Here is a 57,671-nt window from a genome sequence, read left to right as displayed (position 1 = left end):
CTATGTACCGTCAGGTGACGTGCCTGATGTCGTACAAGAGTCTTTTATTAAAGCCTATCGCGCGCTGGATTCTTTCCGGGGGGATAGCGCTTTTTATACCTGGTTGTATCGTATCGCTGTGAATACGGCAAAGAATTACCTGGTTGCTCAGGGGCGCCGTCCGCCATCCAGTGACGTAGACGCAATTGAAGCAGAAAACTACGAAAGTGGCGGCGCGCTGAAAGAAATTTCGAACCCTGAGAACTTAATGTTGTCAGAAGAACTGAGACAAATTGTTTTTCGTACCATTGAGTCGCTTCCGGAGGATTTACGCATGGCAATTACCCTGCGGGAGCTGGATGGCCTGAGCTATGAAGAAATAGCCGCTATCATGGATTGTCCGGTCGGTACGGTTCGTTCACGTATATTCCGGGCGCGAGAAGCTATTGATAATAAAGTTCAACCGCTTATCAGGCGTTGACGATAGCGGGATACTGGAAAAGGTATTTAGGCATGCAGAAAGAACAACTTTCCGCTTTAATGGATGGCGAAACGCTGGATAACGAGCTTCTCAACACGTTGAGTAGTTCTCCTGAACTGCAAAAAACCTGGGAAAGCTACCACCTCATCCGCGATTCACTCCGTGGCGATACCGGCGAGATGCTGCATTTTGATATCTCTGCCCGCGTCATGGCCGCCATTGAAAACGAGCCTGTGCGCCAGGCAACGCCGCTGATTCCCGAAGCCCAGCCGGCACCGCACCAGTGGCAGAAAATGCCGTTCTGGCAGAAAGTGCGCCCGTGGGCCAGCTCACTTACCCAAATGGGCGTCGCCGCCTGTGTATCACTTGCAGTCATCGTCGGCGTGCAGCAGTATAATGGGCAATCTGAATCATCCCAGCAGCCTGAAGCCCCCGTCTTCAACACGTTGCCTATGATGGGTAAAGCCAGCCCGGTAAGCCTGGGCGTACCTACTGATGCGACTGCCGGCACCGGCCAGCAACAGCAGGTGCAGGAGCAGCGCCGTCGTATCAATGCAATGTTGCAAGATTATGAGTTGCAGCGCCGTTTGCACTCCGAACAGCTTCAGTTTGAACAGGCACAAACCCAGCAAGCCGCTGTTCAGGTGCCAGGGTATCAAACTTTAGGAACGCAATCGCAGTAATGAAGCAACTTTGGTGTGCCATACCGCTTGTGGTTGGTAGCCTGTTCTTCTCTGTCAACGCCTCGGCTGATGTTTCGTCCGGGGCGTTGTTGCAGCAAATGAACCTGGCGAGCCAGTCACTCAATTACGAGCTGTCATTTGTCAGCATCAGCAAGCAAGGCGTCGAATCACTGCGTTATCGCCACGCTCGTCTCAACAATCAACCGTTATCTCAGCTGTTGCAGATGGATGGCCCGCGCCGTGAAGTCGTCCAGCGCGGTAATGAGATCAGCTATTTTGAGCCGGGGCTTGAGCCCTTCACGCTTAATGGCGACTACATCGTTGATTCCTTACCTTCGCTGGTCTATACCGATTTCAAACGCCTGTCGCCTTACTACGATTTCATCTCCGTCGGGCGTACCCGTATTGCCGATCATCTGTGCGAAGTGATTCGCGTGGTGGCCAAAGACGGCACGCGTTACAGCTACATCGTCTGGCTGGATTCTGAAACCAAACTGCCGTTGCGCGTCGATTTGCTCGATCGCGACGGGGAAACGCTGGAGCAGTTCCGGGTGATTGCGTTCACGGTGAACAACAACGTGAGTGACAGCATGGAAAATCTGGCGAAAGCCAGCCTGCCGCCGCTACTGTCGGTACCAGCGGGTGACAAATCCAGCTTTAGCTGGACCACCTCCTGGGTGCCGCAGGGCTTCAGTGAAGTCTCCAGCAGCCGCCGCACATTACCTACGCTCAATCTGCCGGTGGAGTCACGCCTCTATTCTGACGGGCTGTTTAGCTTCTCCGTCAATATCAGCCGGGCAACCCCGACCAGCAGCGAGCAAATGCTGCGCACGGGGCGTCGTACGGTGACCACCTCGATTCGCGATAACGCGGAAATCACCATCGTCGGCGAATTGCCGCCACCTACGGCGAAACGCATCGCCGAAAGCGTTAAATTCGGGGCAGCGCAATGATCAAAGAGTGGGCAACGGTGGTTTCCTGGCAGAGCGGGCTGGCGAAGGTCAGCTGTGATGTCAAAGCGTCGTGCAGCAGTTGTGCGTCTCGTGCTGGTTGCGGCTCACGTATCCTGAATAAACTCGGGCCGCAAACGCAGCACACTATCGTCGTTCCAAGCGAGCAGCCGCTGGTCGCCGGGCAAAAAGTGGAACTGGGGATTGCGGAAGGCAGCCTGCTGAGTTCTGCGCTGCTGGTATATATGTCGCCGCTGGTGGGGTTATTTGTGGTGGGCGGCCTCTTTCAGGTGCTGTTTGGCGGCGATCTTGCGGCGCTCTGTGGTGCGCTGCTCGGCGGCGTCGGCGGCTTTTTACTCGCCCGCGGACTGTCGCCTAAGCTGGCGGCCCGGGCTGAATGGCAGCCGGTCATCCTGAGCGTTGGCCTGCCTCCTGACATGCTGCGCGTTGACGCATCTCCCTCCGAAACAGGTCAGTGATCGCGCTGGCTTTCGTTTTACTTACATCTCGCATCAGATCTCCCGCTAAGCTTACCGGAAGAGCATTTCCTGGTTGTGGCGTTGTAGTGTAGAATGCGGCGTTTTCGAACGACAAAACGTCAGGCACAGAACAGCGGCCTCAAGGTATTCGTAAGGCATAAATAATTAATATATGAAGAACATACGTAACTTTTCGATCATTGCTCATATCGACCACGGTAAGTCGACGCTGTCTGACCGCATTATCCAGATTTGCGGTGGCCTTTCTGATCGCGAAATGGAAGCGCAGGTTCTCGACTCCATGGACCTGGAGCGCGAGCGCGGCATTACGATTAAAGCGCAAAGCGTGACGCTCGATTATAAAGCCTCCGACGGTGAAACTTATCAGCTGAACTTTATCGATACCCCGGGCCACGTCGACTTCTCCTATGAAGTTTCGCGTTCTCTGGCCGCGTGCGAAGGTGCGCTGCTGGTGGTTGACGCAGGGCAGGGGGTTGAAGCGCAGACGCTGGCGAACTGCTATACCGCCATTGAAATGGATCTGGAAGTGGTTCCGGTTCTGAACAAAATCGATCTGCCTGCCGCCGATCCTGAGCGCGTGGCGGAAGAAATTGAAGATATCGTCGGCATCGACGCTACCGATGCGGTGCGCTGCTCGGCGAAAACCGGCGTGGGCGTTCAGGATGTGCTGGAGCGACTGGTCCGTGATATCCCGGCACCGGAAGGTGATGAAAACGCACCGCTGCAGGCCCTGATTATCGACTCCTGGTTTGATAACTATCTGGGCGTCGTTTCCCTGATTCGCGTGAAAAACGGCACCCTGCGCAAAGGCGACAAAGTGAAGGTAATGAGCACCGGTCAGGTGTACAACGCCGATCGCCTTGGCATCTTTACGCCGAAACAGGTGGATCGCACTGAACTGAAATGCGGCGAAGTGGGCTGGCTGGTATGTGCGATTAAAGACATTCTCGGCGCGCCGGTGGGCGATACCCTCACGCTGTCACGTAATCCTGCCGATAAAGCATTACCGGGCTTTAAAAAAGTGAAGCCGCAGGTCTATGCCGGTCTGTTCCCGGTGAGCTCTGATGATTACGAAGCCTTCCGCGATGCGCTCGGCAAGCTGAGCCTCAACGATGCGTCCCTGTTCTACGAGCCGGAAAGCTCGACGGCGCTGGGCTTTGGCTTCCGCTGCGGCTTCCTCGGTCTGCTGCATATGGAGATCATCCAGGAGCGTCTGGAGCGTGAATACGATCTGGATCTGATCACCACCGCGCCAACGGTAGTGTACGAAGTTCAGACGACCAACAAAGAAGTGATCTACGTCGACAGCCCGTCCAAGCTGCCGCCGCTGAATAACATTGACGAGTTGCGTGAGCCGATCGCCGAATGTCATATGCTGCTGCCGCAGGAGTATCTGGGCAACGTCATGACGCTCTGCGTGGAAAAACGTGGTGTGCAGACCAACATGGTCTACCACGGCAACCAGGTGGCGCTGACTTATGAAATTCCGATGGCGGAAGTGGTGCTCGACTTCTTCGACCGTCTGAAGTCGACCTCTCGCGGCTATGCGTCGCTGGATTACAACTTCAAGCGCTTCCAGGCGTCCAACATGGTGCGTGTGGACGTGCTGATCAACGGCGAGCGCGTCGATGCGCTGGCGCTGATCACCCACAACGATAACGCGCCGTACCGTGGTCGTGAACTGGTTGAGAAGATGAAAGAGTTGATCCCGCGTCAGCAGTTTGACATCGCGATCCAGGCGGCTATCGGAAACCACATTATTGCGCGCTCTACCGTGAAACAGTTACGTAAAAACGTGCTGGCAAAATGTTACGGTGGTGACGTGAGCCGTAAGAAAAAGCTGCTGCAGAAACAGAAAGAAGGTAAGAAGCGAATGAAGCAGGTCGGTAACGTTGAGCTGCCGCAGGAAGCATTCCTCGCCATTCTGCATGTCGGTAAAGACGGTAAATAACCCTAAGGAGTTGGCATGGCGAACAAGTTTGCCGTAATCCTGGTGATCGCGACCCTGATAACAGGGCTGCTGTGGTGCCTGGATAAGTTCTTTTTCGCAGCGAAGCGTCGTGAACGCCAGGCCGCCGCGCAGGCAGCGACGGGCGATCAACTGGATAAAAAAACGCTGAAGAAAGTCGGCCCGAAACCGGGCTGGCTGGAAACCGGCGCATCGATTTTCCCGGTCCTGGCGATCGTGCTGGTGGTGCGTTCATTCATCTATGAACCCTTCCAGATCCCATCGGGTTCGATGATGCCAACGCTGCTGATCGGCGATTTCATCCTCGTGGAGAAATTCGCTTACGGCATTAAAGATCCGATTTACCAGAACACGTTGATCGAAACCGGTCACCCGAAACGTGGTGATATCGTGGTCTTTAAATACCCGGAAGAGCCGAGTCTGGATTACATCAAACGCGCCGTGGGTCTACCGGGCGATAAAGTCACTTACGATCCGGTCGCGAAAGAGGTGACCATCCAGCCAGGCTGCAGCTCCGGCCAGGCATGCGGCAACGCGCTGCCGGTGACTTACTCCAACGTTGAGCCGAGCGATTTCGTGCAGACGTTTGCCCGTCGTAACGGCGGCGAAGCGACCAGCGGTTTCTGGGAACTGCCGAAAAGCGAAAGCAAAGAAAACGGTATTCGCCTGACGGAACGTAAAGAGACGCTGGGCGAGGTGACTCACCGCATTCTGACCGTGCCTATCGCTCAGGATCAACTGGGCATGTACTACCAGCAGGCCGGTCAGCCGCTGGCGACCTGGGTCGTGCCGCCAGGACAGTACTTTATGATGGGCGACAACCGCGACAACAGCGCCGACAGCCGCTACTGGGGTTTTGTCCCGGAAGCGAACCTTGTGGGCCGCGCCGTGGGGNTCCGTTCATGTTGTCGCCAGCCAATGGCGGCAACATGAATTATTTAAGATATAAATCGTTCTGACTAACGACTTCCTTTCCCGTTGTGTATAGAATATTCCCCCGAAAGTTTTGGTTGTCTCCTGCACAGGAGCCACGGCACACGAAACCGCGTTGGTGATGCTTTTTCAGGTCGGTTTCGTGTGCTGAATTGTTGACGCATTCATTTATTGGTAACGCATGAACCCCATCGTAATTAATCGGCTTCAACGGAAGCTGGGCTACACTTTTCATCATCAGGAGCTGTTGCAACAGGCATTAACCCACCGCAGTGCCAGCAGCAAACACAATGAGCGTCTGGAATTTCTGGGCGATTCAATTTTAAGTTATGTGATTGCCAACGCGCTCTACCATCGCTTCCCCCGGGTTGACGAAGGTGATATGAGCCGTATGCGCGCCACGCTGGTTCGCGGTAATACGCTGGCGGAAATCGCCCGCGAGTTTGAACTGGGTGAATGTCTGCGCCTTGGGCCTGGCGAACTGAAAAGCGGTGGTTTTCGTCGTGAATCTATTCTTGCCGATACGGTCGAAGCGCTGATTGGCGGTGTTTTCCTCGACAGCGATATTCAGAATGTCGAGAAGCTGATCCTCTCCTGGTATCAGACGCGTCTGGACGAAATCAGTCCGGGCGATAAACAAAAAGATCCGAAAACGCGTCTGCAGGAATATTTGCAGGGTCGTCATCTGCCGCTGCCCACCTATCTGGTGGTGCAGGTGCGTGGCGAAGCCCACGATCAGGAATTTACTATCCACTGCCAGGTCAGCGGCCTGAGCGAACCGGTGGTTGGCACAGGTTCCAGCCGTCGCAAGGCTGAGCAGGCCGCCGCCGAACAGGCGCTGAAGAAGCTGGAGCTGGAATGAGCGAAGAAAAAACCTACTGCGGATTTATTGCCATCGTCGGTCGTCCGAACGTTGGCAAATCCACGCTGCTGAATAATCTGCTCGGGCAGAAGATCTCTATCACGTCCCGCAAAGCGCAGACCACCCGTCACCGCATTGTCGGCATCCATACGGAAGGCGCGTATCAGGCGATTTATGTCGATACCCCGGGCCTGCACATGGAAGAGAAGCGTGCGATCAACCGCCTGATGAACAAAGCAGCAAGCAGCTCTATCGGTGACGTTGAGCTGGTGATTTTCGTTGTCGAAGGTACCCGCTGGACGCCGGATGACGAAATGGTGCTGAACAAGCTGCGCGAAGGCAAAGCGCCCGTGATCCTCGCGGTCAACAAAGTCGACAACGTGCAGGAAAAAGCCGATCTGCTGCCGCATCTGCAGTTCCTCGGCAGCCAGATGAATTTCCTTGATATCGTGCCGATCTCAGCGGAAACCGGTCTGAACGTGGATACTGTCGCCGGAATCGTGCGTAAGCATCTGCCGGAAGCAGTCCATCACTTCCCGGAAGATTACATCACCGACCGTTCTCAGCGCTTTATGGCGTCTGAAATCATCCGTGAAAAGCTGATGCGCTTCCTGGGCGCCGAACTGCCGTATTCTGTGACCGTTGAAATCGAACGCTTCCAGACCAACGAGCGCGGTGGCTATGACATCAATGGGCTGATCCTCGTTGAGCGCGAAGGGCAGAAGAAGATGGTGATTGGCAACAAAGGTGCCAAAATCAAAACCATCGGCATCGAAGCCCGCAAAGATATGCAAGAGATGTTCGAAGCACCGGTTCACCTGGAACTGTGGGTGAAGGTGAAATCCGGCTGGGCCGACGACGAACGCGCGTTGCGTAGTCTCGGTTACGTTGATGATCTCTGAGTAGACTCCCATGGAGGGCTGGCAACGCGCTTTCGTCCTTCATAGTCGTCCCTGGAGCGAGACCAGCCTGATGCTGGACGTCTTCACGGAAGAGTCGGGTCGCGTGCGCCTGGTGGCCAAAGGCGCGCGTTCTAAACGTTCAAACCTGAAGGGCGCATTGCAGCCCTTTACTCCTCTGCTGGTCCGTTTTGGTGGGCGTGGTGATGTCAAAACGCTACGTAACGCGGAAGCTGTCTCACTGGCGCTGCCCTTAAGCGGTATCGCGCTCTACAGCGGTCTCTATGTCAACGAATTAATTGCTCGCGTGCTCGAACATGAGACCCGCTTCTCTGAACTCTTTTTTGATTACCTGCACTGTATCCAGTCGCTGGCGGGGGGGAGTGGTTCGCCTGAACCGGCGCTTCGCCGCTTTGAACTGGCGCTGCTGGGGCATCTGGGGTATGGCGTTGATTTTCTGCATTGCGCCGGAAGCGGTGAAGCGGTGGACGACACCATGACCTACCGTTACCGTGAAGAGAAGGGCTTTATTGCCAGCCTGGTGATTGATAACAACACCTTTACCGGGCACCATCTGAAAGCGCTCGCCAGCCGCGAGTTTCCGGATGCTGACACGCTGCGCGCAGCGAAACGCTTTACCCGTATTGCGCTGAAACCCTACCTGGGGGGAAAGCCGCTCAAAAGCCGCGAGCTGTTCCGGCAGTTTATGCCGAAGCGGTGAGTGACACGAACGAAAATAACACCGAGGATTGTCATGGCTGAATTACTGTTAGGCGTCAATATTGATCACATTGCCACTCTGCGTAACGCGCGCGGCACTGCTTATCCGGACCCGGTGCAGGCGGCGTTTATTGCCGAGCAGGCTGGTGCGGACGGCATCACCGTCCATTTGCGTGAAGACAGACGCCACATTACCGATCGCGATGTCCGCATTCTGCGTCAGACGCTGGACACGCGGATGAACCTTGAAATGGCGGTCACCGAAGAGATGGTGAACATCGCCTGCGACACTAAACCCCATTTCTGCTGCCTGGTGCCGGAAAAGCGCCAGGAAGTGACCACCGAGGGCGGTCTGGATGTCGCCGGGCAACGCGACAAAATGCGCGATGCCTGCCAGCGCCTTGCCGCCGCGGGCATTCAGGTTTCCCTGTTCATTGACGCCGACGTCGAGCAGATCAAAGCCGCTGCTGAAGTGGGCGCGCCATACATTGAAATTCATACCGGTTGCTATGCGGATGCCAAAGACGAAGCCACCCAGGCGAGTGAGCTGGAGCGAATCGCCAACGCCGCGACCTTTGCCGCCAGTCTTGGGCTGAAAGTAAACGCCGGGCACGGGCTGACCTATCACAACGTCAAACCGATTGCCGCGTTGCCGGAAATGCATGAGTTGAATATCGGCCACGCGATTATTGGTCGCGCAGTGATGAGCGGTCTGAAAGAGGCGGTGGCTGAAATGAAACGCCTGATGCTGGAAGCGCGTAAGTAATGGCTATTCTGGGCTTAGGCACCGACATCGTCGAAATCGCCCGTATCGAATCGGTGATCGCCCGCAGTGGCGATCGCCTGGCGCGACGCGTGCTGAGCGATAACGAATGGGCCATCTGGGAAGCGCACCAGCAGCCGGTGCGTTTTCTGGCGAAACGCTTTGCCGTCAAAGAGGCGGCCGCGAAGGCATTTGGCACCGGCATTCGCAACGGGCTCGCATTTAATCAGTTCGAAGTGTACAACGATGCGCTGGGTAAACCCCGGCTGCGTCTGTGGGGCGAAGCCAAAAATCTGGCCGAGAGTCTGGGCGTGGCGAGCATTCACGTTACGCTTGCGGATGAACGCCATTACGCCTGCGCGACGGTAATTATCGAAAGTTAAGATCAGATCTTATCGGCGTGATGCATCTGGACGAATTTGTCCCACAGTTGCTCTTCCGTTTCGACGTGTGCCGGATCCTTAAGGATGGTATTGGGGATAGGGCACACTTTCTGGCAGGTCGGCACGTCGTAGTGGCCGATGCATTCAGTACAGCGGTCGCTGTTAATCTCATAAATGCTGTTACCCATCGAAATGGCCTCATTCGGACATTCCGGTTCGCACATATCGCAATTGATGCATTTTTTGGTGATTAACAGCGCCATCAGGAAATTCTCGGAAACAACACAAACAGGGCGGGCATTATACGCGCATTCCCTGTTCAGACCAGTTTTTTCACCAGAGCTTCGCTGTGACGAATGCGCTCCGGCGCATGCTCCAGATCCTGCTGCACCAGCGCCATAAACAGCAAGTCAGTCAGCATCATCTGCGCGCTGGTGGACGAAATCGCGGCGCTACGGGTCGCCTGTTCCTCAGCGATAGTGTAAAGGCAGTGGCTGGCTTTTTGCTGTAACGTATTCGGCGAAAACCCGGTGATGGCGAGGACTTTAGCGCCGACGCGCAACGCTTCTTCTGTCGCCAGGTTTATCTCCCGACGCTCGCCGGAGTAGGAAATCGCCAGCAGCAGATCCTGCGATTCCATGGCCTGCACGGTCGCCAGTAGCGCATGCATATCCTGCTCGGCTACCGCATTGAGGCCAATTTTCATCAGCTTCCAGCTAAAGTTCCGCGCCACCAGACCGGAGGCGCCAATACCGGTCAGAATAATGCGCCGCGCGTCGCGCAGCAGCGCCACGCTTTCCAGCAGCTTGTCTTCGGCATTGACGTCCAGCGAGGCGTGCATCGCTGCCACGTTATCCTTGATGAGTTTCTCACCCACCAGACGCAGCGGATCGTCGCCGCGGATCAGGTTATGTACCGGCACGGATTGCGGATCCGGATGGCTCGCCAGCGCTTCGCTGAGCGCCAGTTTCAGTGCCGGAAACCCTTTGAAGCCTAGTTTTTGCGCAAACTTCACCACGCTTGACTGGCTGACACCGGCTTCCTTCGCCAGTTGCTGTGAACTGAGATGACGGGCCTCATCGGGCTCGGCAAGGATAAAATCAGCCAGTTTTTTGTCGCTTTGCGCCAGCCCAGGATAGCGCTGGCGGATGCGGATTAAACAATTCATTACACCTGCCTGTGAGAATATTTTATTCAATTATAGGGCATCACGACGAATAACGGTCATCTTAAAAGCGCTTGATTTGTTGCGTTTTTAAGCTATTTATTATTTTAATCAACAGGATACGCTGTCTTTCAGAAGAGATAAAGTCACATTACGGCAGGTTTTCGGAAATGTGAGGTTATCTCTGTTAGGCTATTCATCAGGATTGCCGGTTAATGATTTTCAGGAGTGAAGTGTGGTCAGTAACGCGCGTCGAGTCGTTTTTTTTGATCTGGATGGAACGCTGCATCAGCAGGATCTGTTTGGCAGTTTTGTCCGCTACCTGCTGCGTCATCAGCCGCTGAATCTGCTGCTGGTGCTCCCACTGCTGCCGGTGGTGGCTATCGCGCTGGGAATAAAAGGCCGCGCCGCCCGCTGGCCGATGAGCCTGTTGCTGTGGGCCTGTACATTTGGCCATAGCGAAGCGAGCCTGAGAGCGAAGGAAACCAAATTTGTCGCCTGGTTCCGGGAGAACGTGACCGCGTTTCCGGTGGTACATGAACGGTTGACGCAGTATCTCACCAGTTCAGACGCCGACGTATGGTTGATCACCGGTTCGCCGCATTCATTGGTTGAAAAGGTCTATTTCGATACGCTCTGGTTGCCACGGGTGAATGTTATCGCCAGCCAGATCGCGCGCCGCCACGGTGGTTGGGTGTTAACCTTGCGCTGCCTGGGTTATGAAAAAGTGGTGCAACTGGAGCGTAAAATTGGCGCGCCGCTGCGTCTGTACAGCGGTTACAGTGACAGCCGCCAGGATAACCCGCTGCTCAGCTATTGTGAGCACCGCTGGCGCGTCACGCCGCATGGTGAGCTGCAACAGCTGGAATAGTGGGTAATTCAATAACGGCTGTGTATAATGCGCCCCGCTGTCATTTCTGGAGTGCCTGACGTGTCCGACAACGAACACAACCATGAATACTGGATGCGCCATGCGTTAACGCTGGCTAAACGCGCCTGGGACGAAGGGGAAGTGCCAGTCGGCGCTGTGCTGGTGCACAATAATCAGGTGATTGGCGAGGGCTGGAACCGCCCGATTGGCCGTCACGATCCGACCGCCCATGCGGAAATCATGGCGCTGCGTCAGGGCGGGGCGGTCCTGCAAAACTACCGTCTGATCGACACCACGCTGTATGTCACTCTCGAGCCCTGCGTCATGTGCGCGGGGGCGATGGTGCACAGCCGCATCGGGCAACTGGTATTCGGCGCCCGGGACGCTAAAACCGGCGCGGCCGGTTCACTCATTGACGTGCTGCATCATCCGGGGATGAACCATCGGGTCGACATTATCGAAGGGGTGCTGAGCGACGAATGCGCCGCCATGCTGAGTGATTTTTTCCGCCACCGCCGGGCAGAGAAAAAAGCGCTAAAGAACGCCGCCAGCGCACAGGACGCCTCTTAATGACGCGGCACGTCGACCAGCAGGCGGGGGGTTTTGACCTGCAGCGGCCCACCGTGCTCACCCGGGAAAATTGATAAGAACGGCAGCATGCCTGGCCGTTTATCATTCAGCTCGTCCGGCGATACCGCCGGGTAATCCTGCGCAATTTGTACCGCCTGCGCCGCTTTCTTCTCTTTTTCCATCAAATAGCCCACAAGACTAATCTGATATTTGCGGATATTCTCTACGTAGGCGTAAGCTTCATGCCCGCGCGCGTAGCCGTAAGTGAGTTTGCTGTAGTACGGCTTCTGGCTGAGCAGCGGCAACCGCTGTTTCACGTCCGCCCAGCTGTCCGGGTTGCCTTTCTGCTTCGCCGTCAGCGCGCGCGCATCCAGCATATGCGCATAGCCCATGTTGTAGGCTGCTAGCGCAAACCAGATCCGCTCTTCCTGTGGCACCGTTTCCGGCACCTTGCTCATCATATCCTGCAGATAGCGCATGCCGCCGCTGATGCTCTGCTCGGCGTCGGTTCTGTCCGTCAGCCCCAGGCTCTGGGCGGTATTTTTGGTCAGCATCATCAGACCGCGCACGCCGGTCGGTGAGGTGGCTAACGGATCCCAGTGCGATTCCTGATAAGAAATGGCGGCCAGCAGGCGCCAGTCGATCTCCTGAGCATATTTCTCGAACATCGGCTGCAGGTCGGGCAGAGTGCTGTCCACCGCGCGCAGGAATGAGCGGGTATCGACGTAATCAAAATCGTCGCCGTGACCGAGATACTTTTCTTCGAGACGGGCCAGCGTGCCGTCTTCGTTGATATTATTGTAGAAATCGAGCATTGCCGCAGAGAGCGTGTTGTCTTCGTCTTTCAGGCTGAACCAGGTCACCGGTTGTTCGTCGGTGACGTCGAGCGCGACGGCAAGCTCAGGGTGAACGCGCTGGAACAGGCTGATAGCGACAGAGTCAGCAATGGTGTAGTTGATTTTGCCTTCAAGCACGTCTTCCATCAGCGCCACGGTGCCGCGTTTATCATCCACGGTCCAGGAAAGATTAGGGTACTTTTTTTCCTTTAACGCCTGCAGGTCGTTAATCGCGACGTGCCCTGGCGCAATCGTCAGCTGCTGCGCGTTGAGGTTTTCCAGCGAGCGCGGGCGAGGCGTTCCCACTTTGTAGACCAGCTGTTGTGAGACGGAGTAGTAGATTGGCCCGGCCTGGTAGTTTTTGACGCGCTCGGTGTTGTACACCAGCCCGGCGGCCAGCATATCGGCGTTGTCATGATCGAGATCGTCAAACAGCTCGCTGATATTCTGACGCACGGTAATAGTCAGCTTCACGCCCAGATAATCGGCGAACTGTTGTGCCAGCTCGTAATCGAGCCCCACCGCTTTATTATTGATATTGCTCCAGGTCAGCGGCGAGGCGATAGTGCTGACGCGCAGCTCACCCCGCGACTGAATCGCCGCGATGCGATTATCGGCTTTGCCGAACCAGGGAATAGAAGGCCAAAGGGCCGCTGCCAGCAGCAGAGCAACAACGCCGATAAGCAGATAATTAATCTTTAATTTTTTCAATTAGTTAATTCTCTGCGCTGAGTGAATGTCAGTCAGCCGTTACCATAATGATGTCAGGGAGATTGAGATATGTGAGCGGCATTTTGCTTAACAATGCGCCAGTTGGCAACTAATTAGAGAGATAAGTCACACCAATTGACAAAATAAAACGGTGATTTTATTTCGACGCAAACGGTTACGTCGCCGCCCAGGATCCTCTATAATGACGCCCGTTTTCCCCCTTGCGTACACTGAAACCCAGAAGACGAGAGACTTATGATGGAAATTCTGCGAGGTTCGCCTGCACTGTCGGCATTTCGGATCAACAAATTACTGACGCGCTTCCAGGCAGCCAACCTTCCGGTCAGCGATATTTACGCTGAATATGTTCATTTTGCCGAACTGAGCGCACCGCTCGCCGGCGAAGAACATGCCCGGCTTGAACGTCTGCTCAAGTATGGCCCGAGCCTGAGCAGCCATGCGCCCACCGGAAAACTGCTGCTCGTCACCCCTCGCCCCGGCACCATCTCCCCCTGGTCTTCCAAAGCTACCGACATCGCCCATAACTGCGGATTATCACAAGTGGTTCGCCTGGAGCGCGGCGTCGCCTGGTATATTGAGGCGAGTACGCTGACCGCAGAACAGTGGAACGCCGTCGCAGCGGAACTGCACGATCGCATGATGGAGAGCGTGTTTACCTCTCTGGAAGCGGCGGAAAAACTGTTTGCTCACCATCAGCCTGCGCCGGTAACGGCGGTTGACCTGCTGGGGCAGGGACGTCAGGCGTTGATCGACGCCAACCTGCGTCTCGGTCTGGCACTGGCGGATGATGAAATTGATTATCTGCAGGCCGCGTTTGAAAAACTCGGTCGCAACCCAAACGACATCGAACTCTACATGTTCGCGCAGGCCAACTCTGAGCACTGCCGCCATAAAATCTTTAACGCCGACTGGGTGATCGACGGCGAACAGCAGCCTAAATCGCTGTTCAAAATGATCAAGAACACCTTTGAGAAAACGCCGGATCACGTGCTGTCGGCCTACAAAGACAACGCGGCGGTGATGGAAGGCTCTGAGATCGGACGCTTCTTTGCCGATCACGAGGCGGGTCGCTACGACTTCCATCAGGAAGCGGCGCATATTCTGATGAAGGTCGAAACGCATAACCACCCGACGGCAATTTCGCCGTGGCCGGGCGCGGCGACCGGCTCTGGTGGTGAAATCCGTGATGAAGGGGCGACCGGGCGCGGGGCGAAACCGAAAGCCGGGCTGGTGGGGTTCTCCGTCTCTAACCTGCGTATTCCGGGCTTTGAACAACCGTGGGAAGAAGATTTCGGCAAGCCGGATCGCATTGTCACGGCGCTGGATATCATGACCGAAGGCCCGCTGGGCGGCGCGGCGTTCAACAATGAATTTGGTCGTCCGGCGCTGAACGGTTATTTCCGTACCTACGAAGAAAAAGTGAACAGCCACAACGGCGAAGAGCTGCGCGGCTATCACAAACCGATCATGCTGGCGGGCGGTATCGGCAACATTCGCGCCGATCATGTGCAGAAAGGCGAGATCCCGCCAGGCGCGAAGCTTATCGTGCTCGGTGGTCCGGCGATGAACATCGGTCTCGGCGGCGGTGCGGCGTCGTCGATGGCGTCCGGCCAGTCCGACGCCGATCTTGATTTTGCCTCCGTTCAGCGTGACAACGCGGAAATGGAGCGCCGCTGTCAGGAAGTGATCGACCGCTGCTGGCAGATGGGCAACGACAACCCGATTCTGTTTATTCATGATNNACCGCCAGCCATTTCGACAACCAGCCGATCGATATGCCGCTGGACGTGCTGCTCGGTAAAACGCCGAAAATGACCCGTAACGTCACCACGCTCACCGCGAAAGGCGATGCGCTGGATCGCCAGGGTATTACCGTTGCCGACGCGGTGAACCGCGTGCTGCACCTCCCTGCGGTGGCGGAAAAAACCTTCCTCGTCACCATNGAACTGCGCGGTGACCACCGCCAGCCTCGACAGCTACTACGGCGAAGCGATGGCGCTGGGCGAACGTGCGCCGGTGGCGCTGCTCGATTTTGCTGCCTCGGCGCGTCTGGCTGTCGGTGAAGCACTGACTAATATCGCCGCCACGCAGATTGGCGACATCAAACGTATTAAGCTTTCCGCGAACTGGATGGCGGCGGCAGGGCACCCGGGTGAAGACGCAGGCCTGTACGAAGCCGTTAAAGCGGTGGGGGAAGAGTTGTGTCCGGCGCTGGGGCTGACCATTCCGGTGGGTAAAGACTCCATGTCGATGAAAACCCGCTGGCAGGAAGGCAGCGAGCAGCGCGAAATGACCTCGCCGCTGTCGCTGGTGATCACCGCGTTTGCCCGCGTCGAAGACGTGCGCGGCACCGTGACGCCGCAACTTTCTACCGAGGATAACGCGCTGCTGCTGATCGATCTCGGTCAGGGCCGCAACGCGCTTGGCGCAACGGCGCTGGCACAGGTTTATCGTCAACTTGGCGACACACCAGCTGATGTGCGCGACGTGGCACAGCTGAAAGGCTTCTACGATGCGATGCAGGCGCTGGTGGCGCAGCGTAAGCTGCTGGCTTATCACGACCGTTCTGACGGCGGCCTGCTGGTGACGCTGGCAGAAATGGCTTTTACCGGTCACTGTGGCGTGCAGGTGGATATCGCCGCGCTGGGTGAGGATCGTCTGGCGGCATTGTTCAATGAAGAGCTGGGCGCGGTGATCCAGGTACGTGCTGCGGATCGCGATGCGGTCGCCGCGCTGCTGGCGACCCACGGTCTCGGCGATTGCGTTCACTACCTTGGTCAGGCCATAGCGGGTGACCAGTTCCTCATCGAAGCCAACGGGCAACACGTTTACCGCGAAAGCCGTGCGCAGCTTCGTCTGTGGTGGGCAGAAACCACCTGGCAGATGCAGCGCCTGCGCGATAACCCGGAATGTGCCGATCAGGAACATCACGCCAAAGCCAACGACAACGATCCGGGTCTGAATGTTAAGCTCAGCTTCGACATCAACGATGATGTCGCGGCACCTTATATCGCTACCGGCGCGCGTCCGAAAGTGGCTATTCTGCGCGAACAGGGCGTTAACTCACACGTCGAAATGGCGGCGGCGTTCCACCGCGCGGGTTTCGATGCGATCGACGTGCATATGAGCGATCTGCTGGCCGGGCGCACCGGGCTGGACGATTTCCAGACGCTGGTGGCCTGTGGCGGCTTCTCTTACGGGGACGTGTTGGGGGCGGGCGAAGGCTGGGCGAAATCCATTCTGTTCAACAGCCGTGTGCGCGACGCGTTCGAAACCTTCTTCCACCGTCCGCAGACGCTGGCGCTGGGCGTCTGTAACGGCTGCCAGATGATGTCGAATCTGCGTGAGTTGATCCCCGGCAGTTCGCTGTGGCCGCGCTTCGTGCGTAACCACTCGGACCGCTTTGAAGCGCGTTTTAGCCTGGTGGAAGTGACCCAGAGCCCGTCGCTGCTGCTGCAGGGCATGGTGGGTTCGCAAATGCCGATCGCCGTTTCGCATGGTGAAGGCCGCGTTGAGGTGCGTGATGACGCACATCTGGCATCGCTGGAAAGCAAAGGACTGGTGGCGCTGCGCTACGTGGATAATTTCGGTAACGTCACGGAAACCTATCCGGCGAACCCGAACGGCTCCCCGAACGGCATCACGGCAGTGACCAGCGAAACCGGCCGCGTCACCATCATGATGCCGCACCCGGAACGCGTCGCCCGTACGGTGTCGAACTCCTGGCACCCGGAAAACTGGGGCGAGGACAGCCCGTGGATGCGTATCTTCCGCAACGCGCGTAAACAGCTGGGCTGATGAGCGTGTAAGCCCGGTGAGCGCAGTGCGCCACCGGGCTTTTTTATTGCTGTCGGGAAATCGCGACAATCACGCATTACCTGTGTCGCTAATCGGAGACATTTAACCTGTTGATTTATAACGATGTTAATGAGTCGACACGATGCTGTTGCTAATCAGAGACACTCTGGTTAAAAGATATACCAAGTCAATGCATTGCTGATCATCAATAAAACGCTTATATATCATTATGTTAATAAATTGTTTTGCAAGCTGGCATAGTTAGTGCATAATAATTAGCAGTGGCTCATTCACTCTCTTATGTCAGCCCCTTCGGGACGTGCTACATAAACCTCGAATGACGCACAAACAGGTGCCTGCCGTCCAACTTCTGATATCAGCATTGCTATATCAACCTCCGGGCGAAACGTCGAGTTAGGCACCGCCTTATTTCATGATAAAGCCGGGTTTTTACCCGGCTTTATTGTATCTGTACCTCGTCCTCAGTTACCCTTCCTGAATGCTTACATGTTGAGACGATATCATTGAAACGCTGGTCTCTTTTCCCCCGTTCGCTGCGTCAACTGGTCATGCTCTCCTTTTTGCTGATCCTGCTGCCGTTGCTGGTGCTGGCCTGGCAGGCCTGGCAGAGCCTGAACGCTCTCAGCGCCCAGGCGGCGCAGACGAACCGCACTACGCTGATTGACGCCCGCCGCAGCGAAGCGATGACCAACGTGGCGCTGGAGATGGAGCGCAGCTATCGTCAGTACTGCGTGCTTGATGATGCAACGCTGGCGAAGGTCTATCAGAGCCAGCGCCGACGCTATGCGGAGATGCTGGATGCGCACGCGGGCATTCTGCCGGATGACAAGCTCTACCAGTCACTGCGCGAGGATCTGGATGCGCTGGAGACTATCCAGTGCAAAAACAGCGGGCCGGACGCGCCATCAGCGGCACGGCTGGAGGCGTTCGCCAGCGCCAATACTGAAATGGTGCAGGCCACCCGCACGGTGGTGTTCTCGCGCGGGCAGCAGCTCCAGCACGCCATTGCCGAACGCGGCCAGTTCTTTGGCTGGCAGGCGCTGGTACTGTTTCTGGTGAGTCTGGTGATGGTGCTGCTGTTCACCCGCATGATTATCGGGCCGGTGAAGGGCATCGAGCGGATGATCAACCGGCTGGGGGAAGGGCGGTCGCTGGGGAATACCGTGGTCTTTAAAGGGCCGCGCGAGCTGCGGTCGGTTGGGCAGCGCATCATCTGGCTGAGCGAGCGTCTGGCGTGGCTGGAGTCGCAGCGCCACCAGTTTTTGCGCCACCTCTCTCATGAGCTGAAAACGCCGCTTGCCAGCATGCGTGAAGGCACCGAGCTGCTGGCGGATGAGGTGGTCGGTACGTTGACGCCGGAGCAGAAAGAGGTGGTCGACATTCTGGATGACAGCAGCCGCAACCTGCAAAAGCTGATTGAACAACTGCTGGATTACAACCGTAAACTGGCGGACAGCGCGACGGAAATGGAAAACGTCGACATCGTTTCGCTGGTGGAAATGGTCGTCTCCGCCCACAGTTTACCGGCACGGGCTAAAATGATGCATACCGAGGTGGCGCTGGAAGCGCGCGAGTGCCACGCGGAGCCGATGCTGTTAATGAGCGTGCTGGACAATCTCTACTCTAATGCGGTGCACTACGGTGCTGAATCCGGTAACATTTATATTCGCAGCCATACCCTGGATGACAAGGTACGCATTGAGGTTGTGAATACGGGAACGCCAATACCTGAGGCTGAACGCGGGATGATTTTTGAACCGTTCTATCAGGGAAGCCATCAGCGTAAAGGTGCGGTAAAAGGGAGTGGGCTGGGGTTAAGCATTGCCAGGGATTGTGTGCGTCGTATGCACGGCGAACTCAATCTTGTGGATGACAGCACGAGCGACGTCTGTTTTCGCATCGAGCTCCCTGCCTTCGGGCCGGAACACACTAACAAATAAATATCAGTCTGGTGAATATGTCCCATTTCTTAGCGTCAATTTTTAACGCGGTGCACTGGCGCCGCGTCATATTCCCCGCTGTGTCCAGCCTGATGCTGGCTGGATGTACGTCGGGCCTTATCCATCATGCTGTGGGCGATAAAATAGACGAAAACCTGCCGCAGCAGCAGGTCGCTGATTTTCTGTCGACCGATTGTGCCGATATCTGGTCACTGACAGGTGAAGTGACGGACAAAAACCCGCTTTACTGGCTGCGCGGCATCGACTGCGCGGCACGCCTGACGCCGGAACAGGCGCGTACCGAAGCTCGCATGCTCGACAGCGATCGCTGGCAGGAGGCGTTCAAGCGCGGCATTTTGCTGGGTAACGCCAAAATTAACCCTGTCGAACGCCGCGATCTGGTCGCGCATATGGATGCGCAGAGCCGTCAGATCCCCACCCAGGTGCGTCCGCTGTTCGAACTCTGGCGCGACGGTCAGGCGCTGCAACTGCAGCTCTCTGACGAGCGCTCACGCTATGCGAAGCTACAACAGACGAGCGACAGCGAGCTGGACATTCTGCGCCAGCAGCAGCAACACCTGCGTTCGCAACTGGATCTGACCACGCGGAAACTGGAGAACCTGACCGATATCGAGCGTCAGCTTTCCACCCGCAAACCCGCCGGAAATTTCAATCCGGACGCCAGTCATGCGGGGGACAAACCCCCGGCCGCGAAGGATGACGTTCCGCCCGAAGAGGATAAGCCATGATAACCCGCAAGCCTGCCCGCCTTTTACTGGTCGATGACGATCCCGGTCTGCTGAAGTTGCTTGGCATGCGCCTCAGCAGCGAAGGCTACAGCGTCGTCACCGCCGAAAGCGGTCAGGAAGGGCTGCGTGTGCTGTCGCGGGAAAAGATCGACCTGGTGATCAGCGACTTGCGGATGGATGAAATGGACGGCCTGCAGCTGTTCGCAGAAATCCAGAAAGTGCAGCCGGGCATGCCGGTGATTATTCTCACCGCGCACGGCTCGATCCCGGAAGCGGTCAGCGCCACGCAACAAGGCGTGTTCAGTTTTCTCACCAAACCCGTCGACCGCGACGCNNTCCCGCCCCTGCCGGTGACGACCAGTGGCGGGAATCCATCGTCACCCGCAGCCCGCTGATGCTGCGTCTGCTCGAGCAGGCCCGCATGGTGGCGCAGTCGGACGTCAGCGTGCTGATCGTCGGACAGAGCGGCACCGGTAAAGAGATTTTCGCTCAGGCGATCCACAACGCCAGCTCACGCAACAGCAAGCCGTTTATCGCCATTAACTGCGGTGCGTTGCCGGAACAGCTGCTGGAATCGGAACTGTTCGGCCATGCGCGCGGGGCGTTCACCGGCGCGGTCAGCAATCGAGAAGGGCTGTTCCAGGCGGCAGAAGGCGGCACGCTGTTTCTTGATGAGATTGGCGACATGCCGATTTCGTTACAGGTTAAATTGTTGCGCGTGTTGCAGGAGCGCAAAGTGCGGCCGTTGGGCAGCAACCGCGATATCGATATCGACGTGCGCATCATCTCCGCCACGCACCGTGACCTGCCAAAAGCGATGGCGCGCGGTGAGTTTCGTGAAGATTTGTTCTATCGACTCAACGTGGTGAACCTGAAGATCCCGGCGCTGGCAGAGCGAACAGAAGACATTCCGCTGCTGGCCAATCATCTGCTGCGGCAATCGGCGGACAGGCACAAACCGTTTGTACGCGCGTTTTCGACCGATGCCATGAAACGGCTGATGGCCGCGAGCTGGCCGGGCAACGTGCGCCAGCTGGTGAACGTCATTGAGCAGTGCGTGGCGCTGACCTCGTCGCCCGTCATTAGCGATGCGCTGGTGGAGCAGGCGCTGGAAGGCGAAAACACCGCGCTGCCGACCTTTGTCGAAGCGCGCAATCAGTTTGAGCTAAACTACCTGCGCAAGCTGCTGCAAATCACCAAAGGCAACGTCACCCACGCCGCGCGCATGGCAGGTCGCAACCGCACGGAGTTTTACAAGCTGTTGTCCCGCCACGAGCTGGACGCGAACGATTTTAAAGAGTAGCTCCACAATTTTTCCGACGATATGATACGGTAAGCAACCGGTTACGCGTACAAAACAGGAACACCATGAAAAAGATTGATGCGATTATTAAACCCTTCAAACTCGACGACGTGCGTGAAGCGCTGGCAGAAGTCGGCATCACCGGTATGACGGTGACGGAAGTGAAAGGCTTTGGCCGTCAGAAGGGACATACAGAGCTGTATCGTGGCGCGGAATACATGGTGGATTTTCTGCCGAAGGTGAAGATTGAAATCGTCGTTACCGACGATATCGTGGATACCTGCGTGGACACGATCATTCGCACGGCGCAGACCGGCAAAATTGGCGATGGTAAGATTTTTGTTTTCGACGTGGCGCGGGTGATTCGTATCCGTACCGGTGAAGAAGATGACGCGGCCATCTGATAACAAAACGCCCCCGCTTCGCAACGGAGCAGGGGCGTCTGTTTTTAACACTTACAGCACTTTATGCGGGCCGAAGCATTCGTAATGAATGTGGTCCTGATTGACGCCCAGTGCCACCAGCTGCTTCGCGGCAAACTGCATGAAACCGACCGGGCCGCACAGATAAAACTGGGTCTGCGGATCGGTGAACTGACCTTCCAGCGCCGTTAAATCCATCATCCCTTCACTGTCAAAACGGTCGCCTTCCTGCGGAATGCGATACCAGGTATGGGCGTTGAATGCCGACAGTTTGCTGCCGTGCGCCGCCACTTCATCGGCAAACGCATGCACCTGGCCGTTTTCGGCGGCATGGTACCAGTTCACCTGTGCCTGATGGCCGCTCTGCGCCAGCGTATCGAGCATTGCCAGCATCGGGGTCTGACCCACGCCTGCGGAGATCAGCGTCACCGGCGTCGTCGGCTCAACGGCCATAAAGAAATCACCTGCCGGTGCGGCCAGATGCACCACGTCACCGACGTTCGTGCTGTTATGCAGCCAACTGGAAACCTGACCGCCGTCCTCGCGTTTCACCGCAATGCGATAGCCTTTGCCATTCGGCTTGCGGGTCAGTGAGTACTGACGAATTTCCTGATGTTTAAACCCTTCCGGCTTCAGCCATACGCCCAGATACTGCCCCGGCTGATAATCGGCGACCGGCTGGCCGTCGACTGGTTCGAACTCGAAACTGGTGATCAGCGCGCTGCGCGGCGTTTTGCTAACGATACGGAACGCGCGCGTGCCTTCCCAGCCGCCTTGTTTACTGGCGTTCTGCTGATAAAGTTCCGCTTCACGGTTGATGAACACGCCCGCCAGCACGCCGTAGGCTTTGCCCCAGGCATCGAGCACGTCCTGACCCGGGCTGAACATTTCGTCAAGCGTCGCCAGCAGGTGGCCGCCAACGATGTTGTACTGCTCCGGCTTGATCTGAAAACTGGTGTGTTTCTGCGCGATTTTTTCCACCGCCGGCAGCAGCGCCGGCAGATTTTCCAGGTTGCTGGCGTAAGCGGCGATGGCATTAAAGAGGGCTTCGCGCTGATCGCCGTTGCGCTGGTTGCTCATGTTGAAAATCTCTTTGAGCTCCGGGTTGTGCGTGAACATACGATCGTAAAAATGGGCGGTGAGTTTAGGACCGGTTTCGACCAGCAGGGGAATGGTGGCCTTGACCGTAGCGATGGTTTGAGCGTCGAGCATAGCAACTTCCTTTTTATGTTACTTTAATGATGTATTTGAAATGCATCTTATAAAAATACCCCTGCAATGTAAATGGATCTTTGCCGCATGAAAAATTTGCATCACAAACCTGAAAAGAAATCCTTAAGTAATGGGAAGGGCTTTATTCCTCAATTCCTTGTGCTGCCACGACGTAATCGTTTGCGTAAATTACTTTGTCAAGACCTGTTATCGCAGAACTAATCAGTTATACTGTGGGCCGTTGTCCAAACCGGACCCCTTTTCAGGGTTGAAATTTTTATCGTTAGCTGAGTCAGGAGATGCGGATGTTAAAGCGTGAAATGAACATTGCCGATTATGATGCCGAACTGTGGCAGGCTATGGAGCAGGAAAAAGTACGTCAGGAAGAGCACATCGAACTGATCGCCTCCGAAAACTACACCAGCCCGCGCGTGATGCAGGCGCAGGGGTCTCAGCTGACCAACAAATACGCGGAAGGATATCCGGGCAAGCGCTACTACGGCGGTTGCGAATATGTGGATATCGTTGAGCAACTGGCGATCGACCGTGCAAAAGCGCTGTTTGGCGCTGACTACGCCAACGTGCAGCCGCACTCCGGCTCTCAGGCTAACTTCGCGGTCTACACCGCGCTGCTGCAGCCGGGCGATACCGTTCTCGGTATGAACCTGGCGCAGGGCGGTCACCTGACGCACGGTTCTCCGGTTAACTTCTCCGGTAAACTCTACAACATCATCCCTTACGGCATTGATGCGACCGGTAAAATTGACTACGAAGATATGGCGAAGCAGGCCAAAGAGCACAAACCGAAAATGATCATCGGTGGCTTCTCGGCCTACTCCGGTATCGTTGACTGGGCAAAAATGCGTGAAATCGCCGACAGCATCGGCGCGTATCTGTTCGTCGATATGGCGCACGTCGCCGGTCTGATTGCGGCGGGCGTTTACCCGAACCCGGTTCCGCATGCGCACGTCGTGACCACCACCACTCACAAAACGCTGGCCGGCCCACGCGGTGGTCTGATCCTGGCGAAAGGTGGCGACGAAGAGCTGTATAAGAAACTGAACTCTGCCGTATTCCCAAGCGCGCAGGGCGGCCCGCTGATGCACGTGATTGCGGCGAAAGCCGTGGCGCTGAAAGAAGCGATGGAGCCAGAGTTTAAAGTTTACCAACAGCAGGTGGCAAAAAACGCTAAAGCGATGGTGGAAGTGTTCCTGAACCGTGGCTACAAAGTGGTCTCTGGCGGGACTGAAAACCACCTGTTCCTGCTGGATCTGGTCGACAAAAACCTGACCGGTAAAGAAGCCGATGCCGCGCTGGGCCGTGCCAACATCACCGTGAACAAAAACAGCGTGCCGAACGATCCGAAGAGCCCGTTCGTGACCTCCGGTGTGCGTATCGGTTCTCCGGCCGTTACTCGCCGCGGCTTTAAAGAAGCGGAAGTAAAAGAGCTGGCTGGCTGGATGTGCGATGTGCTGGACAACATCAACGACGAAGCGACCATCGAGCGTATCAAAGGCAAAGTGCTGGATATCTGCGCCCGCTTCCCGGTTTACGCATAATCACATCCCAGTAAAAAAGGCCGCTTTTGCGGCCTTTTCTGTTTCTCGCGTCTTCTAGCGTCGGTCGAGGGAAATCGCCCCCGGGCCGGTGATTGCCAGCAGCAAAAACGCCCCGGCGATACTCACGTTTTTGTAGAAATTAATCATATTCGGCAGCACGGCGTCGCCGCTCATATTCCAGAAGTGGTGACCAATCACCGCCGTTCCCAGCGTATAGAAAATGAAAATCACCGCCAGCGGACGGGTGAAAAAGCCGAGCACGATGAGGATCGCCGCCGGGACTTCCATAATAATCGCGATGATCGCCGACAGCGTCGGCAACGGCGCGCCGGAACTCGCCATATATTGTACGGTGCCGCTGAAGCCGAGCATTTTCGGATAACCGAAAATGATAAACAGCAGCACGATGGCGATGCGGGCAATCAACAGCAACAGGTGACGCGACTGGCCAAACTCAAAATAACGAAGCGAATGCATGACAGTTCCCTCTTAAGCAGATGTGATTTAAACGTAATACACATTTCTCCGCTCTGCCATGCAACCCCGGTTCTGTTATTGCTCCTGACGCAGTGTTAACCCCACATCGCCGCCCGGGTGTACCGCCAACAGCGTCTCTTTCGTGTACCCGCTCTCGTTCATCAGACAGACGCAGGCGGCATCGAAAATCGCCAGCACCAGCACAATCGACGTCGTCGCCAGCATATCGAGAGGATCGGCCTCGCGCTGCACGCCAGTGGAAATCACCAGTCGCGAAGCCTGCGCGATCGCCGACGCCGGGTTTTCAGTCACGCTAATCACCGGCACATGACGGCTCGCCAGCCCCGGCAGCAGGCGGGTCAGTTCGTCGGAGTTGCCGCCGCGCGACAGCATAATCACCAGGTCGTCCTCGCGCAGAAAACCGAGATCGCCGTGGGCAGCATCGGTGGCGCTCAGGTAGATCGCCGGGCGCTCGACGCAGGCGAACATATGGGCGATTTTGCGCGCCGCGATGCCGGACGTGCCGACGCCGGTGACCACAATTTTGCCTTTGCAGCCGCGCAACTCAGCCATCAGTGACTGCCAGACCGATTCATTCAGATGTTGGCCAAGCCCGGCCAGCGCGTCACTGTAAAGCGTCCACGTCCCGGTGGCCTGTTGCCATGCGCTGGTCATGCGTCCTCCTGCATCAGCTGGCGATATTTCATGTGATCCTGATACATCGCATGGAACACCTGATATTTGCGGTCGTAATACTGCTTAATGCGGTTGGTCTGCGGCGTGACGGTTTTGCCGATACGGCTCATCGCCGACATCGCTTCCGGGAAGGTGTCAAAAACGCCTGCCGCCACCGTGCCCATCATCGCGCCGCCGAGCAGCATCGCTTCGCTCTCTTCCGGCAACAGCATGGCGCAGCCGGTGGCATTGGCGTGCTCCTGCACGAAAATCGGGTTCTTGGTGCCGCCGCCGCTCGCCATGATGGTGTCGATGGCGTAACCGCTCTGATTCATGGTTTCGATGATATGTCGCGTGCCAAGGGCAATCGCCTGAATGGTCGCCAGATAGTGCAGCGCCATGTCTTCCGGCGTACGCGACAGCTTGAGGCCGGTCATTGTGCCCGTCAGCGTCGGGTTGGCGCGCGGCGAACGGTTGCCGTGGAAGTAGGGCAGAATATGAATATCGCGGGTCAGGAAGGCGATGTTTTCTGGCTCACCGGCCATCTTACGCAGCAGTGCGTTCAGCACTTCGTAAATGGTTTGCCCCTGCGTTTTGGCCTGCGCCAGCAGCGTCTCATAGCACGGATGTGACTGAATGATATGGTCGATCAGCGCGCCAGTGGCCGACTGCCCGCCTTCGTTGAGCCAGTAACCCGGTAATACCGCAGAATAATAGGGGCCCCAGACGCCGCCAATAAACCGCGCTTCGCGGGAGATCGCCATGTGCCCCGTTGAGGTGCCGCCAATCAGTGCGATGCGTCGGTCAAAATCCGCCACGTCACCGGAAACACCACTGGCGCCCAGCGTGCCGAGCGTCCCGGCATGCGCATCGATAATCGACACGCTGACCGCGGTACCGGGGATCAGCCCCATTTCGCTGGCGGCGCGCTGCGTCAGCCCGTGGCCGAGCGGCTCGCCCATGGTTTTCACGTAGCGGCCAATTTTCTCCGCATCATGCTCCAGCAAATCTTCCAGCCCAATCTGGCGGAAGTAGCTGGCATCCCATTTGTCTTCATGGCCCATATAGGTCCACTTACAAACCGTCGAACACAGCGAGCGCGTGTCGTCGTTGGTGGCGCGCCAGGTCAGGAAATCCGGCAGATCAAAATAGTACCCGGCGTTCGCCCAGGTGTTCGGCATATGCTGTTTCAGCCACAGCAGTTTTGGTGTCTGCATTTCCGGGGAAATAATTCCGCCGACATAGTCCAGCACCCGGTGGTGCAGGGCGTTGATGCGGTCGGCCTGCGAAATCGCGCGGTGATCCATCCACACAATGATGTTCTGCTCGCTGCGCCCGGAAGGGCTGATGGTCAGCGGCTTGCCTTCTTTATCCAGCACCACCAGCGAACAGGTGGCGTCAAAACCTAACCCTTTGACCTGAATAGGGTTGATATCGGCCTGGTTGACCGCATCGCGAACGGCGTTACACACCGCCTGCCAGATATTGTCCGAGGATTGCTCAACGAAATCAGCCTGCGGGCGATAAAGCTCAATGGCCCGGCTCGCCTGACCCACCATCCTGCCGTTCAGGTCAAACACGCCTGCGCGGGCGCTTCCGGTACCAACATCCACACCAATGAAGTAACTCGCCATTATTCTTCTCCTGAAATCAGGCTTTACGATTCTGTAATGCGATAAAGAGGATCAGCACAGCGCCCCAGAGCGCCATGGTCAGATAGCTGCTGATCCCCAGCAAATTAAAGCCGCTCTCCAGCATTTGCAGCACCACCAGCGCCAGTACCAGGCCGATAACCCGACCAAAACCGCCGTCCGGGTTAATGCCGCCGAGCACGGAGGCGAGGATGGTCACCAGCAGGTAGGATTCGCCATAACCCGCTTTGGCGGAGTTAAATTTCGCCATCATCAGAATGGCCGCCACCCAGCCCAGTAGCGCGGAAATAACGTACACGGAAATCTGGACCCGAACGGTGTTCACGCCGCTGTAGCGGGTGGCCTGTTCGTTCGAGCCGACGAGGTACAGGCTGCGGCCAAGTGTGGTGTGCTCAAGCAACACCCACAGCAACACCGCCACCAGGATAAACAGCAGCAGCGCCACGGGAATACCCAGCACCATCGCGTTACCGAAGAACTGGATCACCGCCGGGAAGCCGGAAATCACCGTCCCGTTGGAGAGCAGAATATTAAGCCCGGAAATCAGCGTCATGGTGCCGAGGGTGGCGAGGATCGGCGAAACGCCAACCCAGGCGATGAGCGCGCCGTTCAGCGTGCCGATAGCCACCGCCACCAGCACGCCCGCCAGCAGTGCCAGCACCACAAACAGCGGGTTGTCCGGGTGGCTGACAATCACTGCCGCCATCGCCAGCGAGCAGGCGTTGGCGCTGTAAACCCCGCCGGTCAGCATGGTGATGCCCATTCCCAGCGCCAGCATGCCGAGGATCGGCAGCTGCGAGCTGATGGACTGGAAGTTGGCGATGCTGAAAAAGCGGCCGCCCAGCAGCAGGGAAAAGACCACCGCCACCACAATAATGATCACGCACTGCAGGCGGATGATGGCATCACCGGGTAAGAATCGTGCGATCGCTTTCATCTCAAAGCTCCCTTGCGAGTTTGCGTTTTTCATTCCAGGCCGTGGCGCTGATGCTGACCAGGATAATGGCGCCGCTAAAGACGGTGTGCCAGTAAGAGGAGACGCCGAGCAGCGTCAGGCCGTTCTGCAAAAAGGCCAGCAGGATCACCCCGAGCAGCGTGCCGATAAGCGTGCCGCGTCCGCCGCTCATGCTGGTGCCCCCAAGTACCACCGCCGCCAGCACCGTCAGTTCAAAACCGAGCAGTGAGTTAGGCGCCACCGACTGGGTGATTTGCGCCTGTACTACGGCGGCGATCCCGGCAAGGATCCCCATGTAGCCGTACACGTAAAAATGCAGTCTCAGCAGATTCAGCCCCAGGCGCGAGGCCGCGTCGCGGTTGCCGCCCATGGCGTAAATCTGCCGTCCGAGGCGGGTGTAGTTCATCAGCACTGCGGTGAAAATAATTACCCCCGCCAGGCACAGCAACGGCAGGGTCAGGCCGTAGTCATAACCGTCCGCGGCGGTGAAAGAGAACCAGTTGATGCCGTTCATAAACCAGTCCGGGAAGCCGTACAACCAGGTGCCTTTGGTGGCGTAGACCAGCAGCCCGTAATAGACGTTGAGCGTGGCAATGGTGATGATGATTGCCGGTACGCGCAGCCAGTAGACAAGGAAACCGTTGAACAGCCCCAACACCAGCCCGACGGCGATAGCGATCAGCAACGCCAGCGCGAAATTGCCGCCATGGGCGATGACCCACGTTGCCATCACGTATTGAGCGATGGCGGTCATTGCCGGAAACGAGATATCGATCCCGCCGGAAATCAGCACCACAAACAGCCCACAGGCCAGAATGCCGAGAATGGCATAGCTGGTGGCGACATCCGTCAGGTTGCCGAGCGAGAGAAACTCATCGGTGCCGAGGCTCAGCCCCACGGCCAGCGCCACTACCAGCAGGCCAAGCCAGAATTCATGGTGCCCTAAAAGGTGCGAGAGACGTGCGTTATTCATTGACCACCTCAGCAATCTCCTCTTCACGACAGCGATGAGGATTAAATTCCGCCACCAGTTCACCGCGGCGCATCACCAGCACGCGGTGGCTGTTGTTATACGCTTCCTGGATTTCGTCGCAGATCATCAGCACTGCCATGCCCTGTTCCGCCAGGTTACGGGCTATCTGGTAGATCCCCTCTTTGTTGGCGATATCCACGCCGACGGTGGGGGAGTCGAGGATCAGAATACGCGGGTTCGTCGCCACCCATTTGGCGATGGCGATACGCTGCGCGTTACCGCCGGACAGGGTTTTCACCGGCAGTTGCGGATCGGAAACTTTAATATTCAGCTCACGAATCAGATCGCTCACCAGCGTTTGCGCTTTGTGGTGATCGAGCAGACCGCCGCGGGTGTGGAGCTTGTCGAAAACTGTGACGATGGTGTTGTCGTAGATCGACTGCTCCATAATCAGCCCCTGCGTCAGGCGGTCTTCTGAGACGTAGCCGATGCCGTGTTTGATGGCGTCATGGTTATTGCGAAGCGTAACCGGTTTGCCGTTAATGCGGATTTCACCGCTTTCCGGGTGAGTCATGCCGAACAGACTCAGGCATAACTCGGTGCGCCCGGCGCCCAGCAGGCCGACAATCGACACGATTTCACCGCTGCGCAGCGCGAGGTTGATATTGCGGTATTTGCCTTTGCGACTCAGGCCGCGCAGTTCCAGCATCGGCTCCTGCTCGACTGGCGGTTTTTCCGGCAGCGGACTGTAGTGAAAACGTTGCCCGGTCATCAGGAACGCCAGCTCATGGCTGTCGAGTTCCTGCGCCGGAAAGGTGCCGACCAGTTTACCGTCGCGCATCACGCTGATGCGGTCCGCCACTTCCATCACCTCATCCAGACGGTGGCTGACGAACACCACGCAGATGCCAGCCGCTTTCAGTTCGTTAACCACCCGCAGCAGGCCGTTCACTTCCTGACGGGTAAGGGAGGCGGTGGGCTCATCCATGATCACCAGTTTTGCATCGGCGGCGATAGCGCGGCAGATAGCCACCAGCTGGCGGTCGGCAATCGACAGTTTTTCGACTTTTTTATCCGGATCGATGCGCACACCAATACGCTGCATTGCAGCCAGCGCCTGTTTTTTCATGGCACCGCGGCGGACCCAGATATCGCCACCCGGCAGATACCGGTTCACGGCAATATTTTCCGCCACGCTGAAATTGGGGAATAACGACAGGTCCTGATAGATGACCTGAATACCATAATGGGCGGACAGCGACGGCGTCAGATGATGGAATAGTTTGCCGTCGAGTAAAATCTGCGCCCCTTTTTCCGGGTGATATACCCCGGAGATCACTTTAATGATGGTGCTTTTACCACAGCCGTTCTGTCCTGCCAGACAGTGAACTTCGCCTTTTTTCAGCGTCAGGCTCACGTTATCCAGCGCCAGCACGCCCGGGAATTGCTTGCTGATATTCTCAAGAGTGATAAATGCGGTGGTGTCTGTCATGACAATGCCCCTGCAAGCGCCCCGGGGGGCGCGAGTGTAAATCCGGGTGATAATTGCCGGCCAGACGGCCGGCGTTGTGGTTCCCTGGTGTGGGCAAAAAGCCTCAGAAACCGAGTGATTGTGCGTTATCTTTGGTGACTTCGAGGATCTTGTTAAAGCGGATCACTTTCTTCTCCATGTCGACGTCGGCTTTCCCTAATCCCTCAATGGTCAGATCCTGAGTAACGGCTTTACCCTGCAGCAACTGATCGGCCACCGTCACCAGTGCATACCCGGCATCGCGCGGATCCCACAGCAGCGCTTTTTTGATGTCGCCGCGCATCAGGTAAGGTGCTGCCTGACCTGGCATGGCGATACCCACGACCGCGACTTTGTCTTTCGCGCGTTTTTTCTGCACCGCCTGACCGGCACCGATAGGGCCGAGCGAACCGAAACCGATGATCCCTTTCATTTGCGGATAGGTTTTCATCAGATCCAGGGTGGTAGCGTAGGATTTGTCGATGCTTTCCGCCACCGGCAGACGCGAGGTGACTTCGAACATATCCGGGTATTTTTCTTTCTGATACTTAATGGCGGAATCCGCCCATGCGTTATGCAGCGGCACGGTTAAGGAGCCCACGTAAATGGCATACCCGCCTTTACCTCCCATGTCCTTCGCCAGCTCATCGATGTTGGCCTGCGCGTACTTCTCGCTGTCGATAGTTTCAATATCCCACTGACCGATCTGCTGGTCCGGAGATTCGTGGGTCAGCACGACAATGCCTTTGTCGCGGGCTTTTTTCAGCACCGGCTCCAGCACTTTGGCGTCGTTTGGCACCACGATAATAGCGTTCACGTTTTTGGCGATCAGATCTTCAATCACCTTCACCTGTTGTGCAGGATCGGGCGTTGACGGGCCAGTCTGATACGCGTTGACATCTAATTTTTTAGCCGCTTCGTTAACACCTGTTTCCATGCGGTTGAACCACGGAATGCCGGTGACTTTCGCCACGACCGCGATTTCATATTTTTCCGCCGCAAAGGAAGGACCGGACAACATGCAAGCAGAAACCAGAGTTGCACTGAGTAATGCGAGTTTGAATTTCATAGTTGTACCTTTTGGGGAGACAGAGGCATGTCACGGACAGGAGGTTATCAACGAAGGGAAGAGGGAATGAATCACACTTTTCAGGAATGTGATTGATGCCCAAAAATGTAAAATTATGGATAATTTATGGTTAAATATTGGTTATTTTTAACAATATTCTCAGACGCTGTGTGGATTTAAATGTTAAATAAAACGTTTATTGAAACGAAAAATTAACAAATGAGCAGCAAACATCCGCGCGAGACGACGTTTTTTTCACCGTTAGCGCCAGAACAGACGAAAAAAATGTTTCCAGTTTGTGAACTGAATCGAGACAGGCAAAACGCGACTATCCTTCCTCATCGTTCAACTGAGATTCGACGTACAAATAGCCAATGCCAAGAATTTGCTGGGCGCGGCTCAGTCTGCCAAAGCTGATTTGCGTCGCTTTCGCCTGCGGGCTGTCGCCATGATCAAACGGGTTGAACCCGGTTTGCCGGACGATGGTGTTCAGCCAGCGCTCGCCAAAGGCGCAACTGCGCCCGTACAGCCAGATCTGATTAATATTAAGGATATTGAGGAAGTTATACAGGCTCAGGCCAATGGCGCTGGCCGCATGTTCCACCCACGCCTGAATGCGCACATCGCCGTTGCGCCAGGCGTCAATCAGCGCCGCCGTGGTGAGCGCGTCCGGGTTGAGCGTGCTGTCAGGCTGGGTTTTCAGCCAGACTCGCGCCTGCTTTTTCAGCGCGCTAAGCGAGGCGACGGTTTCCAGACAGCCGTAGCGGCCGCAGTCGCAGGCAGAGCCGTCGGGGTTGATAATGGTGTGACCGATTTGACCGCTGCCGTACAGGCTGCCGCGCCAGATCTTATCGCCAATCACGAACGATGAACCGATTCCATAATCGACGTTGATCACGCAGAAATCCTGCAAGCCCGCCGGGTTCTGCCATTTTTCCGCCAGCGCCAGCATTGCGCAGTCGTTGTCCATTCGCACCTGTACGCCCAGGCGCTCTTCCAGCAGATACTTCATTTCGACCGGCGTTTTCCAGCGCGCCTGCGGCATGGTTTGCGACACCCCGGTCACCGGATCCACCTGCCCGTGAACCCCCAGCGCCAGATTGATGCGCTGGTCCGGGAAACGCAGCCGGTACTGACGCCAGTGTTCAGCAATGTGATTGAGCAGCACCTGCGGGGTTTGCGCGTCAAACGACAGATGCCCCTGCTCGCCGACCGGCAGCAAACGCGCATCCGCCAGCTGGCTGTCAATGCTGGTGGGGGTGATATTCATGCACAGCGTCCACGGACCGTTAAGCGGAATTTGATAGCTGCCGCTGTTCAGACCCCGGGCGCTCATTTTCTCTGTCGAATGGCTGATGCGCCCCTCGTCCAGCAGCTCCTGCAAAATATTGCTCACCGCCGGAATCGACAGCCCGGTGAGCTGCGCCAGCCGGGACTTGCTGAGTTGTTTTTCCCGCCACAGATGCGCCAGGAAAATGGCCTTATTTGCCTCACGAACGCGCGCATTGTTGAAACCCGATCGCAACATACACTTAACTCCCTTAACTGTAATGCGTGAGCGTTGCCTGCTTTATGTACGATGCTGCCCACTACACTCGCTTTAACCTTTGGTTTTACTTTACTTCATTTAGTGGAGAACAGCATGTACGGTTCAGTAAAGGTGTGGCAGGAGACGCTTTCGCTTCCCACATGGACCACCGGGGCGGAAGATCCGAACCCGATGTTTCTGGAAAAACGCGTATACCAGGGCTCATCCGGGGCGGTCTATCCGTACGGCGTTATCGACACGCTGACCGGCCAGCGCGAAATGCGTGACTATCAGGCGGTGTGGATGGAAAACGACTTCATCCGCATTCTGCTGTTGCCGGAGCTGGGCGGACGCATCCATCGCGCTTATGACAAGGTCAAACAGCGTGATTTTGTGTATTACAACGAGGTGGTGAAACCAGCGCTGGTGGGGCTGCTGGGACCGTGGATCTCCGGCGGCATCGAATTTAACTGGCCGCAGCATCACCGCCCGACCACCTTTATGCCAGTTGATTTTACTGTTCAGGAATCAGACAACGGCGCGCAGACGGTGTGGATGGGCGAGGCCGAACCGATGCGCGGGTTACAGGTCATGACCGGCTTCACGCTTTACCCCGATCGGGCGCTGATTGAAATTACCGGCAAAGTGTTTAACGGCAACGCCACGCCGCGCCATTTCCTGTGGTGGGCGAACCCGGCGGTGAAGGGCGGGGACGATCATCAGAGCGTTTTTCCGCCAGACGTCACGGCGGTGTTTGACCACGGTAAGCGCGATGTCTCGGCATTCCCGATTGCCACCGGCACCTATTACAAAGTGGATTACTCCGCAGGCGTCGATATCTCCCGCTACAAAAACGTGCCGGTACCGACTTCCTACATGGCGGAAAAATCAGACTACGATTTTGTCGGCGCGTATCACCACGGCGAGCGCGGCGGCCTGCTGCATGTGGCCGATCACCACATCTCCCCAGGCAAAAAACAGTGGTCGTGGGGTTACGATGATTTCGGCCAGGCGTGGGACCGCAATCTGACCGATCGCAACGGCCCGTACATCGAACTAATGACCGGCGTGTTCACCGACAACCAGCCTGATTTTACCTGGCTGGCGCCTTATGAAGAAAAAGTGTTTGTGCAGAATTTTCTGCCCTACAGCGAGCTGGCAACGGTGCAGAACGCCAGTACCGCGCTGGCGCTGAAGCTGGAAAGGGAAAACGGTCAGCTGGTGCTGGGCGTTTACGCCATTGCGCCGCTGCAGGATGTGGTTGTCGAACTGAGCGCGGACGGCGCGCCGCTGTGGGAAACCACGCTGTCGCTGCAACCGGGCAACAGCTGGCGGGAGACGCTGACTGACCGCTGGCCGCAACGCCTGACCCTGACGGTGCGCTCAACAACAGGCCAGACGCTGCTCCACTATCAGGAGCATATCGCCGAAGAGACGCCGCTGCCGGATCCGGCCCGCGCGCCCGCGCAACCGCAGGACATCACCAACGGCGATGAGCTGTATTTCATCGGTCAGCATCTTGAGCAGTACAACCACGCCAGCCGCTTTGCTGCTGATTATTATCGCCGGGCATTGGAACTCGATCCGCAGGACTATCGCAATAACGTCGCGCTGGGCACGCTGGCACTCAACAGCGCCGACTGGCAACAGGCGGAGCAGTGCGCCCGTGCGGCGCTGGCGAGAGCGCACCGGCTGAATAAAAATCCGCGCGATGGCGAAGCCAGCATGCTGCTCGGCAGTGCGCTGGAGCGTCAGGGCGAGGACGCCGAAGCCCGTGAGCATTATTTCAAAGCGAGCTGGAGCGGCAACTGTCGCGATGTGGCCTGGTGGTCGCTGGCGCGTCTCGCCGCGAAAGCAGATAACTGGCAGGATGCGTTGTCGCACGTCGATCTCAGCCTGCACTTTAACGGCAGCAACCTGCTGGCGATGGGGCTGAAAGCGCTGGCGCTGTCGCATCAACAGGGCGATACCGCCGCACTGGCATACATTTCCGACTGTTTGCAGCGTTATCCGCTGAACTATCCGCTGTATTACGTGCGCTGGGCGATACGTCGCGATGNNCACGAACCGCTGCCGCTGCTGTGGCTGGCGTCTCTTTCGGACGATGCGCAAACACGCCAGCGGCTGATCGCTACTGCCGAAGCGCAGCATGCACGTCATGTTCGCTTCCCTAACACCCTCGACGAAGTCCAGATGCTGCAGTCCCTTGAGGATGCGCCTTTTGCCCGCTATCTGCTGGGTTGTTTCTGGTACAGCAAACGGCGCTATGCCCCGGCGGTGGCCTGCTGGCAGTCGACGCTGCAACAGCGCCCGGATTTCGCCCCGGCGCACCGTCTGCTGGGAATTTATGCCTGGAATAAGGAGCAGGATGCGCAGCAGGCGCTGGCGGCGCTGCAACGGGCGGTTGAGCTGGAGCCGGAAAACGCCCGCTTCCTGTTTGAACTNCCCCGCCGAATTGCTGAGCCTGTGGAACAGTAGCGGTCATTACGACGCGGCGGCGCAGGTGCTGCAGGAACATGATTTTCACCCCTGGGAAGGGGGCGAGGGCAAAGTCACCGGCCAGTATCTGCTCAATCAACAACACCGGGCGCTGGCGGCCATTGCGGAAGGGAAGTACAGCGAGGCGCAGGGGCTGTTAACCGCCGCGCTGCGCTACCCGCACAACCTGGGCGAGGGACGTTTGCCGGGGCAGACCGACAACGACATCTGGTATCTGCTTGGCTATTGCGCGGCGCGGCTTGGTAATCATGAGCAGGCGCAGGCGCACTACCGTCAGGCATCGCAGGGCGATTCCAGCCTCGATGCTGGCCGCTACTACAACGATCAGCCCGCCGATTATCTCTTCTGGCAGGGGATGGCGATGCGGGCGCTCGGGCGGACATCGGATGCGGAACGTCATTTCCGCGCCTTTGCGGACTGGGTCACGGCGCATCAGGAGACCATCCCGGAAGCCGATTTCTTCGCCGTCTCGCTGCCGGATCTGGTGGTGCTGGATACGCCGCCGTCCCATCGTCATCGCGAGCACTGTCTGTTCATCGCGGCGCTCGGCCAGTTGGGCACGGGGGATGTTGCTGCCTGCGAGGTGACGATGACAAATCTGTTAACGCTCAACCCGGCCCATGACAAAGCGCATCTGCTGCGTCATGCGCTGGCGAGCGGCATTTTCGCGTGACTCTCAACGTGGGCAAGGCGCGCCCTGCCCACACCCCTTTGTTACTGCGTTACCCTTTTAGAGGCACTTTTATGAACAATACGCAGACACAACTCAATATGGGCTACGTCTGGACTATCTGTCTGGTCGCCGCCTGCGGTGGATTACTGTTTGGTTATGACTGGGTGGTGATTGGCGGGGCAAAGCCGTTTTACGAGGCGTGGTTCTCGATCACCGATCCGGCGCAGTCGGGCTGGGCGATGAGCTCTGCGCTGGCCGGTTGCGTGTTTGGCGCGCTGATATCGGGCTGGTGCGCTGACAAACTGGGCCGCCGCCTGCCGCTGATCCTCTCAGCCATCCTGTTCAGCGCCTCGGCGCTGGGAACGGCGCTCGCCACCAGTTTCGACATGTTCGTGATCTACCGCATCGTCGGCGGCGTCGGTATCGGCCTCGCCTCCGCGCTCAGCCCGCTGTATATCGCCGAAGTGAGCCCGGCGGAAAAACGCGGACGCTTCGTGGCCGTCAACCAGTTGACGATTGTGATTGGCGTGCTGGCGGCACAGCTTATCAACCTGATCATCGCCGATCCGGTGCCAGGCGGCGCGACGCAGCAAATGCTGGTGGACACCTGGAACGGCCAGACGGGCTGGCGCTGGATGTTCGGTGCAGAGCTGGTTCCGGCGCTGGCGTTTCTGGTGCTGATGTTCTTTGTTCCGGAATCCCCGCGCTGGCTGGTGAAAGCCGGAAAACCAGAGCGTGCCAGAACGATGCTGGAACGTATTGGTTCGAAAGGCTATGCCGCGCAGACGCTGCAGGATATCGAACAGACGCTGCAACAGGACAACCATAAAGTTTCCTATTCCACGCTGCTGCAGCCGCAGATCAAACCCATCGTCATTATTGGCATGGTGCTGGCGGTGTTCCAGCAGTGGTGCGGGATTAACGTCATCTTCAACTACGCGCAGGAGATTTTTGCCTCCGCCGGGTTTGATATCAACGGTACGCTGAAATCCATCGTCGCCACCGGGATCATTAATCTTGTCTTTACCATCGCTGCGCTGCCACTGGTGGATAAACTCGGTCGCCGCAAGCTGATGCTGCTTGGTGCGTCCGGCCTGACCGTTATCTATGTGTTGATTGCCGGTGCCTACGCGATGGGCGTGATGGGCTGGCCGGTGCTGGTGCTGGTCCTCGCGGCGATTGCTATTTATGCGCTGACGCTGGCACCGGTGACCTGGGTGCTGCTGTCGGAAATCTTCCCGACCCGCGTGCGCGGTCTGGCGATGTCGCTCGGCACACTGGCACTGTGGATTGCCTGTTTCCTGTTGACGTATACCTTCCCGCTGCTGAACGCTAGCCTCGGTGCGGCAGGCAGTTTCCTGCTGTATGGCGTGATTTGTGCGGCGGGGTATCTTTATATTCTGCGCAACGTACCGGAAACCAAAGGCGTGACGCTGGAGGCGCTGGAAGCACAGCTGGCGCAACTGCACCAGAAACACCTGGCAGGGGCTAACCCGGAGTCCATGCGTTAATGGACGCAATGCCGATTTTTACCTGCACGGTGACGGCTGGCTGAAACACTGGCAGGTGGTTGAGCAGACCACCAGCGGTTGCGAGCTGCAGTTACGCAGTCAGCATCCGTGCGGTTTCGATTATCTGGCGCGTCTGCGGTATCAGCTTCAGGACAACGCGCTGCACGCCACGCTGCAACTGACCCACTGCGGCGCGGTGCCGATGCTTTATGGGCTGGGGTTTACTGGCCGGAAGGGGAACAGCATTTGCCGCAAGGGTGGCAGCCGCAACTGCCTGATGCCGCCGATTTCAGTCACCCGCAATATGGACGCGACGAATGGCTGAACGTTTGCTATTCCGGCTGGAGTGGACGGGCGCAGATATTTCATGATGTGATGAGCATCACGCTTCTTGCGCAAACTCCGTGGCTGATGCTGTTCAGGATGTCGGGTCAGTCATTCCTCTGCCTTGAACCTCAGAGCCACCCGGTCAACGCCCACCGTCAGCAGGGTCAGCCCGGACTGGTGCTGCTTCAGCAGGGCGATGAAACCCGCTTCGGAATGACGATTCTGGTCAATACATCGTCAGATCCGTGTTAATTCGCCGTTAACCGGTACCTTGCGCCCGCCGCCGTTTATCGCCAGACTATCGCCACCATTTCGGGAGGGATCATGGTCTTGCACTCCACGCGCTGGCTGGCGCTCAGTTATTTCACCTACTTTTTTAGCTACGGCATTTTCCTGCCTTTCTGGAGCGTCTGGCTCAAGGGGACGGGCCTGACGCCGGAAACCATCGGCATTTTGCTGGGAGCGGGGCTGGTTGCCCGTTTTCTTGGCAGCCTGCTGATTGCGCCCCGCGTCAGCGATCCTTCACGGTTGATCACCGCCCTGCGCGTGCTGGCGCTGCTCGCGCTGCTGTTCGTGCTGGCGTTTTGGGCCGGTCAGAGCGTGGCCTGGCTGATGGTGGTGATGATCGGTTTTAACCTCTTTTTCTCGCCACTGGTGCCACTCACCGACGCGCTGGCCAACACCTGGCAAAAACAGATCACAATGGACTACGGCCGGGTGCGGGTGTGGGGATCGATAGCCTTTGTCATTGGCTCGGCGCTGGCGGGCAAACTGGTCAGTCTGTTTGATTACCGGGCGATTCTGGTGCTGATCAGCATTGGCATCGCCTCCATGCTGCTCGGTATGCTGGTGCGTCCGTCGGTGCTGCCGCAGGGTGAAACGCGGCATCAGGAGACCGCAGGCTGGCCCGCATGGCGGTCGCTGGTGGCGCAGAGCTGGCGCTTCCTTGCCTGTGTTTGTCTGCTGCAGGGGGCGCATGCGGCCTATTACGGATTCAGTGCCATTTACTGGCAGGGAGCAGGGTATTCGGCCTCGGCGGTAGGATATCTCTGGTCGCTGGGCGTGGTCGCTGAAGTGGTCATCTTTGCCCTGAGTAAAAAAGTATTCCGCCGTTTCAGCGCCCGCGATCTACTGCTGCTCTCGACGGTGTGCGGCATTGTGCGCTGGGGGATCATGGGCTGGACCACCGAGCTACCGTGGCTGATTGTCGCGCAAATCCTTCACTGCGGCACCTTCACCGTCTGCCATCTGGCGGCCATGCGCTATATCGCCGCGCGGCAGGGCAGTGAAGTCATTCGCCTGCAGGCGGTCTATTCCGCCGTCGCCATGGGTGGCAGCATCGCGGTGATGACCGTTTTCGCCGGGTTCCTCTATCAGCACCTGCACCAGGGCGTATTCTGGGTGATGGCGCTGGTGGCGGTTCCGGCGCTGTTCGTGCGTCCGAAGGCGGTCAATTAAGTCTCCAGCATTTTGCAGATTTGCTGCCGCTGATGCTCGCTGAGAAGGTCGCGGGCATGGATCAGCGGCGGCGAAAACAGTGGCAGCGTGATGGCGTATGGGGTGACGACCAGCGTCACGTCTTTAGGCGCGCCTTCTTTCTCAAAATGCTCCACCGACTGGTTTTTGATGTTGATCGGCAGCAGGGTTAGCTCGCGCAATTGCCGCTCTAATTCGCTTTCCAGATACGGATTGTCACCGGTGAGCAGCACCACCTGCTTTTCATGCAGGTCGCTCTCCTGCATCAGCCAGGCGCCGAAAATCACCGCCACCAGCCCCGATTCCTCCTCGGTAAAACGAATACCGAAATCTTCTTCGAATTCATGCAGCGCAATCCGCGTGGTGCGCATCAGGCGCGGATAGAGAAGATTAATCTCTTCCGGCAGGCTGTTATCGATGCCAATGCTGAAAATAGAGCGGTTCAGCGCCTGTGAGAGATGAATATAGAGCTGATCGCGCAACCCCTGTTCGTCGCTGAAGCCGCGACCAGCCATGCCCTGAAAACGGTCAATCAGCCGTGAGATCGCCCGTTGCAGACGGCGGTCGTGCAGGTGGCCGTCGTGAATGGGATCAGGGGTGCGCAACATCATAAACAGCAGCGTCAGGAAACGGTGTTCGTCTTCATGCGGAAGCTGGTGGATGCGACGCTGCCAGTGGCGGACAATCTCTTCCGCCACCTGATGCTCGATACGCGCCTCGGTCCAGTTCTGCTGCGCCGCAGTGAAGGACGGCGTCAACCCGAGATGATGTTGCAGCAGGCAGTATTGCAGATAGAGCCGCAGAAAATGCAGATCCCGACACTCAAACTGTCGGTGCAGGCCGTGGGCGCAGCGGTTGATCAGCGCCTGTAAATTGGTGTCGTCGTACAGCGTGCGGGCGATGCCCGCCAGCTTGAGCTGGCTTTTTAGCGCGGGGGTGTAGTGATGGCTGATAAACGTCGGGCATAAACGCAACGCGCGGCGTAGCCAGTGCAGCAGACACAGGCGCTGATCGAGTGGGGTGCCTTCAATCCGGTAGCAGCCGTTATCATGCGTGGCGATGGTGAGCCGATGGTAACGCTGAAGTTCATCGTTAATATCAGCGATATCCAGTCTGGCGGTGTCGTCATCGACATTATTCACATTGCTGATGTATTGATGGGTAATCTCCTGCCCCGGAAGAGATAACATCAGCAGCGTCTGGCAACGGCGCTGCGGACTGGAAAGCGCAGATGGTGTATCAAGCATGGTCATCATCTGTCAGATTCCAGTTAGGGTTTTTGATAAGAATAGCTAAAGGATCCACAGGCGAAAGCGCAGCCGCCGGGGTTTGCGCAAGGATTGCAGGCGCAGTTCACAGAATTTTTGATGCACGAAGCCGTGCGGGGAGGAGGGGAGCCCGACGAACAGAACGCCGCCGGGCAGAGCGATTAGCGCTTCAGCGCGTCGCTTAATTCTTCACGCATGTTCGCCAGCATCGCTTGGTGAAGTCGCTGACAATGCCGCCCGCTTCACGTACCAGCAGTTCGCCTGCGGCGAAATCCCACGGACGCAGACCGATTTCAAAGAAACCGTCAACGCGACCAGCGGCCACGTAGGCCAGGTCCAGCGCGGCGGAACCGGTACGACGGAAATCCGCGCATTCAGTAAACAGTTTACCGACGATGTTGATATAGGTGGTGGCGTGCTGTTTGGCTTTGAACGGGAAACCGGTCGCCAGAATGGTGCCATCCAGGTCGCGGGCAGTGCTGCCACGCAGACGGTAACCGTTCAGCTGTGCGCCCTGACCGCGGGTGGCGGTGAACAGTTCGTTGCGCATCGGATCGTAAACTACCGCGACTTCGGTACGGCCTTTAATGCGTACGGCGATAGACACCGCGAAATGCGGCAGACGTTTGATGAAGTTGGTGGTGCCATCCAGTGGATCAATAACCCATTGTACATCCAGATCTTCGCCTGCGTGCTCACCGCTTTCTTCGGTGATAATAGTGTGTTGCGGGTAGGATTTGCGGATCGTTTCGATAATCACCGCTTCGGCGGATTTATCAACGTTGGTCACGAAATCGTTGCTGCCTTTCTGGCTCGCTTCTACAGCGTCCGGGGTTTCGTAGTTCTTGGCAATTAAATTACCCGCCTTGCGCGCAGCGCGTACGGCGATGTTCAGCATCGGATGCATCGGTTACTCTCACTGGATGTTAAAGAACGGAAAAACGGCGCATATCATAGCAGCGAATTCGGAATCTGTCTCCGCTTTATGATAATATGGACAAATAATCTTTTATCGAAGAAAACCAATGCTGCAAAATATTCGAATCGTGCTGGTGGAGACCTCCCACACCGGCAATATGGGCTCTGTCGCCCGCGCTATGAAGACGATGGGCCTCACCAATCTCTGGCTGGTTAACCCCCTTGTAAAACCCGATTCTCAGGCCATCGCCCTGGCGGCAGGGGCCAGTGATGTGATTGGCAACGCACAAATCGTTGATACGCTTGACGAGGCGCTCGCAGGTTGTAGTCTGGTCGTCGGAACCAGCGCGCGTTCACGCACGCTGCCATGGCCGATGCTCGATCCGCGCGAATGCGGCCTGAAGAGCATAGGTGAAGCGGCGCACGCGCCGGTGGCGCTGGTGTTTGGTCGCGAGCGCGTTGGCCTGACCAACGATGAGCTGCAGAAGTGCCATTATCACGTCGCTATTGCCGCGAACCCGGAGTACAGCTCGCTGAACCTGGCGATGGCAGTGCAGGTGATTGCCTACGAAGTCCGTATGGCCTGGCTGGCGACGCAAGAAAATGCTGAGCGTGCCGATGCGCACGATGAGACGCCGTATCCGCTGGTGGACGATCTCGAACGGTTTTATGGTCACCTGGAAAAAACCTTGCTGGCGACCGGGTTTATCCGTGAAAACCATCCGGGGCAGGTGATGAATAAGCTACGCCGCTTGTTCACGCGCGCCCGTCCTGAAAGCCAGGAACTGAACATCCTGCGCGGGATTCTGGCGTCGATTGAACAGACGCAGAAAGAGCGCACGGATCGCTAAATACCTGACTAATTTAGTCAAGTAAATAGTTGACCAATTTACTCGGGAATGTCAGACTTGGCCCTGCTATGCAATATCCCCATATTAATAAAAACCCCGGGCAGGGGCGAGTTTGAGGTTAAGTAAGACATGAGACTGACATCTAAAGGGCGTTATGCCGTGACCGCGATGCTGGACGTTGCGCTCAACTCCGAAGCGGGCCCGGTTCCGTTGGCAGATATTTCAGAACGACAGGGCATTTCACTTTCCTATCTGGAGCAGTTGTTCTCCCGTTTACGTAAAAATGGCCTGGTGTCCAGCGTACGTGGACCCGGCGGTGGCTATCTGCTGGGCAAAGACGCCGGCAGCATCGCCGTGGGCGAAGTGATCAGCGCGGTGGATGAATCCGTTGACGCCACCCGTTGTCAGGGTAAAGGCGGCTGCCAGGGCGGTGATAAGTGCCTGACCCATGCGCTGTGGCGCGATCTGAGCGATCGCCTGACCGGCTTCCTGAATAATATTACCCTTGGTGAACTGGTGAACAATCAGGAAATCCTGGATGTCTCCGGCCGCCAGCAGTCGCACGAAACCCAACGCAGCAACCGCACGCAGGATTCTATTAACGTTAAACTGCGCGCGTAAATAAAAATAAGTATTTCAGAATCAGGCCGGGGCATCTCGCCCCGTGTACTCGGTCGTACATCCAGCCGGTTGCCTGGTTCCTTGCATTGAGTGATGTACGGAGTTTAAGAGCAATGAAATTACCGATTTATCTCGATTACTCCGCAACCACGCCGGTGGATCCGCGTGTTGCCGAGAAAATGATGCAGTTTCTGACCCTGGACGGAACGTTTGGTAACCCTGCTTCTCGTTCTCACCGTTTTGGCTGGCAGGCTGAAGAGGCGGTAGATATCGCCCGTAATCAGATTGCTGAGCTGGTTGGTGCCGACCCGCGTGAAATCGTCTTCACCTCCGGTGCGACCGAATCCGATAACCTGGCGATCAAAGGTGCAGCCAACTTCTATCAGAAAAAAGGCAAGCACATCATCACCAGCAAAACTGAACACAAAGCCGTGCTGGACACCTGTCGCCAGCTGGAGCGCGAAGGTTTTGAAGTGACTTACCTGGCACCGCAGCGCAACGGGATCATCGACCTGAAAGAGCTCGAAGCGGCGATGCGTGACGACACCATCCTCGTTTCCATCATGCACGTGAACAACGAAATCGGCGTGGTGCAGGATATCGCCACCATCGGCGAAATGTGCCGTGCGCGCGGTATCATCTATCACGTTGATGCCACCCAGAGCGTCGGCAAACTGCCTATCGACCTCAGCCAGCTGAAAGTAGATCTGATGTCCTTCTCCGGTCACAAAATTTATGGCCCGAAAGGCATCGGCGCGCTGTACGTGCGTCGTAAACCGCGTATCCGCATCGAAGCGCAAATGCACGGCGGCGGTCACGAGCGCGGCATGCGTTCCGGTACGCTGCCGGTGCACCAGATCGTGGGCATGGGTGAAGCTTATCGCATCGCCAAAGAAGAGATGGAAACCGAGATGGCGCGTCTGCGCGGTCTGCGTAACCGTCTGTGGAACGGCATTAACGATATCGAAGAAGTGTACCTGAACGGCGACCTTGAGCAGGGTGCGCCAAACATCCTCAACGTCAGCTTTAACTACGTTGAAGGCGAGTCGCTGATCATGGCGCTGAAAGATCTGGCTGTCTCTTCCGGTTCTGCGTGTACTTCCGCAAGCCTGGAGCCGTCCTACGTGCTGCGCGCGCTGGGCATGAATGACGAGCTGGCACATAGCTCCATCCGTTTCTCTTTAGGTCGTTTTACTACCGAAGAAGAGATTGACTACACCATCGAACTGGTTCGCAAATCCATCGGCCGTCTGCGCGAATTGTCTCCACTGTGGGACATGTTCAAGCAGGGCGTGGATCTGAACACCATCGAATGGTCACATCACTAATCGGTATCTAATAAGGAGAATTCATCATGGCATACAGCGAAAAAGTCATCGATCATTACGAGAATCCACGTAACGTGGGTTCCTTCGACAACAGCGACGAGAACGTCGGCAGCGGCATGGTCGGTGCACCGGCCTGTGGCGACGTGATGAAGTTGCAGATCAAAGTCAACAATGAAGGTATTATTGAAGACGCGCGTTTCAAGACCTATGGCTGCGGTTCCGCTATCGCGTCCAGCTCCCTCGTCACTGAGTGGGTGAAAGGGAAATCCCTGGACGAAGCGCAGGCGATCAAAAACACCGATATCGCAGACGAACTGGAACTGCCGCCGGTGAAAATTCACTGCTCTATCCTGGCAGAAGACGCGATTAAAGCCGCGATTGCGGATTACAAAAGCAAACGTGAAGCCAAATAATTAGTTGAGGTCGTTGTATGTCGATTACCCTTAGCGACAGTGCTGCAGCACGAGTAAATTCCTTCCTGGCCAACCGTGGTAAAGGCTTTGGCCTGCGCTTAGGCGTACGTACCTCCGGTTGCTCAGGCATGGCCTATGTGCTGGAGTTTGTTGACGAGCCCACGTCGGAAGACACCGTGTTCGAAGACAAGGGCGTGAAGGTTGTTATCGATGGCAAAAGCCTGCAATTCCTCAACGGCACTCAACTGGACTTCGTCAAAGAAGGCCTCAACGAAGGGTTTAAATTCACCAACCCGAACGTGAAAGATGAGTGCGGTTGCGGCGAAAGCTTCAACGTTTAACAGCATGTCCCGATAACCCCACCGCGCCTGCGTGAGTGGGGTTTGCTTTACCACGTTAACCCTGAGAATGTTATGGATTATTTCACCCTCTTTGGGTTGCCAGCCCGCTACCAGCTCGACACGCAACAACTCGCCACCCGGTTCCAGGATTTGCAGCGACAGTTCCATCCGGACAAATTCGCCAGCCACCCGCAGTCTGAACAGCTTGCCGCCGTGCAGCAATCCGCGACCATCAACCAGGCCTGGCAGACGCTGCGCCATCCGCTGATGCGCGCCGAATATATGCTCTCCCTGCACGGATTCGATCTGGCAAGCGAACAGCACACGGTGCGTGACACGGCGTTTCTGATGGAACAACTCGAACTGCGCGAAGAGCTCGACGACATCGAACAGGCGAAAGACGAGCCGCGTCTTGAGGCATTTATCAAACGGGTAAAAGGCATGTTTGACACCCGTCATCAACAGATGGTGGAACAACTGAATAGCGAGACGTGGGACGCGGCGGCGGATACCGTGCGCAAGCTCCGCTTTCTCGATAAACTGCGAAGCAGTGCTGAACTACTCGAAGAAAAGCTGCTCGATTTTTAATTTCGGAAGCAATTATGGCCTTATTACAAATTAGTGAGCCTGGTCTGAGTGCTGCGCCGCACCAGCGTCGTCTGGCGGCGGGCATTGATTTAGGCACCACCAATTCCCTGGTGGCGACCGTGCGTAGCGGTCAGGCGGAAACGCTGGCCGACGACCACGGTCGTCATTTGCTGCCATCGGTGGTCCGCTACCAGCCGGAAGGGCACCTGGTTGGCTATGAGGCCCGCGCCACTGCTGCGCAGGATCCCGCCAACACCGTAAGCTCCGTCAAACGTATGATGGGCCGCTCCCTTGCCGACATTCAGGCGCGTTACCCGCACCTGCCATACCAGTTGCAGGCAAGCGAAAACGGCCTGCCGATGATTCACACCGTGTCGGGCATCGTAAACCCGATTCGCGTCTCCGCCGACATTCTCACTGCGCTGGCTGCCCGCGCCACCACCACCCTTGGGGGTGAACTGGACGGCGTGGTGATCACCGTGCCAGCATATTTTGACGATGCGCAGCGCCAGGGCACCAAAGACGCCGCGCGTCTGGCCGGACTGCACGTGCTGCGTCTGCTCAACGAACCGACCGCGGCGGCGATTGCTTACGGCCTGGACTCCGGTCAGGAAGGGGTGATTGCGGTTTACGATCTCGGCGGCGGCACCTTTGATATCTCCATTCTGCGCCTGAGCCGTGGCGTGTTCGAAGTGCTGGCCACTGGCGGGGATTCCGCGCTGGGCGGCGACGACTTCGACCATCTGCTGGCGGATCTGCTGCGCGAACAGGCGGGTATTCTCGATCGTCGCGACGCGCGCATTGAACGTGAATTTCTTGATGCGGCCACCGCGGCAAAAATCGCCCTCAGCGATGCCGACGAAACCACCGTTGAGGTGGCGGGCTGGAAAGGCACCGTCACCCGCGACCAGTTTAATGAACTCATCGCTTCGCTTGTGAAGCGTACGCTGCTGGCCTGCCGCCGCGCGTTGAAAGACGCAGGCGTTGACGCCGGTGAAGTGCTGGAAGTGGTAATGGTCGGCGGCTCTACCCGTGTGCCGCTGGTGCGTGAACGCGTGGGCGAGTTCTTTGGTCGCCAGCCGTTAACCGCCATTGACCCGGACAAGGTTGTTGCCATCGGCGCGGCAATTCAGGCCGATATTCTGGTCGGCAACAAGCCGGACAGCGAAATGCTGCTGCTCGACGTTATCCCGCTCTCACTTGGCCTCGAAACCATGGGTGGTCTGGTGGAGAAAGTGATCCCGCGTAACACCACCATTCCGGTGGCGCGCGCGCAGGAATTCACCACCTTTAAGGACGGGCAGACGGCGATGGCTATCCACGTGATGCAGGGCGAGCGTGAACTGGTGCAGGATTGCCGTTCGCTGGCGCGTTTTGCGCTGCGTGGCATTCCGGCGTTACCGGCGGGCGGCGCGCATATTCGCGTCACCTTCCAGGTCGATGCCGATGGCCTGCTGAGCGTCTCGGCGATGGAGAAATCCACCGGCGTCGAAGCCGCGATTCAGGTAAAACCGTCCTACGGTCTGACCGACACTGAAATTGCTTCAATGATTCAGGATTCCATGAGCTTTGCCGAGCAGGACGTGAAAGCGCGCATGCTGGCGGANGCTCCCCGCCGATGCCGCGCTGTTAAGCGCCGCAGAGCGTCAGGTGATTGACGACGCCGCTGCGCATCTGAGTGCCGTAGCGGAAAGCGATGACACTGACGCTATCGAACAAGCCATTAAAAACGTAGACAAACAAACCCAGGAATTTGCCGCTCGCCGGATGGACAAATCTGTTCGTACCGCGCTGAAAGGCCATTCCGTGGACGAGGTTTAATATGCCAAAGATTGTTTTTCTGCCTCATCAGGATCTCTGTCCGGATGGCGCAGTTGTGGAAGCTGAGACCGGCGAATCTATCCTTGATGCGGCCTTGCGTAGCGGCATCGAGATTGAACACGCCTGCGAAAAATCCTGTGCCTGTACCACCTGCCACTGTGTAGTCCGTGAAGGTTTTGACTCACTCGTGGAAAGCACCGAAGACGAAGACGACATGCTGGATAAAGCCTGGGGTCTGGAGCCGGAAAGCCGCTTAGGCTGTCAGGCGCGCGTTGCCGATGAAGACCTGGTGGTCGAAATCCCGCGTTACACTATTAACCACGCACGCGAGCACTAATATGGGACTGAAATGGACCGACAGCCGTGAAATCGGCGAGGCGCTGTACGACGCCAACCCGGATCTCGACCCGAAAACCGTTCGCTTCACCGATATGCATCAGTGGATTTGCGATCTGGACGATTTCGACGATGATCCCAACGCATCCAATGAAAAAATTCTGGAAGCGATTCTGCTAGTCTGGTTAGACGAAGCAGAATGAAGATATTGTGGGCTGCCTTCTGGCAGCCCACTTGCTAAGAAGGATACAACAATGACAGAAGCGATGAAGATTACGCTGTCCACTCAGCCCGCCGATGCGCGCTGGGGCGACAAAGCCAGTTACAGCGTGAACAACGATGGCATTACTCTGCACCTGAACGGTAAAGATGATTTGGGTTTGATCCAGCGCGCGGCGCGCAAAATCGACGGCATGGGCATCAAACATGTCGCGCTGACCGGCGAAGGCTGGGACACCGACCGTAGCTGGGCGTTCTGGGCCGGCTACAAAGGGCCGAAAGGCAGCCGCCAGATTGACTGGGCCGATCTCGACGACGCGCAGCGTCAGGAGCTGGACAACCGTCTGCTGATTATCGACTGGGTCCGCGACACCATTAACGCGCCAGCCGAAGAGTTAGGGCCGTCGCAACTGGCGCAGCGCGCAGTCGATCTGCTGTGCAACGTGGCCTGCGACAACGTTCATTACCGTATCACCAAAGGTGAAGATCTGCGCGAGCAGAAATACATGGGGATCCACACTGTCGGACGCGGCTCCGAGCGTGCTCCGGTATTGCTGGCGCTCGATTACAACCCGACTGGCGACGAAAACGCGCCAGTGTTTGCCTGCCTCGTGGGCAAAGGCATTACCTTTGATTCCGGCGGCTACAGCCTCAAACAAAGCGCGTTTATGGATTCGATGAAATCCGACATGGGCGGCGCAGCGCTGGTCACCGGCGCGCTGGCGTTTGCCATCACCCGCGGTCTCAACAAACGCGTCAAACTTTACCTCTGCTGCGCCGACAACATGGTCAGCGGCAACGCTTTCAAACTTGGCGACATCATTCGCTACCGTAACGGTAAAAACGTCGAAGTGATGAACACCGACGCCGAAGGCCGTCTGGTGCTGGCGGACGGGCTGATTGACGCCTCTGCACAGAAACCAGAACTGCTGATCGATGCCGCGACGCTGACCGGGGCAGCGAAAACCGCGCTGGGTAATGACTATCACGCGCTGTTCAGCTTTGACGATAAGCTGGCGAACCGCCTGATGGCGAGCGCGGCGCAAGAGAACGAACCGTTCTGGCGCCTGCCGCTGGCAGAATTCCACCGCAATCAGCTGCCGTCCAACTTTGCCGAACTGAACAACACTGCCAGCGCGGCGTTCCCGGCCGGGGCCAGCACTGCGGCCGGTTTCCTGTCGCATTTCGTGGAAAACTGCCATGAAGGCTGGCTGCACATCGACTGCTCGGCGACCTATCGCAAAGCCGCGGTGGAACAGTGGGCGGCGGGCGCGACCGGTCTCGGTGTACGCACTCTTGCGAATTTGTTGACCGCCGAATAACTTGCCCGGCGGCGCTGCACTTGCACGGGCCTACGGGGTTTGTAGGCCGGGTAAGCGTAGCGCCACCCGGCATTATGTTGAAGTAGCCAAACTATGTCCGAAACAAAAAACGAATTAGAAACCCTGCTGGAACAGGCGGCCACCGAACCAGCGCATCGCCCGGCGTTTTTCCGCACGCTGCTGGAATCCACCGTCTGGGTGCCAGGCACCGCAGCAGAAGGCGATGCGGTGGTGGAAGACAGCGCGCTGGATTTACAGCACTGGGAAAAAGACGATGGCGCGACGGTGATCCCGTTTTTCACCTCGCTGGACGCCCTGCAGCAGGCAGTAGAAGACGAACAGGCGTTTGTCGTCATGCCGGTTCGTACCCTGTTTGAAATGACGCTCGGCGAAACCCTGTTTCTCAACGCCAAACTGCCGACCGGCAAAGAGTTCACGCCACGCGAAATCAGCCTGTTAATTGGCGACGAAGGCCATCCGCTGCACACGCAGGAAGTGAGAGAAGGCGGCGCGTCGCTGCTGTTGTCGGAAGTGGCGGAACCGCCTGCGCAGATGATTGACTCGCTGACCACGCTGTTTAAAACCATCAAACCGGTGAAACGCGCGTTTCTGTGCTCGCTGAAAGAGAGCGCCGACGAGCAGCCGGTGCTGCTGATTGGCATTGAGGCGGACCACCCCATTCGCACCAGGAGCCGTCGTACAGCGCGACTTCATCGGCTTCCAGCGTCGCCAGCGCCAGCGCCACCACAGCGGCGGTGACACCGGAACCACAGCTGGTAATAATCGGACGATGCAAATCGACCCCCTGACGGGCGAAAATCGCTTCCAGCTCATCGGTGGTTTTCAGTTCGCCATTAATCACCAGATCGCCCCACGGCACGTTTTTCGCACCCGGAACATGGCCGCGACGCAGACCCGGACGCGGCTCATCCGCCAGTCCGTCGAAGCGGGGCGATGGTCGCGCATCAACAATCTGCGCGGAACCTTCGTGGCTTGCCAGCAGCACATCGGTCAGGCGCATTACTTCATCGCCGGTAAAAGCGACTTCAAAATCCCCTTCCGGCAGCGTGACGTCGCCTTTTTCGAGCAGCAGATCATCGCGCTGCCAGCCCGCTAGCCCGCCCGCCAGAATCGACACGCGCTCAACGCCAAAGATGCGCAGCATCCACCACGCGCGCGGCGCGGAGAACAGGTTGCCTTCGTCATACACCACCAGATGTTTGTCGTTGCTGATGCCCAGCTCGCGCATAGCGACAGCAAAGGCTTCAGGACGCGGCAGCATGTGGGGAAGGGGATTGGTATGATCGGAAAGGGCTTCGATATTAAAAAATACCGCGCCCGGGAGATGACCCGCCCGGTACTCGGCGGCCATGTCACGGTGTTCCTGGCCTGGTGGTGCCAGGCGTGCGTCAAGAATCTGAATATCTGAATCATTAATATGCTCGGCCAGCCAGTCGGCTGCGACAAAATAAGACGTCGTCATGGTTGCCTCCCGCAAAATTTTACCCACAAATTGTCGATGTTTTTCCGAATATCGACAAGTCTGCGACCTGCTAATTCGCTATGAGGTCACACAGATGGCCTCTCCGTGCTGAAAAAGGCCGAAAAATGACAGAATTGCCGCTACTGGTAAAAGCGGGATTCACGCATAATACTGAGTTAAAACATCAAACCGGCCGAGGTTAAAGGATGAAACCGTTACGTTTGGCAGCGCTCTCACTGGCGCTGATTGCCGCTTTCTCTCTTACCGGGTGTGACAACGATGATGCGCCGAAAGCGACAACATCACCTGCTGCCACGCCAGCACCTGCTGCGGAAAAACCCGCGGCGCAAACGCCCGCCAAACCCGACAGCGCGACGCTGGCGAAACTGACGGCGCAAAGCGAGGGGAAAGCGCTCACCTTGCTGGACGCATCGGAAGTGCAACTGGATGGTGCCGCCACGCTGGTGCTGACTTTCTCCGTACCGCTACAGCCGGAACAGGATTTTTCCCGCAGCGTGCATCTGGTGGACAAAACCAGCGGCAAAGTTGATGGCGCGTGGGAACTGTCGCCAAACCTGAAAGAGCTGCGTCTGCGTCATCTTGAGCCGAAACGCCAGTTGCTGCTGACGGTCGATCCTGAGCTGGTGGCGTTGAACAAGGCGACGCTCGGCGCTGGCATAGAAAAAACCATCGCCACCCGTGATGTACAACCAAGCGTTGGTTTTGCCAGCCGCGGCTCGCTGCTGCCAGGGAAAGTAGTAGATGGCCTGCCGGTGATGGCGCTCAACGTCAACAATGTCGATGTGAATTTCTTCCGCATCAAGCCGGAATTGCTCGCCTCGTTTATCAGCCAGTGGGAATACCGCAACGCGCTGACCAACTGGGAATCTGACGATCTCCTGAAAATGGCGGACCTGGTTTATACCGGTCGGTTTGACCTCAATCCGCAGCGTAACNACGCGGGAAAAACTGCTGCTGCCGCTGCGTGACATCAAGCCGCTGCAGGCGCCTGGCGTCTACGTCGCAGTGATGAATCAGGCCGGGCATTACAACTACAGTAACGCCGCCACGCTGTTCACCCTGAGCGATCTTGGCGTCTCGGCGCACCGTTATCATAACCGCCTTGATGTCTTTACCCAGAGCCTGGAAAACGGCGCGGCCCAGGCAGGCATTGAAGTGCAACTATTAAACACCCGCGGTCAGACGATATCGCAGGCCACCAGCGACGCGCAGGGCCATGTGACGCTGAACGTTGATCAGGACGTGGCGCTGCTGCTGGCCCGCAAAGACGGTCAGACCACAATGCTCGACCTGAAACTGCCGGCCCTCGATCTCGCCGAGTTTTCCATCGCCGGCGCACCGGGTTACAACAAGCAGTTTTTCATGTTTGGCCCGCGCGATCTCTACCGCCCTGGCGAAACCGTCATCCTTAACGGCCTGCTGCGCGACAGTGACGGCAAACCGCTCGCAGAGCAGCCGGTAAAACTGGAGGTGGTTAAGCCGGATGGTCAGGTGATCCACACCGTGGTCAGCAAACCGGTTAACGGCCTTTATCAGTTCACTTATGCCCTTGACGGCGGTGCCGCCACCGGCATGTGGCAGATTCGCGCTAACACCGGTGACAACCGCTCGCGGGCGTGGGATTTCCACGTCGAAGACTTTATGCCAGAACGGATGGCGCTCAACCTGACACCGCAAAAAGCGCCGCTGTCGCCTGCCGACGAGGTGAAATTTGATGTGGCCGGTTACTACCTCTACGGTGCGCCCGCCAACGGCAACGAAATGCAGGGCAAGCTGTTCCTGCGCCCGCTGCGTGAGGCCGTGCCTGCGCTGCCGGGGTTCCAGTTTGGCGACATTTCAGAAGAGAATCTCTCCCGCACCCTCGATGAAATCCAGCTGAAGCTGGACGATAAAGGGCGTGGAGAAGTCAGCACAGAAAGCCAGTGGAAAGAGGCCCACTCGCCGTTGCAGGTGGTGCTCCAGGCGAGTCTGCTGGAGTCCGGCGGGCGTCCGGTGACGCGTCGTGCGGAACAGGCCATCTGGCCCGCGCCCGCGCTGGCGGGGATCCGCCCTGAGTTTGCGATGAAAGCGGTGTACGACTATCGCACCGACACCACCGTCAACCAGCCGATTGTCGATGAAGACAGCAACGCTGCGTTCAATATTGTCTATGCCGATGCGCAGGGGCAAAAGCTGGCGGTCTCCGGTCTGCAGGTGCGGTTGATTCGCGAGCGTCGCGACTACTACTGGAACTGGTCTGACAGCGATGGCTGGCAGTCGCAGTACGATCAAAAAGATCTGGTGGAAGGCGAGCAGGCGCTGCATCTTAAAGCCGATGAAACGGGCAAGGTTTCGTTCCCGGTGGAGTGGGGCTCTTATCGCCTGGAAGTGAAAACGCCGGACGACACCGTCAGCAGTGTGCGTTTCTGGGCGGGTTACAGCTGGCAGGATAACAGCGACGGTACCGGCGCCGCGCGTCCGGATCGCGTGACCATGAAGCTCGACAAACCGTCCTACAAACCGGGCGATACCATTAAGCTGAACATCGCCGCACCGGCTGCCGGTAAGGGCTACGCGATGGTGGAATCGAGCGAAGGCCCGCTGTGGTGGCAGGAAATTGACGTTCCGCAGGGTGGCATGGATCTCGCCATCCCGGTCGATAAAAGCTGGAATCGTCACGATATTTACCTCAGCACGCTGGTGATCCGCCCGGGCGACAAATCGAAATCCGCGACGCCGAAACGCGCCGTGGGTCTGTTGCATCTGCCGCTGGGCGATGAGAACCGTCGCCTGAATATCGCGCTGGAAAGCCCAACCAAAATGCGGCCGAATCAGCCGCTGACGGTGAAAGTGAAAGCCAGCGTCAAAGACGGCACTACGCCGAAGCAGGTTAACGTGCTGCTCTCCGCCGTGGACAGCGGGGTGCTGAATATTACCGATTATGTGACGCCGGACCCGTGGAACGCTTTCTTTGGTCAGAAACGCTACGGTGCTGATATCTATGACATCTACGGCCAGGTCATCGAAGGGCAGGGGCGTCTCGCCAGCCTGCGCTTTGGTGGTGACGGCGACGAGCTCAAACGTGGCGGTAAGCCGCCGGTGAACCATGTGAATATCGTGGCGCAGCAGGCGCAACCGGTGATGCTCGACGACAACGGCGAAGGCACCGTGACGCTGCCGATTGGCGATTTCAACGGTGAACTGCGCGTGATGGCGCAGGCGTGGAATGCTGATGATTTTGGCAGCAGCGAAAGCAAAGTGGTGGTTGCCGCGCCGGTGATTGCCGACATCAGCATGCCGCGTTTCATCGCCGGTGGCGATACCACGCGGCTGGTGCTGGATATCACTAACCTGACCGACACGCCGCAAACCCTCAACGTACAGCTCACCGCCTCGGGTCTGATTCAACTGGAAGGCACGCAGCCGCAGCCGGTCGAACTGGCGCCGGGCGTGCGTACTACCTTGTTTGTGCCGGTGCGGGCGAAAGAGGGCTTTGGCGACGGGGTAATCAGCGCGGTGATAACCGGTCTGAATTTACCTGGCGAAACGGCAACGCCTGTCAATAAAGAGTGGAAACTTGGCGTACGCCCGGCCTTCCCGGCAGAAACCGTGAGCTCGTGGGGCGCACTGCAGCCAGGCGAAAGCTGGACCGCACCGCAGAACCATCTCGAAGGCTTGCGCCAACCCGCCGCTCAACATTGCGCGTTATATTCGTGAACTGAAGGCGTATCCCTACGGCTGTCTGGAGCAAACCACCAGCGGGCTATTCCCGTCGTTGTATACCAATGCGGCGCAGTTGAAAAAACTTGGCATCGCGGGCGACAGCGACGAAAAACGTCGTGCGGCGGTGGATCTGGGTATCTCACGTTTGCTGCAAATGCAGCGTGACGATGGTGGTTTTGCGCTGTGGGACAAAGAAGGTCCGGAAGAGTACTGGCTCACCGCCTACGTAATGGATTTCCTGATCCGCGCGGGCGAGCAGGGGTACAGCGTGCCTGCGGATGCCCTGACCCGTGGCAACAACCGTCTGCTGCGCTATCTGCAGGAGCCGGGTCTGATGACCATCCGCTACAGCGACGACACGCAGGCAAGCCGCTTTGCGGTGCAGGCCTATGCGGCGCTGGTGCTGGCGCGTCAACAGAAAGCGCCGTTGGGTGCGCTGCGTGAAGTCTGGGAGCGTCACAATCAGGCCGGGGCGGGTCTGCCGCTGATGCAGCTGGGCCTGGCGCTGAAAGCGATGGGCGATGCGCCGCGCAGCGAAGAGGCGATTGCGCTGGCGCTGACCACCTCGCGGCAGGACAAACAGCGCTGGATGGCCGATTACGGCAGCGCACTGCGCGATAATGCGCTGATGCTGAATCTGCTGGAAGAGAACAAGGTGCGGCCAGACGCGCAAAATGCGTTGCTGACTACGCTCTCCGAACAGGCGTTCGGGCAGCGCTGGCTGTCGACGCAGGAGATGAACGCGTTGTTCCTCGCTGCGAAAGGGTTGCAGGATTTCCCGGGTGACTGGCAGGCGAAAACCTCGCTGGATGCGCAGCCGCTGACGGGCGACAAAGCTCAGACCCGCAATCTGACCAGCGATCAACTGGCGGTGTTGCAGGTGTCCAACACCGGCGCGCAGCCGCTGTGGGTGCGTCTCGACAGCACCGGTTATCCGCAAAACCCGCCGCAGCCTTACAGCAACGTCTTGCAGATTGAGCGCCAGTTCCTGGGCACCGACGGGCAACAGAAATCGCTCACCTCGCTGCGCAGCGGCGATCTGGTGCTGGTGCATCTGCAGGTGACGGCAAACCAGAACGTACCGGATGCGCTGGTGGTGGATTTGCTGCCAGCCGGGCTGGAGCTGGAAAACCAGAATCTGGCGAATAGCAGCGCCAGCCTGCAGGACAACGGCGCCGAGGTGCAGAACCTGCTTAACCAGATGCAGCAGGCGGATATTCAGCATATCGAATTCCGCGATGACCGTTTTGTTGCGGCGGTGGCAGTGAACGACGGCCAACCGGTGACGCTGGTTTATCTGGCGCGCGCGGTGACGCCGGGGACGTATCAGGTGCCCGCGCCGCAGGTGGAATCGATGTATGTGCCGCAGTGGCGGGCGAACGGTCAGGCCAGCGGACCGCTGATCGTCGCACCATAACATGCGTTTTCTGCGCCNGGCGCTACCCGGTCACTCTCAAGGATGTCTCTCCCCGTTATCTTGACGCGCTGATCCAGTACGAAGACCGCTGGTTCTGGGATCACCCCGGCGTCAATCCTTTCGCCATTGCCCGCGCGGCCTGGCAGGATCTCACCGCCGGGAAAGTGATCTCCGGGGGCAGTACGCTGACCATGCAGGTGGCGCGGCTGCTCGATCCGCACCCCCGCACGTTTGGTGGCAAGTTCCGCCAGCTGTGGCGCGCGTTACAACTGGAGTGGCATCTGTCGAAACAGGAGATCCTCACCCTGNNGCATGCAGACACAAGGCGTGTGGAGCGCCACGGTGGTGAAAGAGGCGCGCGAAGAGCCGGTATGGCTCGCGCCACGGCAAATGCCGCAGCTGGCGCCGCTGTTTTCCCGCCGCGTGCTGGCGCGAGGTCAGGGGACGAAAATTGTCACCACCCTGGATGCCAGCCTGCAACGCCAGCTGGAAGAGATGGCGCTGAACTGGGAAAGCCGCCTGCCGCCGCGCAGCTCGCTGGCGATTGTTGTGGTCGATCATACCAGCATGAAAGTCAGGGGCTGGGTAGGCTCGGTGGATATCACCGACAACACGCGGTTTGGTCATATCGACATGGTGTCGGCGGTGCGCTCGCCGGGATCGGTGCTGAAACCGTTTATTTACGGCCTGGCAATGGATGACGGTCTGATCCACCCGGCCTCGCTGCTGCAGGACGTGCCGCGCCGGTTTAGCGACTATCGCCCCGGCAATTTTGACAGCGGATTTCATGGCCCGGTGAGCATGAGCGACGCGCTGGTGCGCTCCCTCAATCTTCCTGCCGTGCAGGTGCTGGAAGCCTACGGCCCGAAACAGTTTGCCGCTCGCTTGCGAAATGCCGGGCTGCCGCTGATTCTGCCTGCGGGCGCGGAGCCTAATCTGTCGCTGATTTTAGGCGGCGCGGGCGCGCGTCTGGAAAATATCGTTGCCGCCTACAGCGCGCTGGCGCGTCACGGAAAAGCGGGGCAGTTGCNAGAGCAGCCGGTACCGGACGCTTCGCTGCTGAAAACCGTGCCACTGGCCTGGAAAACCGGCACCAGCTACGGTTATCGCGATGCATGGGCGATTGGCGTTAATGCGCGCTATGTGATTGGCATCTGGACCGGGCGCCCGGACGGCACGCCCGTCGTCGGGCAGTTTGGCTTCGCCAGCGCGGTGCCGCTGCTGAATCAGGTCAATAATCTGCTGCTGTCGCGCGCCTCCGTCATCAAAGGTGGGCTACCTGAGGATCCGCGACCGTCGTCCGTCAGCGCCGCAACAGTATGCTGGCCGGGTGGCCAAACGCTGCCGGACGGCGACAGCAACTGTCGGCGCCGATTATCGACATGGCTGGGGGGTAA

At 57.6% G+C, this 57,671-nt stretch carries 41 protein-coding genes and 10 pseudogenes (1 of these 51 running past the window's edge); 36 read left to right on the top strand and 15 right to left on the bottom strand.

Annotated features, from left to right (window positions below):
* The 11 genes and pseudogenes from rpoE to acpS all read left to right on the top strand — a co-directional run.
* On the top strand, positions 1–460 hold the 3' portion of the coding sequence (gene rpoE, locus GM30_RS13935; protein WP_038157215.1) for an RNA polymerase sigma factor RpoE. It extends 116 nt beyond the left edge of the window; only the last 460 of its 576 coding nucleotides appear in the window; its start codon lies off the left edge, out of view; its stop codon occupies positions 458–460.
* Positions 461–492: 32 nt separating this feature from the next.
* A complete protein-coding gene (gene rseA, locus GM30_RS13930; protein WP_049849096.1) occupies positions 493–1,143 on the top strand; it encodes an anti-sigma-E factor RseA in 651 nt (216 codons plus the stop codon).
* The gene (gene rseB / locus GM30_RS13925) at positions 1,143–2,096 is read left to right on the top strand and encodes a sigma-E factor regulatory protein RseB (RefSeq protein WP_049849095.1); all 954 of its coding nucleotides are present in this window, start codon (positions 1,143–1,145) and stop codon (positions 2,094–2,096) included. The genes rseA and rseB overlap by 1 nt, the downstream gene beginning before the upstream one ends.
* Positions 2,093–2,572, top strand: a complete 480-nt coding sequence (rseC, locus tag GM30_RS13920; protein WP_049849094.1) for a SoxR-reducing system protein RseC — start codon at positions 2,093–2,095, stop codon at positions 2,570–2,572. The genes rseB and rseC overlap by 4 nt, the downstream gene beginning before the upstream one ends.
* Positions 2,573–2,744: 172 nt before the next feature.
* Complete coding sequence (gene lepA, locus GM30_RS13915) at positions 2,745–4,544, top strand: translation elongation factor 4 (RefSeq protein ID WP_049849093.1); 1,800 nt, start codon at positions 2,745–2,747, stop codon at positions 4,542–4,544.
* 15 nt (positions 4,545–4,559) lie between these two features.
* Positions 4,560–5,450 (top strand): annotated as a pseudogene (gene lepB / locus GM30_RS13910) (signal peptidase I); the annotation flags it as partial.
* 226 nt (positions 5,451–5,676) lie between these two features.
* On the top strand, positions 5,677–6,357 hold the full coding sequence (gene rnc, locus GM30_RS13905; RefSeq protein ID WP_038157166.1) for a ribonuclease III: 681 nt from the start codon (positions 5,677–5,679) through the stop codon (positions 6,355–6,357).
* A complete protein-coding gene (era, locus tag GM30_RS13900; RefSeq protein ID WP_049849091.1) occupies positions 6,354–7,259 on the top strand; it encodes a GTPase Era in 906 nt (301 codons plus the stop codon). Before rnc ends, era begins: the two co-directional genes overlap by 4 nt.
* A 10-nt stretch (positions 7,260–7,269) precedes the next feature.
* Positions 7,270–7,977: a DNA repair protein RecO gene (gene recO / locus GM30_RS13895; RefSeq protein ID WP_049849090.1), complete on the top strand. Its 708-nt coding sequence runs from the start codon at positions 7,270–7,272 to the stop codon at positions 7,975–7,977.
* 33 nt (positions 7,978–8,010) lie between these two features.
* Positions 8,011–8,742 (top strand): pyridoxine 5'-phosphate synthase, encoded by a 732-nt coding sequence (pdxJ, locus tag GM30_RS13890; protein WP_049849089.1) that lies wholly within the window; start codon positions 8,011–8,013, stop codon positions 8,740–8,742.
* Positions 8,742–9,122 carry a holo-ACP synthase gene (acpS, locus tag GM30_RS13885; protein WP_049849088.1) on the top strand — a complete coding sequence of 127 codons (381 nt, stop codon included), beginning with the start codon at positions 8,742–8,744 and terminating at the stop codon, positions 9,120–9,122. The genes pdxJ and acpS overlap by 1 nt, the downstream gene beginning before the upstream one ends.
* Positions 9,123–9,124: 2 nt before the next feature.
* Here acpS and GM30_RS13880 read toward each other — a convergent pair whose 3' ends face one another.
* Entirely contained in the window at positions 9,125–9,385 is a 261-nt protein-coding gene (locus tag GM30_RS13880) for a YfhL family 4Fe-4S dicluster ferredoxin (protein ID WP_049849087.1), read from the bottom strand.
* A gap of 56 nt (positions 9,386–9,441) precedes the next feature.
* Positions 9,442–10,290, bottom strand: coding sequence for a MurR/RpiR family transcriptional regulator (locus tag GM30_RS13875; protein ID WP_049849086.1), 849 nt, complete (start codon positions 10,288–10,290; stop codon positions 9,442–9,444).
* Between the two features lie 232 nt (positions 10,291–10,522).
* Between GM30_RS13875 and yfhb the strand changes: the two genes are divergently transcribed.
* Positions 10,523–11,158: a phosphatidylglycerophosphatase C gene (gene yfhb / locus GM30_RS13870; protein WP_049849085.1), complete on the top strand. Its 636-nt coding sequence runs from the start codon at positions 10,523–10,525 to the stop codon at positions 11,156–11,158.
* Positions 11,159–11,185: 27 nt separating this feature from the next.
* Positions 11,186–11,728 carry a tRNA adenosine(34) deaminase TadA gene (tadA, locus tag GM30_RS13865; protein ID WP_072092121.1) on the top strand — a complete coding sequence of 181 codons (543 nt, stop codon included), beginning with the start codon at positions 11,186–11,188 and terminating at the stop codon, positions 11,726–11,728.
* Here the strand turns inward: tadA and mltF are convergent.
* On the bottom strand, positions 11,725–13,275 hold the full coding sequence (gene mltF / locus GM30_RS13860) for a membrane-bound lytic murein transglycosylase MltF (RefSeq protein WP_049849083.1): 1,551 nt from the start codon (positions 13,273–13,275) through the stop codon (positions 11,725–11,727). The genes tadA and mltF overlap by 4 nt on opposite strands.
* Positions 13,276–13,530: 255 nt before the next feature.
* On the opposite strand from mltF, the pseudogene purL reads away from it, so the two are divergent.
* The 5 genes and pseudogenes from purL to glnB all read left to right on the top strand — a co-directional run bounded on the left by purL (position 13,531) and on the right by glnB (position 21,511).
* Positions 13,531–17,094: pseudogene (gene purL, locus GM30_RS13855) on the top strand (phosphoribosylformylglycinamidine synthase).
* Positions 17,095–17,618: 524 nt separating this feature from the next.
* Positions 17,619–19,055 carry a two component system sensor histidine kinase QseE/GlrK gene (gene qseE / locus GM30_RS13850; RefSeq protein WP_049849082.1) on the top strand — a complete coding sequence of 479 codons (1,437 nt, stop codon included), beginning with the start codon at positions 17,619–17,621 and terminating at the stop codon, positions 19,053–19,055.
* A gap of 17 nt (positions 19,056–19,072) precedes the next feature.
* Complete coding sequence (qseG, locus tag GM30_RS13845) at positions 19,073–19,804, top strand: two-component system QseEF-associated lipoprotein QseG (protein WP_049849081.1); 732 nt, start codon at positions 19,073–19,075, stop codon at positions 19,802–19,804.
* A pseudogene (glrR, locus tag GM30_RS13840) lies at positions 19,804–21,107 on the top strand (two-component system response regulator GlrR). Before qseG ends, glrR begins: the two are co-directional and overlap by 1 nt.
* A 65-nt stretch (positions 21,108–21,172) precedes the next feature.
* Positions 21,173–21,511, top strand: coding sequence for a nitrogen regulatory protein P-II (gene glnB / locus GM30_RS13835; protein WP_002914032.1), 339 nt, complete (start codon positions 21,173–21,175; stop codon positions 21,509–21,511).
* Between the two features lie 51 nt (positions 21,512–21,562).
* Here the strand turns inward: glnB and hmpA are convergent, their stop codons facing one another.
* Positions 21,563–22,741: an NO-inducible flavohemoprotein gene (gene hmpA, locus GM30_RS13830; protein ID WP_049849080.1), complete on the bottom strand. Its 1,179-nt coding sequence runs from the start codon at positions 22,739–22,741 to the stop codon at positions 21,563–21,565.
* A 305-nt stretch (positions 22,742–23,046) separates the two neighbouring features.
* Here hmpA and glyA point away from each other — a divergent pair, with 305 nt between their 5' ends.
* A complete protein-coding gene (gene glyA, locus GM30_RS13825) occupies positions 23,047–24,300 on the top strand; it encodes a serine hydroxymethyltransferase (protein ID WP_049849079.1) in 1,254 nt (417 codons plus the stop codon).
* A 54-nt stretch (positions 24,301–24,354) separates the two neighbouring features.
* Here glyA and GM30_RS13820 read toward each other — a convergent pair whose 3' ends face one another.
* The 8 genes from GM30_RS13820 to GM30_RS13785 form a co-directional block, all read right to left on the bottom strand.
* Positions 24,355–24,777 carry a DoxX family protein gene (locus GM30_RS13820; protein WP_049849078.1) on the bottom strand — a complete coding sequence of 141 codons (423 nt, stop codon included), beginning with the start codon at positions 24,775–24,777 and terminating at the stop codon, positions 24,355–24,357.
* A gap of 75 nt (positions 24,778–24,852) precedes the next feature.
* Positions 24,853–25,452, bottom strand: coding sequence for a KpsF/GutQ family sugar-phosphate isomerase (locus GM30_RS13815; RefSeq protein ID WP_049849077.1), 600 nt, complete (start codon positions 25,450–25,452; stop codon positions 24,853–24,855).
* Positions 25,449–27,086: an FGGY-family carbohydrate kinase gene (locus GM30_RS13810; protein ID WP_049849076.1), complete on the bottom strand. Its 1,638-nt coding sequence runs from the start codon at positions 27,084–27,086 to the stop codon at positions 25,449–25,451. The genes GM30_RS13815 and GM30_RS13810 overlap by 4 nt, the downstream gene beginning before the upstream one ends.
* Positions 27,087–27,102: 16 nt before the next feature.
* Positions 27,103–28,041, bottom strand: coding sequence for an ABC transporter permease (locus GM30_RS13805; protein ID WP_049849075.1), 939 nt, complete (start codon positions 28,039–28,041; stop codon positions 27,103–27,105).
* Between the two features lies 1 nt (position 28,042).
* A complete protein-coding gene (locus GM30_RS13800; RefSeq protein WP_049849074.1) occupies positions 28,043–29,032 on the bottom strand; it encodes an ABC transporter permease in 990 nt (329 codons plus the stop codon).
* The gene (locus GM30_RS13795; RefSeq protein ID WP_049849073.1) at positions 29,025–30,524 is read right to left on the bottom strand and encodes a sugar ABC transporter ATP-binding protein; all 1,500 of its coding nucleotides are present in this window, start codon (positions 30,522–30,524) and stop codon (positions 29,025–29,027) included. The genes GM30_RS13800 and GM30_RS13795 overlap by 8 nt, the downstream gene beginning before the upstream one ends.
* A 103-nt stretch (positions 30,525–30,627) precedes the next feature.
* Positions 30,628–31,611, bottom strand: coding sequence for an autoinducer 2 ABC transporter substrate-binding protein (locus tag GM30_RS13790; protein ID WP_049849072.1), 984 nt, complete (start codon positions 31,609–31,611; stop codon positions 30,628–30,630).
* 328 nt (positions 31,612–31,939) lie between these two features.
* A complete protein-coding gene (locus tag GM30_RS13785; RefSeq protein WP_049849071.1) occupies positions 31,940–33,139 on the bottom strand; it encodes an ROK family transcriptional regulator in 1,200 nt (399 codons plus the stop codon).
* Between the two features lie 114 nt (positions 33,140–33,253).
* Here GM30_RS13785 and GM30_RS13780 point away from each other — a divergent pair.
* From GM30_RS13780 to GM30_RS13760, 4 genes and pseudogenes are all read left to right on the top strand, one after another.
* A pseudogene (locus GM30_RS13780) lies at positions 33,254–36,311 on the top strand (DUF5107 domain-containing protein).
* A 71-nt stretch (positions 36,312–36,382) separates the two neighbouring features.
* The gene (locus GM30_RS13775; RefSeq protein ID WP_049849070.1) at positions 36,383–37,822 is read left to right on the top strand and encodes a sugar porter family MFS transporter; all 1,440 of its coding nucleotides are present in this window, start codon (positions 36,383–36,385) and stop codon (positions 37,820–37,822) included.
* Between the two features lie 16 nt (positions 37,823–37,838).
* A pseudogene (locus tag GM30_RS25595) lies at positions 37,839–38,401 on the top strand (aldose epimerase family protein); the annotation flags it as partial.
* A gap of 72 nt (positions 38,402–38,473) precedes the next feature.
* Positions 38,474–39,607: a 3-phenylpropionate MFS transporter gene (locus tag GM30_RS13760; protein WP_049849067.1), complete on the top strand. Its 1,134-nt coding sequence runs from the start codon at positions 38,474–38,476 to the stop codon at positions 39,605–39,607.
* Here the strand turns inward: GM30_RS13760 and csiE are convergent.
* Together csiE and suhB are read right to left on the bottom strand one after the other, a co-directional pair.
* Positions 39,604–40,881, bottom strand: coding sequence for a stationary phase inducible protein CsiE (gene csiE / locus GM30_RS13755; RefSeq protein WP_049849066.1), 1,278 nt, complete (start codon positions 40,879–40,881; stop codon positions 39,604–39,606). The genes GM30_RS13760 and csiE overlap by 4 nt on opposite strands.
* Positions 40,882–41,054: 173 nt before the next feature.
* Positions 41,055–41,800: pseudogene (gene suhB / locus GM30_RS13750) on the bottom strand (inositol-1-monophosphatase).
* Between the two features lie 118 nt (positions 41,801–41,918).
* Here suhB and trmJ point away from each other — a divergent pair.
* From trmJ to sseB, 11 genes and pseudogenes are all read left to right on the top strand, one after another.
* The gene (trmJ, locus tag GM30_RS13745; protein ID WP_049849065.1) at positions 41,919–42,662 is read left to right on the top strand and encodes a tRNA (cytosine(32)/uridine(32)-2'-O)-methyltransferase TrmJ; all 744 of its coding nucleotides are present in this window, start codon (positions 41,919–41,921) and stop codon (positions 42,660–42,662) included.
* 129 nt (positions 42,663–42,791) lie between these two features.
* On the top strand, positions 42,792–43,283 hold the full coding sequence (gene iscR / locus GM30_RS13740; RefSeq protein WP_049849064.1) for a Fe-S cluster assembly transcriptional regulator IscR: 492 nt from the start codon (positions 42,792–42,794) through the stop codon (positions 43,281–43,283).
* Between the two features lie 113 nt (positions 43,284–43,396).
* Positions 43,397–44,611: a cysteine desulfurase gene (gene iscS, locus GM30_RS13735; RefSeq protein ID WP_038157086.1), complete on the top strand. Its 1,215-nt coding sequence runs from the start codon at positions 43,397–43,399 to the stop codon at positions 44,609–44,611.
* 26 nt (positions 44,612–44,637) lie between these two features.
* Positions 44,638–45,024, top strand: coding sequence for a Fe-S cluster assembly scaffold IscU (gene iscU / locus GM30_RS13730; RefSeq protein ID WP_002913991.1), 387 nt, complete (start codon positions 44,638–44,640; stop codon positions 45,022–45,024).
* A gap of 17 nt (positions 45,025–45,041) precedes the next feature.
* The gene (gene iscA / locus GM30_RS13725; protein ID WP_049849063.1) at positions 45,042–45,365 is read left to right on the top strand and encodes an iron-sulfur cluster assembly protein IscA; all 324 of its coding nucleotides are present in this window, start codon (positions 45,042–45,044) and stop codon (positions 45,363–45,365) included.
* A gap of 72 nt (positions 45,366–45,437) precedes the next feature.
* Positions 45,438–45,953, top strand: coding sequence for a co-chaperone HscB (gene hscB, locus GM30_RS13720; protein ID WP_049849062.1), 516 nt, complete (start codon positions 45,438–45,440; stop codon positions 45,951–45,953).
* 14 nt (positions 45,954–45,967) lie between these two features.
* Positions 45,968–47,774: pseudogene (gene hscA, locus GM30_RS13715) on the top strand (Fe-S protein assembly chaperone HscA).
* A gap of 1 nt (position 47,775) precedes the next feature.
* Entirely contained in the window at positions 47,776–48,111 is a 336-nt protein-coding gene (gene fdx / locus GM30_RS13710) for an ISC system 2Fe-2S type ferredoxin (RefSeq protein WP_049849061.1), read from the top strand.
* A gap of 1 nt (position 48,112) precedes the next feature.
* Positions 48,113–48,313 (top strand): Fe-S cluster assembly protein IscX, encoded by a 201-nt coding sequence (iscX, locus tag GM30_RS13705; protein ID WP_014171178.1) that lies wholly within the window; start codon positions 48,113–48,115, stop codon positions 48,311–48,313.
* Between the two features lie 51 nt (positions 48,314–48,364).
* Positions 48,365–49,651: an aminopeptidase PepB gene (gene pepB / locus GM30_RS13700; protein WP_049849060.1), complete on the top strand. Its 1,287-nt coding sequence runs from the start codon at positions 48,365–48,367 to the stop codon at positions 49,649–49,651.
* A 93-nt stretch (positions 49,652–49,744) separates the two neighbouring features.
* Positions 49,745–50,332, top strand: a pseudogene (sseB, locus tag GM30_RS13695) (enhanced serine sensitivity protein SseB); the annotation flags it as partial.
* Here the strand turns inward: sseB and sseA are convergent.
* A complete protein-coding gene (sseA, locus tag GM30_RS13690; protein ID WP_049849059.1) occupies positions 50,238–51,134 on the bottom strand; it encodes a 3-mercaptopyruvate sulfurtransferase in 897 nt (298 codons plus the stop codon). The pseudogene sseB and the gene sseA sit on opposite strands and share 95 nt — an antisense overlap.
* A 206-nt stretch (positions 51,135–51,340) precedes the next feature.
* Here sseA and GM30_RS13685 point away from each other — a divergent pair.
* Together GM30_RS13685 and GM30_RS13680 are read left to right on the top strand one after the other, a co-directional pair.
* A pseudogene (locus GM30_RS13685) lies at positions 51,341–56,274 on the top strand (alpha-2-macroglobulin family protein).
* A gap of 20 nt (positions 56,275–56,294) precedes the next feature.
* Positions 56,295–57,671: pseudogene (locus tag GM30_RS13680) on the top strand (transglycosylase domain-containing protein); the annotation flags it as partial.

Origin of the sequence: Trabulsiella odontotermitis, from assembly GCF_001188485.1 — a bacterium.
Classification (GTDB): Bacteria; Pseudomonadota; Gammaproteobacteria; order Enterobacterales; family Enterobacteriaceae; genus Trabulsiella; species Trabulsiella odontotermitis_A.
This window is presented reverse-complemented; position numbering and strand designations above follow the sequence as displayed.

Bases quoted from the DNA above. Each gene is read 5' to 3' on its own strand.
- rseB (WP_049849095.1), top strand. From the start codon at position 1,143: ATGAAGCAACTTTGGTGTGCCATACCGCTTGTGGTTGGTAGCCTGTTC.
- sseA (WP_049849059.1), bottom strand. From the start codon at position 51,134: ATGACGACGTCTTATTTTGTCGCAGCCGACTGGCTGGCCGAGCATATT.
- csiE (WP_049849066.1), bottom strand. From the start codon at position 40,881: ATGATGACCATGCTTGATACACCATCTGCGCTTTCCAGTCCGCAGCGC.
- hscB (WP_049849062.1), top strand. From the start codon at position 45,438: ATGGATTATTTCACCCTCTTTGGGTTGCCAGCCCGCTACCAGCTCGAC.
- GM30_RS13875 (WP_049849086.1), bottom strand. From the start codon at position 10,290: ATGAATTGTTTAATCCGCATCCGCCAGCGCTATCCTGGGCTGGCGCAA.
- qseG (WP_049849081.1), top strand. From the start codon at position 19,073: ATGTCCCATTTCTTAGCGTCAATTTTTAACGCGGTGCACTGGCGCCGC.
- iscR (WP_049849064.1), top strand. From the start codon at position 42,792: ATGAGACTGACATCTAAAGGGCGTTATGCCGTGACCGCGATGCTGGAC.
- rseA (WP_049849096.1), top strand. From the start codon at position 493: ATGCAGAAAGAACAACTTTCCGCTTTAATGGATGGCGAAACGCTGGAT.
- pdxJ (WP_049849089.1), top strand. From the start codon at position 8,011: ATGGCTGAATTACTGTTAGGCGTCAATATTGATCACATTGCCACTCTG.
- iscX (WP_014171178.1), top strand. From the start codon at position 48,113: ATGGGACTGAAATGGACCGACAGCCGTGAAATCGGCGAGGCGCTGTAC.
- tadA (WP_072092121.1), top strand. From the start codon at position 11,186: ATGCGCCCCGCTGTCATTTCTGGAGTGCCTGACGTGTCCGACAACGAA.
- GM30_RS13815 (WP_049849077.1), bottom strand. From the start codon at position 25,452: ATGACCAGCGCATGGCAACAGGCCACCGGGACGTGGACGCTTTACAGT.
- GM30_RS13810 (WP_049849076.1), bottom strand. From the start codon at position 27,086: ATGGCGAGTTACTTCATTGGTGTGGATGTTGGTACCGGAAGCGCCCGC.
- glyA (WP_049849079.1), top strand. From the start codon at position 23,047: ATGTTAAAGCGTGAAATGAACATTGCCGATTATGATGCCGAACTGTGG.
- iscU (WP_002913991.1), top strand. From the start codon at position 44,638: ATGGCATACAGCGAAAAAGTCATCGATCATTACGAGAATCCACGTAAC.
- rseC (WP_049849094.1), top strand. From the start codon at position 2,093: ATGATCAAAGAGTGGGCAACGGTGGTTTCCTGGCAGAGCGGGCTGGCG.
- GM30_RS13800 (WP_049849074.1), bottom strand. From the start codon at position 29,032: ATGAATAACGCACGTCTCTCGCACCTTTTAGGGCACCATGAATTCTGG.
- acpS (WP_049849088.1), top strand. From the start codon at position 8,742: ATGGCTATTCTGGGCTTAGGCACCGACATCGTCGAAATCGCCCGTATC.
- recO (WP_049849090.1), top strand. From the start codon at position 7,270: ATGGAGGGCTGGCAACGCGCTTTCGTCCTTCATAGTCGTCCCTGGAGC.
- fdx (WP_049849061.1), top strand. From the start codon at position 47,776: ATGCCAAAGATTGTTTTTCTGCCTCATCAGGATCTCTGTCCGGATGGC.
- hmpA (WP_049849080.1), bottom strand. From the start codon at position 22,741: ATGCTCGACGCTCAAACCATCGCTACGGTCAAGGCCACCATTCCCCTG.
- GM30_RS13785 (WP_049849071.1), bottom strand. From the start codon at position 33,139: ATGTTGCGATCGGGTTTCAACAATGCGCGCGTTCGTGAGGCAAATAAG.
- GM30_RS13775 (WP_049849070.1), top strand. From the start codon at position 36,383: ATGAACAATACGCAGACACAACTCAATATGGGCTACGTCTGGACTATC.
- GM30_RS13880 (WP_049849087.1), bottom strand. From the start codon at position 9,385: ATGGCGCTGTTAATCACCAAAAAATGCATCAATTGCGATATGTGCGAA.
- GM30_RS13805 (WP_049849075.1), bottom strand. From the start codon at position 28,041: ATGAAAGCGATCGCACGATTCTTACCCGGTGATGCCATCATCCGCCTG.
- iscA (WP_049849063.1), top strand. From the start codon at position 45,042: ATGTCGATTACCCTTAGCGACAGTGCTGCAGCACGAGTAAATTCCTTC.
- lepA (WP_049849093.1), top strand. From the start codon at position 2,745: ATGAAGAACATACGTAACTTTTCGATCATTGCTCATATCGACCACGGT.
- glnB (WP_002914032.1), top strand. From the start codon at position 21,173: ATGAAAAAGATTGATGCGATTATTAAACCCTTCAAACTCGACGACGTG.
- GM30_RS13760 (WP_049849067.1), top strand. From the start codon at position 38,474: ATGGTCTTGCACTCCACGCGCTGGCTGGCGCTCAGTTATTTCACCTAC.
- iscS (WP_038157086.1), top strand. From the start codon at position 43,397: ATGAAATTACCGATTTATCTCGATTACTCCGCAACCACGCCGGTGGAT.
- pepB (WP_049849060.1), top strand. From the start codon at position 48,365: ATGACAGAAGCGATGAAGATTACGCTGTCCACTCAGCCCGCCGATGCG.
- era (WP_049849091.1), top strand. From the start codon at position 6,354: ATGAGCGAAGAAAAAACCTACTGCGGATTTATTGCCATCGTCGGTCGT.
- rnc (WP_038157166.1), top strand. From the start codon at position 5,677: ATGAACCCCATCGTAATTAATCGGCTTCAACGGAAGCTGGGCTACACT.
- GM30_RS13820 (WP_049849078.1), bottom strand. From the start codon at position 24,777: ATGCATTCGCTTCGTTATTTTGAGTTTGGCCAGTCGCGTCACCTGTTG.
- trmJ (WP_049849065.1), top strand. From the start codon at position 41,919: ATGCTGCAAAATATTCGAATCGTGCTGGTGGAGACCTCCCACACCGGC.
- GM30_RS13790 (WP_049849072.1), bottom strand. From the start codon at position 31,611: ATGAAATTCAAACTCGCATTACTCAGTGCAACTCTGGTTTCTGCTTGC.
- GM30_RS13795 (WP_049849073.1), bottom strand. From the start codon at position 30,524: ATGACAGACACCACCGCATTTATCACTCTTGAGAATATCAGCAAGCAA.